A 57,671-nucleotide genomic window follows, 5' to 3' on the forward strand; every position below is an offset into this window, starting at 1 on the left:
AACCTACCTCTGAACCGCGGTCGCTCATCTTTGAAAGGCCTCGATAGAGGTTTTCTTATAAAAAGGCTTTCAAAAAGCCAACATATCTGATAACCTGATAAGTATAAGATGGATGGTTATTTTAAAGAAGGTAGGTATCCCGATGCGAGTTTCCCTGTTTATTACTTGTTTGGCGGACCAGCTGTATCCCGAGGTTGGTGAAAGTGTCGTAAGGCTGTTAACCCGTTATGGGTGTGAGGTTGACTTTCCCGAGCAGCAAACCTGCTGTGGACAGCCGGCTTTTAACAGCGGCTATCAGGATGAGGCAAGAGAAGTTGCACGCGGGCTGATCCGCGCGTTTGATCATAGTGATTATGTGGTATCGCCTTCCGGCTCCTGTACCGGTATGGTTCACCACTATTATCCGCAGCTATTTGCCAATGAGCCTGAATGGCTGCTGAAGGCCGAGCAGCTGGTGGAGAAGACGTACGAATTTTCGCAGTTTCTGGTCGGAGTGCTTGGTATAACAGATGTCGGCGCACAATTTGACAAGAAGGTCACTTACCATCCGTCCTGTCATGCAATGCGGTTGTTGGGCGTGAAGGAAGAGCCGGGTGCTTTATTGTCGAAGGTTAAGGGGCTTGAGCTGATCGAGCTTCCGAAAAAGGAAGATTGCTGCGGCTTTGGCGGTACCTTTGCCGTCAAAATGGCTGATATGTCGGAGGCGATGGTATGCGAAAAGGCAGGAAATGTATGCTCGACCGGCGCAGAAGTGCTGGTAGGAACCGATATGGGCTGCCTGATGAATATCGGCGGGGCCTTGAATAAAGATAATAAGCCAATTCGGGTGATGCATTTGGCACAGCTGCTTGAGGAAGGAGTGAAGCGCAATGAGTCAGATCGAAACTAGGCAGTTAATCGGTAGCGGTTTAAAGCAGCGGACAGAAGAAGCATTGGCTGACGATTTTTTGCGGAAGGCGGTTGCGTTTACAACTGATAAGCTGAAGACCGGAAAGCTGAAGGCGACAGATGATTTTGGTGATTGGGAGCAGTGGCGTGAGCGTGGACGATTGATTCGTACCCATGTCATTGATAATCTGGATTATTATTTGACCCAGTTCACGGATAATGTGTCCAAGGCGGGCGGGCATGTGTACTTTTGCTGTACTGCCGATGAGGCTGTAAAGACCTTTATGGAACTTGCCGAGAAGCGTAAAGCGAAGCTGGTAGCCAAAGGCAAATCGATGGTGTCCGAGGAAATTCATCTGAACCACCATTTGGAGGATCATGGGATCGAAGCGATTGAGACAGATCTGGGTGAGTATATTTTGCAGCTTGCCAAGGAAACGCCATCGCATCTGATTATTCCTGCGATTCACAAGAACAAGCAGCAGATTGCCGACCTGTTCAACGAGGAGTCCGGGGAAAGCTTTCCTCCGGAAACAAGGGTTCTTGCCGATTTTGCCAGACAAAAGCTGCGTAATTATTTTCTGGAGGCCGATATTGGCTTGACAGGCTGTAACTTCGGTGTGGCTGAATCCGGCTCGATTACGCTTGTATCCAATGAAGGAAATGGGCGAATGGTCAGCACGATACCGAAGTCGCATGTAGTGATTATGGGAATGGAGCGGCTGGTTCCCACCTTTGATGATCTGGAGGTTGTACTGAATCTGCTGGCGAGAAGCGCTACGGGACAGAAGCTGACTACCTATACCTCCATGATTACAGGGCCGCGGCGTGAAGGCGAGCTGGATGGACCTGAAGAGCTCCATCTGATTGTACTGGATAATGGTCGCTCCGAGCAGCTTGGCGATCCGGTGTTCCAAGAGGTTCTGAACTGCATCCGCTGCGCGGCCTGTCTGAATGTATGTCCTGTGTACCGGCATGTTGGCGGTCATACCTATGGCAGTGTGTACAGTGGACCTATCGGAGCTGTATTGACTCCGCTGCTGCAGCAGGATATGAAGGAAGCCGGTGAGCTGGCCTATGCTTCAAGCTTATGCGGGGCTTGTTATGAGGCATGCCCAGTGAAAATTCCGCTGCATGATATGCTCGTACAGCTGCGTAATCGCAAGGTGAAAATGGGGCTGACTCCGTTTGCCGAGCGTACTGCCTTTAAGACATTCCAAACTGTGTTTGGTAACGTCAAGCTGTACAAGGTAGCGATGAATTCCGCTTACTATTTGCAGAAGCCTTTTATTAGCAAAGGCTTTATTAAGAAGGGTCCGGGACCGATGTCGGGCTGGACGCAGTCACGCTTCTTTCCTATGAAACCCAAGGAGTCGTTTCGGGATAAGTGGAATAAACTGCAGCAGGAAATGAAGTCCTCTGCCGGAAGCTCTGCCGCTCCTAGTGTGACATCCTCTGCAGATTCGAAGAAAAGAGGTGAGCATCATGACCATTAAGCCCGGACAGATTCAAGGCCGCGATTCTTTTATCGCGAATATCTCTTCAAGATTGGGGCGCAAGTCGCCTGATGCCGTGGCACCGGAGCATCCTTACAGAGGGGCTCCTGCATTTTATAAAGAAATCGAACGGACAACCGAGGAAAAAATACAGCTTTTTACCGATAACTGGACAGCATTGACAGGCAAGGTGCTGGTCGTTGAAGCAGCGGAGGCAGAGGAGAAACTTGGCGTATGGCTGCAGCAGATCGTGGAGGAGCTGCAGGTCAAACGGGCATCACGCTGGGAGCATGCAGGTTTGATCGGATTGAATGTGGACGGGGCTCTGTCAGCAGCGGGAGTTGAGGTAGTCCCCTGGATTCTCGACCCGAGCGCTGCTCAGGAAGGCGGTCCGGCAAGTACGGATATGTCGGGCTCAAGTGGTACCGTTGGACCTGACTCGACAGTTCTTGCTGATCAAGCCGATGTGCAGCCGATCGAAGCTGACTCTGTGGATCCAAGCAAGCTTGAAGCGACGGCGGATTCCGGTCCTATCGAGCTGTCCTCGGTACATACCGACAAGCAGGGGGCAGCTCCTTCAAACTGGCAGCAGCGCAGTCGGCTGCTCCAGCGGACAGAGCGGTGCGAGATGGGTATTATATGGCCCGATTATGCTGTAGCTAATACGAGCACGCTTGTATTGCAATGCTCGCCTGAGCATGGTCGTTCCGTAAGTCTCTTGACCGATATATTATTCGCTGTTTTTCGTGCTGATCAGCTTGTTACTCGAATGGGTGAAGCTTTTCAGCAAGTTACGAACGGCAAGCATGATGCGAGTCAGTATGCTTCCTCTCTAAATCTGATTACAGGTCCGAGCCGCAGCGCGGATATCGAGAATGATCTGACTATCGGAATCCATGGGCCTGGAAAGGTATATGCAGTTATTATCAAATAAAACCAAGCAAACCATTATTGCTCAAATAAAATGAATATAAGGGTGAGAAGCAGTGTCGGTTTGTGTCGAAACCGATGGTGTTTATCGCTCTTTTTTTCGTGGAAATGCTTCACAGGTTATTCATATTCGCCAAATCTTTACATTTTTCTTAAAAAAGTAGTTCAAATGATATGCTCGTAGAAGTATAATAGAATTAATGATTTTTTTGCGAAAATCGTACATCTTGCAGATGTATTAATAAATGACAAAATGTGTCTACATAAGGGGTGAAATCATGTCAGGTGAATTAATATTGCTAGTAGAGGATGATCGGGAAATCAGCAGCTTGATTGAGCTCTATCTTCGTAAGCAAGGATTCAACGTTGTTATAGCAGAGGCGGGGGAAGAAGCCCTCGATCAATTTGAGAACAGCACACCCGCATTGATTTTGCTAGATATTAATTTGGATGGTATGAATGGGCTTACCGTGTGCAAGGAAATTCGTGAGGTTTCCAACGTTCCAATTGTGTTTATTAGCTGTAATAAGGATTCGGATGACATTGTAGAGGGCCTGAAGCTGGGCGCTGATGACTATATTACAAAACCATTTGATCCCGAGGTCATGGTTGCGAGAGTGCAGGCGAATCTCAGGAGAGCACCGATTTTTCGCAGGGGGGCCACTCCAGTTAAGAAGGACGAGCTGAGAACACTTTCTTTTGATGGATTGACTGTAGATCTGGTTAATTTCCAGGTGCATGTTAACGGAATCCATGTTCCACTGTCTGCGAAGGAAGTACAGCTGCTCATATTTTTGGCGCGGCAGCCGGATCAAGTATTTTCATTGGATGAGCTTTATCAAAATATTTGGGGAGCAGACAGCATATCTGATACCCGTACCGTGATGGTGCACATTAGCAGTCTTCGCAAGAAACTGGAAACACCTGTTGCTCAGTTCAAGTATATTCACAATATTCGGGGGATCGGTTATAAATTTAATTCATATCTGCCCAAATCTTAAAAATAGAGGTGTAGACAAACCATGAACCATAAATTATTGGAGCTGCAAACCTTATTGCGCGAGCATAGTCTATTAATCACCTTCTCCGGAAAATTTACTCAAAGTATTATAGAAGAGCTCGGTGAAGCGGTTAAGAAATATTTGGAGACTGAGAAGCGCCCACAAAATGCGATTTTCGACCTATTCTCAATTTTTATCGAACAGACGCAAAATATTAAAAATTATTGTTCCCTGATGCAGGATTCCGATTTTGGTGACCGAATTTCAGAATCTTGTATTGTAACCATAGGCAAAACGGAGACTGGCAATTATGTATGCTCCGGCAATCAGATTCAAAACCGTGATACAGCCAAGCTGATCAAGGCATTAGACGAGATTAACTTACTCGATAAGGAAGAATTGAAAAAGATGTACAAAATGAAACGCAAGCAGGATATTTCAGAGCTGGAAGGTTCGGGAGCCGGATTAGGTTTAATTGATATTGCCAGAAAGGTTAAGCAGCCATTGGAATATACGATCACGGAACTGGACTCGCAATTTTCCTTTTTTACATTAAAAGCAACCGTATAGAAAGCAGGTGAATAGATGTTAGACGTATTGCGTATTGAAGCTACAAGAAGCACACCGGAGATTTCTTTCAATCCGACTAATCATAGGCTATCTGTTCGCGGACAATCTTATCCTGAAAATTCGTTTAAATTTTACGAACCTATTCTACAATGGGTTGAACAATATTTACATAATCTTGGTGGCGAGAAGGTTGAGATCGAATTCTGCCTGCCATACATCAATACAAGCAGCTCGAAGTGTATCATGATGCTGTTGGAAAAGTTCAATAAAGCTTTTCATGATGGCAAGGAGCTCAATCTGAACTGGTTTTGCAGTGAGGATAATGAGAGTGAAATCGAATGTGCTGAAGAATTTAAGGAAGATCTGGAGCTGCCATTTCAAATCATTGCACAGAAAGAGGTTTGATGCCTGCAATGGATCAAGAAAATCTGTTTGGAAATGAGCGGAAAATATTGGAGGCATCCCGCAAAATTATGGAGGAGGCTGCTCACGAGCATAACGAGCTGCTGCCTGAATTCTCCAAGCTGGTCATTGATTATGAGCGCCTCATCAAATTGACGACCAAAATATTCAAGATCAGCGATATCCAGGGCAAAAACATCAAACAGCACGAGGATGAAATGCGCCAAATGAATCATGATCTGCAGCATCTGGAAAAATCGCGTCGTAAGCTGATGAGTGATATTTCACATGAGCTTGGTACACCGATGACCTCTGTTCAGGGTTATGTCAAAGCGATGCTGGATGGCGTGATCGAACCGGGCGAACCGCATTTACGGATGATTTATAATAAGGTGCTGCTCGTAAATGATCTGGTAGATGACTTGTTTGAGCTGTCCAAGCTTGAAGCCAGCAAAGCTATTTTCCAATTTTCCGAATACCCGCTGGAGCAGGTGCTGGATCTGTTACGGGGTAGATTTGAGCTTGAAGCAGCGGATCGTGGCTATCAGTTCAGTGTCGAGGATTTTCAAGAAAACATCCCGGAAGCTGGATATGTTTCGATTTCGATAGATTTGAAACGATTTGAGCAGGTTATGAATAACTTTGTGAATAATGCGTTTCGCTATACGGCCCCCGGAGGTATGATTAAAATCCACGGAGAGGTCCATATTGAGAAGCAACGGATGTTAGCCAATGGACTTCACTGTGAGGTTACCTTCAAGGTAAGCGATTCAGGAGAGGGTATCGATGAGGAAGCGCTGCCGCATGTTTTTGATCGTTTTTATCGAGCCATTAAGGCTAAATCGAGCACGACTCCGGGTACTGGGCTTGGACTGGCCATTGCCAAAGAAATCGTTCAACAGCATAACGGGCAAATTGGCGTTAACAGTGTGAAAAATCACGGCTGCACGTTCTATTTTACTTTACCGGGAACGATTATTCTGGATCAGGCTTGGGAGACGGAATCATGAGCGCAAAAGATCACAATCTGATGAAAGTCATCGTAATCGCAAGCATCATTATTGTGCTTTCTATTATACTTGCTGGCACAAGTGTATATATCATTGCAGAAAAAGAAGTTGTCAACAAGTTGAAAAGCAAGGATTTGGTGCGGATTGCCGAGTCGGTCGCTTCCAAGGTCGATGGCCGTCTTCAACGGGCTAAAGAGTCATCGCTAATGTTGGCTAAGGACCCTGAGCTGATCAACTGGCTGGCTGATGGTGAGAAGGACGAGAAGCTGCGTGGCCATGTTATTGAAAAGCTTAATAACCTGGCAACCGGATTTGACTACAGCAACGGTTTTATAGCAAGCAAGGCAACCGGTAATTATTGGATTGAAAACGGACAGGCTAGCAAGGTATTGTCAGAAGGCAATGCGACTGACCAATGGTTTTATAAAACACTCGCTTCCAAACAGCAGGTTACACTTAATTTGGATTATAACGAAGTACGGCAGGATACTTTTGTATTCGTAAATGTGCTTGTTGGTAAGACAGATGCGCCCGTTGGAGTAGCAGGTATTGGATTAAGCCTGAAGGAGCTGGCAACCAATTTTGCCGACTACAAGTATGGTGCCAAAAGTAATTTGTGGTTGATCGATAACAGCGGCAAAATCTACTTGTCAGATGATATCAGCAAGGTGGGGACAATGGTGTCCAGTCTTGTTCCTGAACAGCTCGTTCAACAAATGCTTGGTCAATTCAATCAAACTGACTCCAATGGTCAACAACCCGTAGTCCTTGATTATATGGATAGCGAAGGACAGAAGATGGATTTGATCAGTTTTCCGCTCAAATCGACAGATTGGAAGCTGCTGTTTCAAATGCGACGGAGTGATTCGGTTTCGTTTCTCGATACGATTAAAATTAATACAGGCATTGCGTCACTGCTGTGCATCCTAGCTATGATCTTCATGTTTTATTTCGTTACACGCAACCTGGCCAACCCCTACAATAGGGCTCTGGAGCTTAATCGCAAGCTGGAGCAGGCGGTTCAGGAGCGGACGAAGCAAATATCCGAGCAGAAGCAGAAGCTGACGGACAGCATTGATTATGCGAAGCGGATTCAGGACTCGATACTGCCTTCACGCGAGGAAATCGAGGGTGTGCTGCAGGATCATTTTGTACTATGGGAGCCGCGTGACGTTGTAGGCGGCGATTTTTATTGGATGAAGCAGACCAATGATGGCTATTTATTAGCTATTGGTGATTGTACAGGCCATGGTGTACCGGGGGCATTGATGACCATGATTTCCATCTCCATCCTCAATCGTATTGCCGAGACGGCAGAAACTATGGACCCGGCATCCATTCTGCAATCAATGAACCGACTGATTAAAGAAACACTGCACCGCGAGCATGGAGACCTGATGTCGGATGACGGGTTGGATATCGGGCTTTGTTTCATCAGAGGGGATCAGCTTACATTTGCTGGCGCCAAAACCTCCCTGTATATGAAGAACGATCAGGAATTGACGGTGATCAAGGGTGATCGCAAAAGCATTGGTTCAGTCAGAACGAATAACCAATTCAACTTTGCGAATGCCGAGCTTACGGTAAGTACGGGTGCTTCCTTTTATATGACTACAGATGGTTATCTGGATCAGAACGGCGGCGTCAAGAATGTTTCGTTCGGCAAGCAAAAGCTGATTGAAATGATCGAGCAGTTCCATGGTAAACCATTGGGTGAGCAGGAAGCTTTGTTCCGCAGTCGACTGGTCGATTATATGGGCGACGAGCCACAGCGTGACGATATTACATTATTAGGCTTCAAAATATCCTGAAAAGAATAAGGCTTTCAATAAAAAACACATGCTCAGGCATGTGTTTTTTTGTTGACTTCTGATTAGGTGTCATCTCGGGTAAATATCATTTCTTTGAAACAATTTCCATAGCTGCTCTGCCATAAATTGAGGTGAACGTGGCATGCTATTGAGAATCCACCACTCCACGGTTCCAACGAAGGCCGAGGCCATAAATTGTGTAATTAGTTCCTTATCCATTTCCTGATTGATCTCCTGCATATTGATCTTCTCTGTTATGCTAGCAGCCACATTCTGCAGCATGCGTTCCCGAAATACGGAGGTTCTTTGATTAGTGAGCATGGAAGAAAAGAATAGAAAATTATCCTCGAAATAAGTAAATGCTGGCATTAATGCACGGATCAGATCTATTTTTTCCAGATTGTAATCGATCGCTTTGCATGCTATGAACATATGGCTTAGATGGTCTTCTATGCATTTATTAAGCAGGTCGTATTTATCCGTGTAGTGAAGATATATGGTCCCCCGGTTTACATTGGCCCGTTCAGCAATATCATTAATGGTGATTTGATCGAACTCTTTTTCGGAAAACAATCCCAGAAACGCCTTGTTAATGGATTCCTTTGTTCTCAGGATTCGTCTATCTATTTTCGTTGCGGTATCCATATTGCATTTGCCTCCTCACGTTAATGAACAATTCTAGTGCTGTTGTTGTATATGAAACAAAATTGCAAGTATTAGCGATTGAATTAACTTATCTTCTCTATATAATAATAATCAACAGCTATTAAATAATCAACAGTTGTTAATTAAAATTGATTACAAATTATTTTAAGGGGCGATAACAAATGGACAACTTGAAATCCAAGGTGATCATCATTACGGGAGCATCCAGCGGAATAGGAGAAGCTACTGCCAAGTTAGTGGCCCAAAACGGCGCAAAGGTCGTATTGGCTGCTAGAAGAGAGGAACGCTTGCAAACGATAGTTAGCGAGATAGAAAAAGAAGGCGGAGAGGCTGTATACCATGTAACAAATGTGGCTTCAGCGGAAGATATGCAGAAGCTTGCACAATTTGCCTTACAGCAGTATGGACGTATCGATGTTCTAGTGAATAATGCCGGAATCATGCCAGTATCCCAGCTTAACGAACTCAGGGTCAACGAGTGGGATAACATGATTGATGTTAATATCAAGGGAGTTCTGTACGGCATTGCCGCAGTATTGCCAACTATGAGGGAACAGCAATCAGGACATATCATCAATATTTCCTCGGTTGCAGGTTATAGTGTAAGTCCAGCCTCATCTGTATATAGCGCTACCAAATTTGCAGTTAGAGCGATAACGGAAGGGTTGCGCCAGGAAGAATCTCCTGCCTCTAATATTCGAACCACCATTATCTCACCGGGAATAACGGATACGGAGTTATCCCATTCAATTAACAGTCCTGCCATCCAGGCTATGGCCAGCGAATTCATGAAAATGGCTATTTCTCCATACAGTATTGCCAGAGCGATTGCATACGTCATTAATGAACCCGAGGATACCGGAGTCAACGAGATCGTGATTAGACCAACCCTACAGCCTTAACACAATTACCGTGATAGATTTGATTTCTTGATAGAAGTTACTGCATGGATCGTCCTTTACTTAGAGGGCGATCTTTTTTTATCCTATTCAATGGGGAATGAAGTAAAATGTTTAGGCAGTAACCCGTTGACAGACGAATTGGCTGGTGTTAGGATTAAAATGTAGATTATACAAAACTATGGTTTACTATAGTAAACCACATTCGTTTTTCATCTTGGGAGGGAATATGGACAAAAAGTATTGGGTACCAGCTTTGGACAAAGCTAATGATATCCTGCTGGCCATTTCCGGGCAGCCCTCCAAGCTGAAGCTGATTGATCTCTCGAAGCAGCTTGGCATTAACAAAAGCTCGATGTTTTCGTTACTGAATACGATGGAGCAGTTGGAATGGGTTGTTCGGGATGCAGAGGGGACCTATTCCCTGGGGTCTAGACTCGGGTTTATCGGAAACTCTTTTTTCAAGCAATTCAGTTTAATAGAACGGTTTCGCAAGGAAGCGTCTATCACGAAACACAAGATTCAGGAAACGATTCAACTAGCCAGATTGGAACGGCACGAGGTGCTGTATCTGGCCAAGGAGGAAATGCCATCTCCGGTTCGATTAGCTTCCGAGCCTGGTATGAAGCTGCCTGCTCATGTGACGGCACTTGGCAAAGCACTGCTGGCTGATCTGGAAACCTCGGTTATTGAAAGCCTGTTCCCTGAAGAGTCACTGCAGCCTTGCCCGACACCGCACACGCTTAAGAATCGCAGTGACTTGATTACGCAGCTGGAGCTTTCCCGCGAGCATGGTGTTGCATTTGATCTACAGGAAGCTGTAATGGGTTTTTGCTGTGTGGCGGCACCGGTTAGGGATACGCAGGGTCAGGTCATAGCGGCGATCAGCTGCTCGATGTTTCAGCATGAATGGGAGCAAAAGCGGGAGCTGGCGCAGCGTGAAATTTGTGCCTTGGCTGCAAGGCTTTCACATAGTTCTGTTTAATATCAATCGAAAGGAATGATAATGAGTGAGATTAGACAATAAAATCGTTTTGATTACGGGCGCTGGATCAGGTATTGGCAAAAGCTCGGCGCTGCTGTTCGCCAAAGAAGGCGCTACTGTCATTGTGAATGATCTGGTTGAAAAAGGCGGTCTCGAAACCGTGGAAGAAATTCATCAGGCTGGAGGCAAGGCGCTTTTTATCCAGGCAGACACAACGGTTCCAGAATCGGTAAAAGCGATGGTGGATCAGGCTATCGACACCTACGGTCGTATAGATGTCTTGTTTAATAATGCAGGGGTAAGCGGTATCGGAGCGATTCATGAGGTAGAACCGGAGGACTGGGATCGTGTCATCAGGATCAACATTCGCGGTGTGTTTTTGCCGTGTAAATATGTGCTGCCGCATATGATGGATCGTCGTGAAGGCTCGATCATTAATATGTCCTCCTGCATAGCTGAAATCGGCTTGGGCCGTCGTGCTTCCTATTCAGCAACCAAAGGTGCTGTACTGTCGCTCACCAAATCGATGCAGGTTGACTACGCACCTTACCAAATTCGCGTTAATGCGCTGCTCCCGGGCACGATTCTTACACCTTTTGTGGAAAATTACCTGCGTACCTCCTACGACGATCCGGAGGAAGCGATCGATTCTCTCAAGAAACGCCAGCTTAGCGGTGACTTGGGCAGACCTGAAGATGTGGCCAAGGCGGCATTGTTCCTGGCTTCGGATGACTCCCGCTTTATGATGGGCTCTCCGCTTTATATTGATGGCGGCGTTGTTTTTGGTAAAAATGCTTAAGTTACAATACGGTTAAATCTAACTATATATGATGGAGGAATGAAACTATGAAACTGCTTACTTTTATTGAAGAGGGTCAACAAAAGCTGGGTGTGAAGACCGAACAAGGGATTGTACATATTACTGCTGCCCTTGAGGAGATTCCGGTACTGGAAGGTCAAGTCGTCCCGCAAACGGTACATGAAGTAATTGATGGTGGTGCAGACGCGCTAGCAGCTCTTGCAGCCTATGTGGATCAAGTGCTATCAGCTGCGGATCGTGGTCCAAGTACTCATGTGCTGGTTGAATCTGAGCTGACATTGGGACCGTGTGTAACCCATCCGAACAAAATCATCTGCGTAGGTTTGAACTATCGGAAGCATGCCGAAGAAACCAATGCACCGATTCCGCAATATCCAATCCTTTTTAACAAATTCAATAATACGCTAACGGGTCATGGTGCTGATGTATCACTTGCGGAAAGAGTGACTAGCAAGGTGGACTACGAGTGTGAATTGGTTATTGTCATCGGAACCAAAGCCAAGTATGTAACCAAGGAAGATGCACTAAGCCATGTGTTCGGTTACTGTAACGTAAATGATCTGTCCGCTCGTGATTTGCAGCTGCGCACTCAGCAATGGCTGCTTGGCAAAAGCCTGGATGGTTTTAGTCCGCTTGGGCCTTACCTGGTGACAGCTGATGAGGTTGGCGACCCTAACAATCTGGGTATTCGCACGCTGGTTAACGGTGAGCAGCGCCAAAACTCGAATACGTCGGATATGATCTTCCATTGCGATGAAATCGTCAGCTATATTTCTCAGCATATGACGCTGGTACCGGGAGATATTATTTTGACTGGAACACCTGAGGGTGTCGTATTGGGCTTGTCTGAGGACAAACAGGTTTATTTGAAAGACGGCGATGTGGTGACGATTGAAGTGGAAAAACTGGGTACATTAACGAACCGGATGGTAGCCGAACAACGGTAATGTCACAATACAGGTAGATGGGATGCTTACGTAGTCTGTTTTTTACGAAAACATTCCGGTTCATGCTTACGATCCCAGCTTCTTAAGGAAGCTTTCAGGAGGTTATCAATTACAATGGCAGGACATCAAATTGAAGTAGGGGCAGACGCTCTGGTCATGGATGCAAGGGATCATGTTGCTACAGCGATCAAGGATTTGGAGCAGGGGAGCAAGGTTGCCTATCGTGTACAGGATGCGGTTCATGAGCTTGTGCTTGTGGATGCAATTCAATTCGGTCATAAGCTGGCGATCACGGATATTGCCGAAGGTACCGACATTCGTAAATATGGCGAAGTGATCGGTAGAACGACGACCGCTATTCGTGCGGGTGAGCACGTTCATGTCCATAATGTCGAAGGTATTCGTGGACGCGGCGATCAAGCGCCTAAGGCTTAATAATATAGCAGGTGAGTTTCTGCTCAGCAGACTCTAAGGAGGAATTTGTAATGGAGCATATGATGGGCTATAGAAGATCGGACGGAACGGTAGGTATCCGCAATCATTTATTAATCATTCCCACTGTGATTTGTGCCAATCAGGTATGCAGCCGTATCATGCAAATGGTACCTGAAACGATAGCGATTCCGCATCAGCACGGCTGCAGCCAAATCGGCGCGGATAAGGATCGGACTTTCGACATGCTGGCAGGTACGGGCAAAAATCCGAATGTAGGTGGAGTCATCATCATCAGCTTGGGCTGTGAGGTGATCGATCCTACGCAGCTGGCAGATGCGGTTCGTGCAACAGGTAAGCTGGTTGAGGTATTCGATATTCAGTCAGCTGGCGGGTCGGTTAAAGCGATTCAGCACGGTGTCGAGCTGGCGAAGAAGATGAAGCAGCAGCTGGATGCGATGGAGTCGGAACCGATTCCTTTCAGCGAGCTGATCATTGGCGTCAAATGCGGCGGTTCCGACGCAACCTCGGGCCTTGCTTCCAACCCTGCATTGGGTGCAGCGGCGGATTCCCTGATCCAGGTTGGCGGGGGTGTCGTGATCGGAGAAACTACGGAAATTATCGGAGCCGAGCACGTTCTGGCTTCCCGCTGTGCCACACCGGAAACCTCCGATATGTTGTACACCATCGTCAACCGTTTTGAAAAAGAAGTGGAGCGAATGGGCGCCGATATGCGCGGTGGCAACCCAAGCCCGGGCAACATTGCAGGAGGCTTAACGACCATTGAGGAGAAATCCCTGGGTTGTATCAGCAAATGCGGTACGGCACCTATTAAGGGTATTGTCGAATATGCCGAGACGATTCCGAAGCATGGACTGTATTTTATGGACTCCCCGGGTAATGACATTGAATGTGTATCCGGTATGGCTGCGGGTGGAGCCCATCTCGTATGCTTTACAACCGGGCGCGGTACACCAACCGGCTCTGCGGTTGTGCCAGTCATCAAAATTACCGGAAACACACGGATGTTCGAGCGGATGAGTGACAATATGGATATTAATGTCGGTGACATGCTGGCAGGGACGCTGAGTCTGGAAGATGCTGGAGAAATGATTTGGGAAGAAATTAAAGCGGTAGCGAACGGTAAGCTGACGAAGGCTGAAATTCTCGGTCATACCGAATTCAGTATCAACCGTATCGGACCGAGCTTATAAGGGAGGCCTATATAAATGGGAAGATTAGCAAATAAGGTTGCCCTGGTAACGGGCGGCAGCCGTGGAATCGGTGAAGCCGTGGCATTGCGGTTGGCTGAAGAGGGCGCTCATGTAGCTGTCAACTATACGTCAGATCGTTCACGTTCGCTTGCGGAAAAGGTAAAAGAACAAATTCAGGCGTTAGGCGTCAAATCGATGATCGTACAGGCGGATGTTGGTGATGGTAAACAGGTGGAAGCGATGTTCGAGCAGGTCCGTGAGGTGCTGGGCGATATTGAAGTATTAGTCAATAATGCCGGAATTGCACCATTCGAACCGTTTATGAAGCTGACTGAAGAGACATGGGATCGGACTTATGCGACGAACGTCAAATCGATTTTCCTCTGTTCTCAGCTTGCAGCCAAGACGATGGTTGAAAAGCGTTACGGTAAAATTATTAATGTGCTTTCCACAGCGAGCCTCGTGGTAACAAGTCCGGTGATTCCTCATTATCAATCGTCCAAGGCAGCCGCACATATGTTAACCAAAGGTATGGCTATCGAGCTGGGTAAGTACAACATTAATGTAAATGCAGTCGGACCAAGTACTGTGGATACCGATATGTGTACGGACTTTTTGGCGGATCCGCAAATTCGTGCCAAAGAGATTGAGGCTAATCCGATGAAGCGGCTAGGCACGTCCCGGCAAATCGGAGATGCTGTTGTATTCCTCGCTTCCGATGAAGCGATGCAGATTAATGGTCATCTGTTAATGGTTGACGGCGGATTAACAGTAAAAGCAGCTCAACCGGAAGATCATATGGAGCATTAAGATCGACGGTTGTATCCACATAGAAATTTAACGAGTTGAAAGCTCTTCGGGTGTTCCCGAAGAGCTTTTTTTCATATAGATAGATGATGAGGCCTGGCAGACAGCAAAGAAAGATGTCCTCGTCAACGCACCCACGTATGGGTTTAGACAAGGGTCTAGCCACAACCATGAATCAAACTTCTAGAACGTTCGACAAGATTTGATGAATTTCGTCAAGAAAGCTAATCAATTTCTAATAGTTACCTCAAACTTTTTGAAACATTTTCACGTATAGTAAGTGTATAGCTTAAGTGGAGGTGTTCTTATGAGAGACATTCAATTATTACACAAAGGAAAAGTTTATCATGGACGCATAGGATATGATCAACCAGATATGATGGAAGTTGAGACCTTAAAGCCTGTAGAATTTGCAAGAGGAGATAAAGTGTTATGCTTTGATTTCCAAAGACGTCAACCGACAAAGGTTTTATATGCATCCTCAACAAAGCTGATTCTTGCGACTGCAGAATCGGAATTGTTTAACATAGGAAAAAGACCAGAGAAAGCATATGAAGACTTTATGAATGACAATATGGAACCGATAAAAAGCTTTAAATTGAACACCTATGCGACACTTAACGATGATTTTAAAATTACAGCTGTTCGGATTTCCAATGTAAGTCAAATCGGAATTGGCCTGGAGGTCAACGATTTTTCGATCAAGCTGAACCATGTGTATGATACCAAAATATTTTGCGACGATGAGTGCATCATGCCAAAAATTATCGTTCGTTATGCCCACATTCTGGAGAGAACGATTCGTTACGGAGCCGAAATTCACCAGATCTCAGCGAGTGATTTGAATAAATTTCAATATTATGTGGCGACTCAGCAATTCAAACAGCTCATGCATGCTTAACACTTTTATAACATTTAACAAACGCTGGGGGTTGATCCTGGCGTTTTTTGTTTTGGTAAAATATATTGCCGCATTTAATAACACGTGTTATATTGAATTTGAGGTGTTAATCATGACGGGTAAAAGAGTAACCAGCTTTGATGTAGCCAAGCGTGCCGGTGTATCCCGAAGTGTCGTTTCGGCTGTGTTAAACGGAACCCAGGGAATTGGGGTTGGTGAAGAAAAGCGGAAGGCTGTATTGGAAGCGATTCGTGAGCTGAACTATCAGGTCGATGCACAGGCAAGAGGGATGAAGACAGGTCTTAGCCGATGCCTGGCTGCGTATGGCAATGTGACGAATTTGCTTTTTTTGCAGGTACTTGAAGGTATGCAGGCCGCATGTGCAGGTCAGGGTTACCATGTACTGCTGTATCCGTTCGGTCCGTCGGAGCATCAGAAGCTGGAGGGATTGCTCGATTTGTACCTGCAGCGGCGGATAGATGGCATAGTCGCTCTGGACCGCCCGAATCAAGTAAGTGAATCCTGGGTGGAATTGGTGAACAGCCACAAGCTGCCTTATATATCTGTAGAAGGTTATCCCGAACATCATCAGATTACTTCGGTATTAATGGATTATCGGGAAAGTATTCATCGTGCTCTTGATTTTATATGGGAACGAACGGGGCTGGCACCTGTATACCTGGAGCTGTACCATGAGCATATTCAGCTCGGTAGTGGGGATCGGCAGCGGCGACAAGCCTATGAGCAATGGATGGCAGACAAGCAGTTGGAGCCTTGCATGCTATCGGCGGCGGATGGCCCATGGGAGCAGCGGCGTGAATTTTGGACAGACTGGGTTTCTGAACGCAGTAAGCCATCAGCCGTATTGACTAACTGGTCAAGAGGGGCTGTGTATATATGCCGCGCAGCGCAGCTGCTTGGAATTGAGGTTGGACGCGACATTCATGTGATGGCAGCCGACAATACGGAGCGGATCAACCAGCATATGTACCCGACGATTACGTCCGTAGAGGTTCCCTATGTTGAGATGGGCCGTCTGGCAGCGGAACGAATATTGGAAACGATTGATGGTCGCAGAGCGTTTACAGATCATAGTGATATGATGGTGTCCTCACAGCTTATAGTTAGAGATAGTGTCGGCAGCTAATTTTTTTTGAATTTTAATAACACGTGTTATATCCAATACAGGGAGTGATCTGAATGTTTTATGTTTGGGAAAAATTGAATGCCCGCGTGCTTGAGCTTGATGAATTTCGTTATAGAGATCGATTATCGATTCCAGCTTTTCAAAGCCTGGAGGATCCCGATGGTGACATTGGTGGACGCCCCGTATTACCTTTAACGCAGTCTCCAGATACGAAGGAAATGTCATTGGGCGAGTATTGGCAGGGTCGTGACCGTTATCTGTGGCTGGCAGCTGATGTGGTGGTGCCGAAGGAATGGCAGGGCAGGAAGGTGCTGGGCCGGTTTGATTTTGGTAAAACAGGAGGAAGCTCAGGTTTTGAGTCGCTGCTGTATGTGAATGGACAACCTTATCAAGGTGTCGACTCCAATCATCAGGAGGTTTTTTTCGAAGAGGCGGCGGGAGCAACTCTGGGGCTATGCTTCAGATTGTGGAGCGGTTTGGGCGGCTATAATTCCAAGGCGATTATGGAGCATCAATTGAAGCGTGCCGAGCTGTGCTGGCTGGATGAGACGGCAGATGATCTGTATTATACAGCTCGTGCAGCACTCAGTGTTGCCAAAGTGATTCATGAGCATTCACCGGAGCGGCAGACATTGCTGTCTGCGGTTGATCAGGCTTTTTTGTTAGTGGATTGGTCCCGACCGGGCTCGGATGATTTTTACGCATCGGTAAGCGCCGCGGCACAGCTGCTGAGGGCAACGGTCAAGGAGCTTCCAAAGCATCATGCCGTGACGGTCCGCTGTATCGGGCATACGCATATTGATGTGGCTTGGCTGTGGCAGCTTAAGCATACGCGGGAGAAAGCGGTGCGTTCTTTTTCGACGGTTCTGCGTTTGATGGAAAAGTTCCCGGATTATGTGTTCCTACAGACAATGCCTCAGCTGTATGAATATATCAAAACCGACTATCCGGAAGTGTATGAGCAAATCAAGGTGAGAGTCAAGGAAGGACGCTGGGAAGCTGGAGGCGGCATGTGGCTGGAAGCGGATTGCAACCTGACCTCTGGGGAGTCCTTGGTCAGACAATTGCTGTATGGTACGCGGTTTCTTCGTGAGGAATTTGGTGCGGAATGCACCTATTTGTGGCTGCCTGATGTATTTGGCTACAGCTGGGCGCTGCCGCAGATTTTGCGAAAATCAGGGATCGATACCTTCATGACGACCAAAATTAGCTGGAATCAATATAACCGTATGCCGCATGATACTTTTCAATGGCGGGGGATTGATGGCACAGAGGTATTAACGCATTTTATTACGACACCTGATCCTGATGCAGGTGATGGCGGCTGGCTGTATACGTATAACGGAGAGGTAACAGCCAGATCAGTTAATGGGATTTGGGAAACGTATCGAGACAAGGGTGTCAATCAGGAGCTGCTGTTGGCCTATGGATATGGAGACGGTGGTGGTGGTGTTAATAGAGAAATGCTGGAGCTGCGCCGCAGGCTTGCTGAATTGCCAGGTATTCCGCAAGTAACCACAGGTCGTGTGGATGACTATTTCACCGAGCTGCACCAAACGATAGCCGAAACAAAGGAGTATGTGCATACGTGGGATGGAGAGCTGTATCTGGAGCTGCATCGTGGTACTTATACGAGCCAGGCATATAACAAGCTGATGAATCGTAAGCTGGAATTGCTTGCCCGCGAAGCGGAATGGCTGGCCGTTATCGGCAGCTTAATCCAAGGAAATTGGAATCCTTATGCAAAGGAAAAAATCGACGAGGCCTGGAAAATTGTGCTTCGGAATCAGTTCCATGATATTATTCCAGGCTCTTCGATTAAAGAGGTTTATGAGGATTCGACGCTAGAATATGCAGAAGCAGAGAAGCTGCTGCAGCTCGCATGCGACCAAGCCGAGGAAGCGCTAATTGTCACGTCTGCTGCCACTAACTCAGCCAATACAGCAAGCACATCGCAAGCTTCTGAAGACAAAGCGGTATATACGGTATGGAACAGCGCAGGCTGGGAAAGAACAGGTCTGGTGCAAGTCAGGTACGATAGTTTCCTGACAGCTAATCGTCATGTGGAGTGGACTGATGCGCAGGGTCATGCCCTCATTGCACAGCAGGATGCTGCCGGATGGTGGGTGCAGTTGAACGGAATTGCCTCCATGGGTTATTCGACGATTTACGCTGTATCCAATAATCTTATTAGCAGTGAGCCTATCACGACGGATTCGTACTCAGAAGTGTTCACTTCATTGCCCAATGGGATTGAAACGCCTCATTACGTACTGACATGGAATGGACAAGGGCAATTGACTTCGATTTGGGACAAAATGGCACAGCGTGAAGTGTTGGCGGAGGGCTTCAGCGGCAACGTGCTGCAGGTGTTTGAGGATAAACCGAAAAGCAGACATGAGGCTTGGGATATTGATATTTATTACCAGGAGAAGAAGGAAGAAATTACTCATTTAACTTCAGCTGTCATTAGTGAAATCGGACCGCTTCGTGCTGTTGTGACGTTTAAATGGACTTACAAGGATTCTTCCATCGTGCAGCAAATGGTTCTTTATCGCGATTCACGCCGAATTGATTTTGTGAATGAAATCGATTGGCATGAGCAGCGCAAGCTGTTAAAAGCTGCATTCCCGGTTGAGGTACGTTCGACGGAAGCGACCTTTGATATTCAATATGGGAATGTGAAACGGCCAACACATTGGAACACTAGCTGGGATTATGCACGCTTTGAGGTTGTCGGGCACCAATGGGCTGATTTATCCGAGCGTGGTTATGGAGTGAGTCTGCTCAACGATTGCAAATACGGCTACGATATTAAGGACAATGTGATGCGGCTGACACTGATCAAATCGGCAATGATTCCCGATGATCAGGCAGACCAAGGGCATCATGCTTTCACTTACTCCTTGCTGCCGCATGCGGGAGATTGGATTGAAGGCGGAACGGCTGTTGAGGCTTGGGATTTGAACGCCCCAATGTCGAGCAAGCCGGGTGCTTCTGATGCGCCTGCATCGTTATTCAGATTAACGGGCGGATACGTGCATGTAGATGCCGTGAAAAAATCCGAGGACGATGGTCGCGTTGTACTGCGCTTCCACGAGTTTGGCGGACAGCGCGGTACGATTGAATTGAACAGTGATTACACGATTTGCGGCTGGCAGGAATGCGACTTGATGGAGCGGCCGATTGGTGAATCGTCGAACACCTCCGTTATTCGTCTGGCTATTAAACCTTATGAGATCAAGACACTGCTGATTGATGTTGTCAAAGGCTAAGTCTAAGTCGACATATAAGCAGCACTACAAAGACAGCCTGACTTCCAATTTGCTTGGACGTCAGGCTTTTTTTGCGGGCTTTGAACTTTACACAATCATTTAAATCGTTCCGTCTGCTGTGAATTCCCGTTGGTAGATGGAACTTATTGTCTCCAATAGGTTACGGCCATGCTCGCCGAATTTCAACTCCGTGACCTTTCCTTGTACAAGAAAGACGCCAGACGGATGGTTGGTTTCACCCAAAGCAGCTTCGTACAGAAGCGAAGCTCCTTTACTCGGGTGTGGAAAAAATAGCTGCATAATCGGTTTAATATAAAACGGCAATCCTGGATTTTTACCTTTTCTGATCGTGTTATTGCCACCTGGATCCACACTAAGAATCCTGATTCCCTCATTGGCGACTATAGGAGTGATCTCCTGCGTCCACAGGGAAAGCGCGAGCTTGGAAGCTGCATATGGACCGAATAACTTTTTGAATACGGCAGGATGCTCCAGTGTGTCGGGATCAAAATGCTTGAAATATTTAAAAGCATGGGTAGAGGTGTTCACGATGGTTTTCAAGTCTCCCCGTTGAACAAGCTCCTTCAGCTCCATATAAATAATGTAGGGTACTACAGTCTGCAGCTCGTAATGCATCTCACGTCCCTGTTTGGAAAAGCTAAGCTCCGGGAAGCTGCCGCCTGCGTTATTGAACAACAGATCGATCTTCACCTCAGCAGCTTTGATCTGGCGCAGAGCATGCTTCAAATTGTTGAAATCGGTAAGGTCAGCTTTGAAAATCCTAAGCTGCCCTGCGTCAAGGCACTTCTGAATCCGTGTGTCGTCCTCGGGGAAGCCCGAGCGGATCAGTGCAATGACCTGCCAACCTTCTGCCAGCATTTTACGGGTTAATTCGAGCCCGATTCCGCTGCTTGCACCTGTAATAAGAGCAGTTTGATCTTGTCCCTTTGTCTTCATTATGATGACCTCCATCGTTTAGTTTCGATTCAGGTTTCGATTCGATGGATTCAGTGTATAACTTGGAGTCGACTCCAAGTCAAGCGTGGTAAAAGACATATTCAGAGAAGCCTACGTTACTTCGGAGGAAAAGCCATGCGAATAACTGTACCTGCGCCATAGGCGCTTTGTACCTCGATAGTACCACCATGTGTCAGTACTAGCTGTTTGGCAATGGCCAGACCGAGTCCGGTTCCTTGATCGTTTTCTTCCGTATTCGTTCCCCGGAAATACCGTTCAAACAGCAGCTCGGCAGTCGCTTCGTCCATGCCTTGTCCATTGTCACTGACCAGGATAACGAAACCTTGATCGTCCTGCGTGGATAGCGAAATACGGACGGCCGTGCCGGGAGGATTGTGCAGAACTGCGTTGGCTACGATATTATCGATGATCCGGTTAAACCATCCGGGATCAATCGGATAGTACAGCTCCTGATCCATTCTGGTTAAGGCGACGTTGGCAGCCGACAAACGCGGGTCCTGCAGCAGCCGTATGATGGCTCGCTCGATGAATGCATTCATCTCAACTCTTTCAAAGGAAAGCGGCTGAGCTTCATTTTTCAACCGATATGTAATGCTCAAATCTCCGATCATCGCGTCCATATAGGACGCTTTCTCCTTCATAATAGCTGCGAATTCGCGCACCTCTTCACGCGTCCATTCATAATCATCAGCCTCCAGCATGTGAGCGTATCCTATGATGGAGGACAGCGGCGTTTTCAAATCATGGGTAACTCCGGCAATCCATTCCTCCCTTGTTCTTTCCAGTCTAATTCGCATATCCTCATTGCGTTTAAGCGTATCGGACAATCGGGAAAGGGAAATGAAAATTTCCGTAAACAACCGATACCGTCTTTTGAGCTTCTGATCCTTGTGAATGCTTCTCGGTCGGCCTTTACGATCGGTCGGCTCCTTATAATCGTCATTTGCCAGGTGCTGCAGCCAATCCATCATATGCAGAATCGGCGTACCGAATCGATGAGCATACACAAAGGCAAGAATGATAAAAACAAGCAGGACAACAGCAAGCAAACCGGCAAATCCGAATATCATCACAGATTGTATGGAGCCGAATAAACCTTTGTGTGAGCTGGCGGGTAAGGGCATATGAAGAACCCATGTTTGTGCTGTACGCTCGTCGAAAAAGGATGACAATTTGGCAGCATACCGATCCGCATATTCCGACCGCAATATAAAATCCTGCACACTATATGAGGAAGGCGCTCCTTCTGACTTGCCCAATGAGGCAAGCTCCTTCATATCGCCATCCAGCAGCTGCAGCCAGCCTCCGCTTTCCCTGATTTCGTGTTCCAGATTATTCGGCAGCTGGATCGTTCGATCTGTTATCAGCGCGGATTCAGCAGCTTTTTGCGCGAGTAAGTGGCCTGTGTCCTGGGTTCCGTACAGCAGTGTGTAATCAACGCCGTCTTTGGATTCAATCCAAATATACAGCGAATACGGAAAAGGTCGCTTGCGTGACCAGATGGCCGCCAACTCGCCAGCATTATAATGGTTCGGTACATCGACGGGAGTATAATGCGAAGAAGTAACGTTGCCGCGCTCATCTAAGGTTTGCAGCCAACCTCCACTTTCCTTCACTTCGGTTAGCAGCTTGGGGTCAAATGTAATTTGCCCACTCTTGATTTCCAATGAATCTACAAGCAGCTGCAAGCCTGAGCTGGTGAAGCTGCGATTCATATCGAGCTGGCTCATTCTTATAAGCATAAAGAACAGGGCCACGGCCATAAGCACCAAGGCAATAAAGCCGACGATCGCGAATTGGCCGACGAACTGAGTGATCAGCCGTTTGGTAATGATGCGTAATGAGTCAGGTCTCCGATGGAGTAAGAGCGGTTTGCTAGCTGTCAGATTACTGTCGGTTATGCTTTTTTGTTTATCGCTCACGCGTCTCACCTCTGCGCACCAGCTTATAGCCGAGACCGCGTACGGTCAGCAAATACTCTGGCTTGGCAGGATAACGTTCGATCCGCTCACGAATCCGGTGAATATGTACCATCACGGTATTGTCATCGCTTAGACTATCCTGGCCCCATACACGTTCGTACAGCGTTTTTTTGGTGAACATGCGGTTTGGATGCTTACACAAAAAAAGAAGCAGCTGAAATACTTGAGCGGGGCAATCTACCGGTATACCCTCAACTCTGAGCTCGCCGGCGCCTTCATCCACCTCAAAACGTCCAAAATGATGAACCACGGATGCGGGATAGACCGGAGCGGCTTGCCGCTGGTAACGCCGCAAATGAGCTTTAATCCTGGCAACTACCTCAAGTGGATTGAAGGGCTTGACGATATAATCATCGCCTCCGACAGCAAAGCCGGTCAGTTTATCAAAATCGGTCGTTCGTGCCGTGACAAAAAAGATCGGGGCATCCGTCGTTGCGCGAATAAACGGACAGATGTCGAATCCGCTTTGACCAGGCAGCATCACATCAAGCAGGATAAAATCATAGGTCTTGCTTCGGCATGCCGCTATCGCACCTTCCGCGGACGATTCCATATCGATATGGGTAAAGCCTTCTTTGGTTAGCACCGTTTGGAGCATTCGCAAAATGGCTGGCTCGTCATCGACAAGCAGCAGCTTGGCGTCATTCATTGTTCGTACCGCTCCTAGCCATGAGTGTATTTGAATCCTTTAAATAGGCTTGCATCAAGTAATAGCCTCAAGTTTTATTGTATCATCGATTTCTTACGTACAGACAAACGAAATCTTAACGGAGCCTTAACGAAATGGCTTCAGAGGTTTTATAACAGGCACAGTCATTCCTCTCCTACATGCCGCTGGTTAGCCATAGACAACTTCAACTCTGCTCTCAGGAACTTACAAAAGTAAGGTAAACGTAAGACAAGGTTTCGTTTCAAGAAAGCTGAATGTTTTAAGATAACAGGAGAAGGCGAAAAGAGCGCAAAGAGATGAAGGAGCGGGTAAAGGGTGAAAAAATGGGTGTGGATCGTCATCATTGTTGTCGCACTAATTATTGCTATAGCTGGATGGATCATTGGGACCCTCGTGTGGGCGGGGAAGCCAAATGCTGATTACGTGTGGGAATTTGTAAAAAAGCATCCGGAGCAAGCTTCCGTCACCCTCGTCAGCAATGGTGTGATCGTGGCGCAAACTGAGCCGGATCGGCCGATGCCGCTAGCCAGCACAGTCAAAATCATCGTCGCTATCGAATACGCGAAGCAGGCTGCAGCGGGAACGGTTAAGCCGGATGAACCGGTATTGTTGCAAAAGCTGGAGTCGTATTATTTGCCAGATTTGGACGGGGGTGCGCATCCTTCCTGGCTTAGTGATATGGAAAGCAAGCAGCGGGTAAGAGACGGAGCTGTAACGTTAGAAGAAGTAGCTAAGGGAATGATCATGTTTAGCTCAAATGCAAATACGGAGTACTTGATGGAAAAGCTTGGTTTAGCGAACATTAACCGGAACATCGGTGAGTTGGGTATGAAAAGCCACGAGCCTCTGTATCCGTTTGTCTCGAGCTTACTTATTCCCTATGAGTTGATGCAAACCTACCCTGGATTAGAACGGAAAGATGCGCTGGCCAAGGCCATAACGGAGCTGAAAGACATGCCAATAGATGTTTTTCGTGTAAAGGCGGCGGGCATTCATGAGAAGCTGAGGCAAGACAACGATGGCGCTTATAAGCGGCAAGCCAACATCAAGGACTGGTACAATGAGAAGCTGGACCGTATGAACTCGGATAAGCTAATTGCGGCATCGACTGCTGATTACGCCAGCTTGCAAGCAAAAATGAACGGCAAAACCTATTTCGCTCCAGCTGTACAGAAGAACCTGGATATCCTTATGGAGGGACTTATGGAAAATCCGGCAAACCGTTCGATGTTTGAACATGCGGGTCGCAAGGGCGGATCGACTGCATTTGTACTTACAGATGCGATGTACGCGACCGACAAAGAGGGCAAACGGACGGAGCTTGCGATCTTCTTCAACAATCTGGACGAAATACAGGCGATGAAGCTGAGTGCCAGCTTGAACGCTTTTGAAGTGGAACTGCTTAAGAACGCCGACTTCCGGTCCAAAGCTGCAGCAGGTATGGACAGCACACAAAGACCATTGAATAAATAATTGGGAAATGGATAAGTATACGATACTTGACTTGGAGTTGACTCCAAGTTATATAATCGAATCAATTGAAGATAGAGGTGGGTGAACAGATTGGGCGAGGTTCATGTATTCACGATTAAAGAAGCTGCGGAGCAGACCGAATTATCAGAAGATACGATTCGCTATTACGAGAAAATCGGCCTTCTTCCGCGAGCAGAACGTAAGGAAAACCGACATCGTATCTATCATCCTGAGGATATTGCTACGATGAAGCTCATCATATGTCTCAAAAAAACGGGAATGTCGCTGGATGAAATGAAGCCTTTTTTGAATTTATCGTATGACGATGATCTCACTGAATTTCCTGAGCTGTATGCCAAGATTCAGAGCCATAAGGAAAAAATCTACAATCAAATGGTTTCCTTGCAGCAGATTATTGATTTTATTGATTCCTTCGAATCGAGATTCAACAAAACGGGAAGCTCCGCTGAGCCAGCCTGTTCGATCTCAAGTGAACATGTACGAAAGCCGATGTTACAGAAGTGATTTGTTAAAAAAATAAACAAGGGCTGATTCAAAAGTCATTCTGGGGTCAGCCCTTGTCGGTTTAACAGGGATTGAGCTTAATTCACTAGCTGTTATTGCCGCAGTTGTTTGACGAGCCGCTTGGCAGGACCGTTAGGCGTCGTGATCGTTTCATACACATTGATCGTTAAATCATTTTCAAATTGCTCGGTTTTGATGCTGCTGAAGGTGATTTTTTGGTTTCCGGTTATAAGCTTCTGGGTTCCTGTGAAGCTGGCTGTTTGCGACCCCAGAGAACGTCCAAGCCCATCGACCAGCTCGAATTCAAGCTGTGAGAAATTAGGATCAACGATAACCTGCTCCTGACGGTTTACGGTCAAGTCCATTTTCAATACATAGTTGTAGGCATTGGAGCTGTATAAGGTTGTAATGGCATAAGCATCAAAGCTAAGTTGGAACGGATACAAGCTAATGGTTTTATCAATCGATTCCCCTTGTACGACTACCTGATACGTACCGACAGACAGCTTGCTGGCAGCCGTGGATTTAGGGTCAAATACGTTCAGCGCGAGCTGGGTGCCCATTTCCGTGGTAGGCAGCATGTAAGAGTAGGATACGACATAGCTTGTGTTCGGCATGATTTGACTGATGGCTGCTGATTGTCTGACTCCGGCAAAAGCAAGTCCTTGTCCATTAATGAGTTCGGTTCCAAGTGTTGGCAGTGCAAGGGGGCTGCCTCCATTGTTGGTAAGCTTGTATTTGGCAATAGCGGTTCGATAACCAAAATCACTGTTTTCATGGATATGAAGCTCCATTAAGGATACGCCGATATTCGTGTCCAGCCAGCCATTAGAAGCAAAGCTCAGAGGTGTCCCCATTTCATAGGGCTTGGCCTGTATCGCAGCATTATTCGCATATTCCACATGACTCAAATCAAACAGCATAACAGGACGTTTAACCGTAGTATTGCTGCGGTTTGTTGTGTTGGAGCTTGCATTGCCTGTATTGTTTGAAGCATTTGTACCTGAATTCGTATTCCCACCAGTACCGCCATTGGCTGCCGATTCGTTAACCGTCGAGCTGCTGCCGGAATTTGCAGCTGCTCCTGAATTGCTGCTGGATGTATTCGCATTTCCGCTGCTTGAGCCGTTGCCATTATTATTTGATGTATTATTGTTTGAATTGTTATTGTTGGTATTCGTATTGGTTACCGGAGTGGCGTTCTCAAATAAAACAAGACTAACGGTTCGAGGCTCGATACCGTCAGGCAGCAGGATCGAATACTGGACGTTTGCAATCTGACCTGGTGACAGGAAGCCGCTTCGCAGTGACTGTTCCTGGCTTGCCTCCATGGCCCCTGTACCAAACTGATAGGACCCGGTTAATGCGGGGAGCGCTGCAGCGGCATTACTATCATTACGGATTTTAATTGTTGTTTGTAAAAGAACGCCTTCGGTTTGTTTGACTGCTATCACTTTGTCCGCGACGACCATGAGGCTGCTGTCAGTACCGAACAAGGAATAGGGCTGCTCTTTGCCCACAGGCACTTTGATTTCGGTTTCGGTTAGGGCCAATGTTCCAAGTACATGATCCTCCGCTTCGCTGACGTAAAAAGCATCCATACGTGTGCTATTCATTACAAAATTGTCGGGTACCGGGGTGCGGATCATAAGCTTGGTTAGTTTGCCAGGCAGTAGAGATTGCTGGCTGCCTTCAACGAAGGAGCTGCTGTATTTCAATGAATCGGAAGCGTATAAACGAAACTGCAAGCTGTTAGGCAGGCTTAAAGTCGCTTTATCTCCATTTTGAGCAAATAATTCAGTATATATGTAACTATTGCCATTTTCGTTAATTTTGTAGCTGCGTCCGAGACGCATAGCCACTTGAACTTCCTTCGAATAAGACGCATCCAGCTCGTTCATGGGAATCAGAATTTGCTTGGATGCATCATAGAAGGAAGTGACTGCGTTAGAAACCGATAAATCGCCAATGCTTCTCATAAAAGTAGGCTGACTGTCATCCCATGCAAACAAATTGATAGTAAGCTCATCAGGGTGTTCTCCCGCTGCCATTTCTGAATAAAAACGGAACTCCTGATCCTTTCCTGACTTCACGCGAGCATTTTGCTTGCTTGTCAATTGGGCAGGAAACAGATTGCCTTGTCCATCAACAATACGAACTCCATAGCTATTAAAATCTATATCGCTCTCGCTGCCATTGTGTATGTTCAATGAAAATTGTATGGAGCTTGAAGCGTTCCCGGAAGTAAAAGCGGCGTTCTCCAGAGTGAAATAAGCATCTGTGGCGACAAATACACCCTCTTTCCCGGCCATAGCCGATGGTGTGACAGCTAACAAGCTGCTCGTACAAACCGCTGCTGCTACCAGCCATTTTTTTGCAGGTAATGACCATCTATCATTGCGTTTCATGTGGTTTCCTCCTAAAAGCTTTCCGCAGGAAAGCTATCTTCGTAAGCGTAACTGCGCTAATCGGTCCTCAGTGCGTCTATGGGACGCAGCTTGGATGCTTTATTGGCAGGGTAGAGCCCGAATATCATACCTACAGCAACTGAGAATAAAAAGGCATACAGGCTAACCTCAAAGGAAAGCTGCGTGGTCTGCTTCGGATTGATCATCGGCCAAGCGATGGCAATTCCGCTTCCCAGCAGCAGGCCAATAATCCCGCCCAGACCGCTGATCACCGTGGCTTCAATTAAAAACTGGAGCAGTATATTTCTGCGTTTCGCTCCAATTGATTTGCGGATTCCGATTTCCCGTGTCCGTTCACTAACCGTCACCAGCATAATGTTCATAATTCCGATACCGCCAACAAGCAATGAAATACAAGCAACACTAATCAATTGATTATTCAAGGTGCTGGATGCCGCTACGCGGGCGTTCATCAATTCATCCTGATTCACTAGTTGAAATCCGGTTTCGCTTTTGAATTTATAGCTCAAATACTGCTTCATCGTATTTTGCGCGGCGGACAACTCTTCTTTGGTAGGCGCCTCCAAATAAGTCGTACGAATATTCCCAAGCTTAAAGGCACGTCGTGCCGTTTCCAAAGGAACAAAGACGGAATTATCCAATGAAACCCCACTCATGTTGGAGCCCTTGGTTTTTAAGGTTCCAACTATCGTAAACACGATGCCATCGATATTGATATCCTCGCCGATCGGGTCCAGAGTTCCAAAGTAATACTGGGCTACCGTGCTGCCCAATATAGCCACTGGATTGCGAAACTCCATGTCCGCCTCAAGAATAAAACGGCCTGAGGCCAGCTCCCCTTTCATCAGTGGCAGATAACGGTCATTGGTACCAACTACCGTATATTTTTCCTGGATACGATCGTATTTAATGTTGGAATTGCTTTTGACCATGGTGGGCGCGATCGTTTCGATCTCGGGCAGCTGCTCAAGCGACATCAGCTCGTCATAATCAAGCTGTGTGGCGCGGCCGTTGCCCAGCGTATTGACGACAATCAGGTTGGTGCCGAGGCTTTCATATTGTTTTTCAATTTGAGCGCTTGCTCCTTGCCCGATGGCTACCAAAGTGACAACGGAGCTGACCCCGATAATAACACCCAGCATGGTCAGTATAGTCCGCATCGGATTTGCGGTTACTGTTCGTAATGCCATATACAATAATTCCAACGGATTCATGCCTGCACCTCAGAAGGTTTAGTGAATGCAGTTGGGGGATCACTCAGCGATTGTTCGCCAGGAAGCGGCAAAAGTCGTTCATCCTTGACGATCGCACCATCCCGAATGGAAATAACCCTTCTGGCATGCTCGGCAATATGGTTGTCATGTGTAATCAACACAATCGTATTACCCTGCTTGTTTAACTCTATGACCAGTTCCAGAACCTCATTGCCTGTCTTGGTGTCGAGCGCGCCTGTTGGTTCATCCGCCAATAGCAGGGAGGGAGAGCCTGACAACGCTCTGGCAATGGCAACGCGCTGCTGCTGTCCCCCTGATAGCTCACTTGGCTTGTGATGACCACGCGCACCCATTCCGAGCAATTCAAGCATGCGCATTGCCTTTTCCCGTCGCTCTTTTTTGCCGAGACCTGAATAGATCAGGGGAAGCTCGACATTTTCCAAAGCATTCAGCCGGGGCAGCAGATTGAATTGTTGAAAAATAAAGCCGATTTTTTTGTTTCGCAGCTCTGCCAGCTGATTATCACTCATTTTTTCGGTAGCTACGCCATCGAGTAGATAGCTGCCGGAAGTCGGGATATCCAATAACCCGATCGTATTCATAAGCGTTGATTTACCGGAGCCGCTGGGGCCAATTATAGCAACGAAATCGCCTTTGGCGACAGACAGCGAGAGGTCGTTTAAGATGTGCAGCTTCTCTGCGCCGCGTTCATACACCTTGGTAATATTGCGTAGTTCGATCATGGAATGCATTCCGGGAAATACCTCCTTTATGTAACATTTATCGATTGTTCCCGCCCGTTCTTTGGTTGCCGCCGCCTGTGCCACCAGCACCTGCACCGCCACCACCACCAGGGCCAGCAGGAAATCCGCCAGCTCCCGCACCACCAGCACCACCTTGAAATTGTTGACGGAGACGGTCAATATCTGCCTGACTGGCATTTTGTGTTCTTTGACGTGAGGCTGCCACGACCTGGTCGCCCTCGTTCAGGCCCTCTGTAACTTCTATATCGGTTTTGCTGCGGATTCCGATTTTTATCTCATGGCGCTCTTCCTTGGTGCCATCCGCTTTTAGCAGTGTAACGTATCGTTTTCCTTGCTGTTGTTGAAGTGCTTCGATAGGCAGCAAGACGATATTCTTTTTATCCTGAATAATAATTTCGGCTGTAGCCGTCATTCCGTATCGCAGCTCACTCGTATTTTTGACAGATAACACCGCATCGAAAAAGGTAACCCCATTCGTGGTCGTACCTACGGTAGATACTTGATTGACCTCACCTTCAAACACCTTGTTGGAGATCGAATCTACGCGTACCGCGGCCTTCATGCCTGCTTTGACATTGGGCAAGTCCAATTCATCAACTTGAATTGGCAGCTGCATATAATCAAGACTGGCAACAGCTCCGAGCAGCGTATTCACTTCAATCTTGGAGCCGACTGGATAGCTGGCCAGCACATTGCTTTTCTTATTGGCAAAATCGGTAGAAAACACGCCGTCAAACGGAGCGCGAATCGTAAGCTGCTTTACCTTTTCCTGTAGGTCGTTGATTGTATTTTTTTGGCGTTCTATTGTGGACGACTTGCTTGCAATGTCATTTTGCAGTGTATCGTTGAACAACGAGGCAATCACATCACCTTGTTTGACATAGCTGCCCGTTTTCACCTTCAATTCTTTAATGACACCGCTTGCGCTTGTAAGAATAGTTTCTATCGAATTGTAATCCAGAACGCCCTTATCGGACGATTCAACAAGCCGACCATTCAGCTGCAAGCTGCCCTTGACCTTCATTCCAACTGCTAACGTGCCGTCATTGGTTACCTTGATGTCGACCTCAAGCAATTTGCCGCCATTGGCATCAGCTTTAGGCTGAGTCCCGATAGCTTCGACCTTAGCAGTTTTCGTCAGGTTAAATCCGTCGACGGTGAGGTCAATGAGATCGCCTTTTTTAAGCTGTACCGCATTTTCCAGTACAAAAGACAGCTTCGTAATAAGCGTGGAGGAATCGGATAATGTAGCAAAGCGGCTCGTTTTGCCGACATTCGAGCCTACGTCCAAATTGCTGCTCAAGCTTAAGGTACCGCTAAGAGGCGCCACGATTTGCAAATGATTTTGCTGGTTTTGCAATTCGCTCAAATCCTTTTGCAGCTGCACAAGGGTGGATTCGGCCTCCTGCAGGCTGATCTCCTGAGAGGGCACCGATATTTCAAGCAAAACATCCCCCTTGCTGACAGCCTGATTGCGGGTCAGATTCATCGTTTTGATCGTACCATCGGCAGTAGCTATAATATTCTGCATATCTCTGGCCTCGAATTGAGAAGTGCCGGATACAACAGATCGGATGGTCCCTTTTTTAATAGTAAGAACTTTCTCTTGTGGATTGGCAGTCTGGGATTTAGGCTGAGAGTAAACATACCAATAGGCTCCAGCTCCGCATAGTACCAATACGCTGGCTACTATGATCCCTATTTTATAGCGAGATTTCATTCAAGCTTCTCCTTTCAAGCGACTTGGCAGAGGGGTGCCAGTTTTCTAATATTGTAGCAACGGGATGTGAATGAAGTGTGAAAAAATGTGAAAGCCATACGTAGAAAATAAAAAGCAGCAGCTGCGTGGATCGCAGCTGCTGCCTAAAGTCGATATGTTTCTATTCAAAAAGCTTTTTTAGATTCTCGTGATAAGGGGCGCGGATTACGCCTTTTTCTGTAATAATCGCAGTCACATATTCATTCGGTGTGATATCAAATGCAGGATTGAACACCTTAACACCCTTCGGTGCGGTGCGTTTGCCAAAGCCTTGTGTAATTTCGTCCTCATGACGCTCCTCAATCGGAATGTCTGCCCCATTAGCAGTATTCAGATCAATGGTTGACATCGGGCAAGCCACATAAAAAGGAATCCCGTGAGCTTTGGCTAGAACAGCCACGCTGTAGGTGCCGATCTTGTTGGCTACGTCGCCATTGGCCGCGACACGGTCTGTGCCGACAATGACTGCTTGTACCCAGCCTTTACTCATGACGACTCCAGCCATGTTGTCGCAGATGAGTGTGACATCAACGCCTGCCTGCTGCAGCTCGAACGCGGTCAGACGTGCGCCTTGCAGCACGGGTCGGGTTTCATCGGCAAACACCTTGAGATGGATGCCGCGCTCCTGGGCCAGGTACATCGGTGCGAGTGCCGTGCCGTAACGGGCTGTCGCCAGACCACCGGCATTACAATGCGTGAGCACGCCCATTCCGTCCTCGAACAAATCCAAAGCGTGCACGCCGATAAGCCGGCACGTTTCCTCGTCCTCGCTCTGGATCAGCTTCGCTTCATCCAGCAGCGACTGCTTCATCGCTTCCGGCTCGCCTCCAGCGGAAGCAAGCTCCGTGGCACGCTGCTTCATCCGCTCCAGCGCCCAGAACAAGTTCACCGCCGTCGGGCGCGACGTCGCCAAATAATCACACTGCTTGACCGTCTCGGCAAGCAGCAGCTCCAGGCTGCCGCTTGTATCCCGCGCGCCGAGATAAACCCCGTACGCCGCTGCGATCCCGATTGCGGGCGCGCCGCGTACCGCCAACTGCTTGATCGCATCCCACACCTGTTCTGATGTTGTCAGCTCCAAATACACGATTTCATCCGGCAGCTGCCGTTGATCTAGCAAATCCAAACTATCGGTCGCCGAGTTCCAGCGGACCGACTGCAGCCAATCCGCTGCCTTATTCTTTTCTTCCTGTTGATCTTGTATGCTCATCCCAGATGCTCCTTTCTATTTCTGTTCAATCGCTTCGGCCGCAATCTCCAACAGGTCGTTAATCGATTGAGCTTGACGGTTATGCTTGATGAGGGCCGTGCCGATGCGAAGCGCAATGCGCCGTGCGCGATCCTTGGCGGCTTCGTCCTCAAGCTTATTAATGTCGGCAACCTGGGCAAGACCGTGTACGCGGCGGACCATTTTGCATCCGGTATAACCAATCGCGTCACGAAGCACCTGCTCCAGATACCATTCCTGATAGTTCTCCCCAGCAAATACGCGGTCTACGCCATACAGCGACCAGATCGAGCGAAACTCACCACTGAACGTATGCCAGATATCACGGATGGTTCCAAGCAAATAACCGCGGTAATCATCACGTGCCAATTGATCCTGGCTCCAGCCCTCCTGTGCAGCATAATTCAACAACAGATTGGCAAATACCGCACCGATATCAAAGCCCATAGGACCATAATAAGCGAACTCGGGATCAATAACCTTGGTGGAATCCTCAGTAATAAAAATACTGCCAGTGTGCAAATCACCGTGAAGCAGTGCTTGAGCCTTGGTCAAAAAGCCGCTGCGCAGTATGGCTACCTCAAGCAGCAGCTCCTTATCGACCCATAGAGCCTCAACTTCGCTGCGGACAGCCGGAGGAATATCGTTCGTTTCTGCATCGCGATAAGGATCATCGAAGATCAGATCCTCCGTGATTTTGCAAAGCTCCGGATTGATGAATTGCTTGACGCGCAGCTTTTTTTCCTGCTGATTCATTCCGAGATCTGACGTATAAAATAACGTGTGGGCTATAAAACGTCCAATATGCTGGGCAAACAATGGATAGCGGTTGCCATCCATCAACCCTTTACGCATGATAACATGATCACTTAAATCCTGCATGACTGTTAAGGCCAAATCTTTATCATACGTATACACATGCGGCACCAGATCGGGGCATAAGGATTCTTGTATCTGTAAGGCTTCACTTTCAATTCGTGCCCGGTCCAGCGTGAGCGGCCATGATTCCCCGACAACCTTGGCATAAGGCAAGGCCTGCTTCAAAATAATACTTTTACCTGTCGAAGCCTCTGAAATATGAAATACGAGATTCAAATTGCCGTCCCCGATTTCATGACTGGAAAGCTCACTTCCAGCGGTGAATAAGTCAGGTATGGTGCGAGCGTAGGCTACTGCTTCTGCTTCTGTCAAAGCGTGATATGTAGTCATAGTTTCATATTCCTCCTTCGAGTTGGGTATTCTAATAATCTCGTAAGCATATGCTTATAAAATTTCATGGAAAAATGCATCAAGTATGCTCTTCATCCGATAAGACTGCTAACCTATAGTATAGCAAAATGAGACTTCGCTTGGAATAGCAGATGATGGGTTAAGATTGAAACAGAACGTCATTTACAAAAAATACATCTGGAGATAATATACCGATGACGCTCAGGTACTATATTATTCCTATACGATTCATATCGGGAGGGTTTCATAGGATGAAGCTGCTTGTAAAGTTACTGTCTATAGTGTTCGCTGTAGGTATTATACTAACGCTCGGAATGCAGGCTCAAGGGGGGCCGATTCTTGCAAATCCTTATAAAGCTAATCATCAGCAATTTGAACGATTTCATGAGCCGGTGCTCGTTGTCAATAGCGAGTCCAACCGGACGGCTCAAGCAAATCGCTAATTGAGAGAATCCCACAATATGAAAAGGGAGGGCTTAGGCCCTCCCTTTCCTTTGTCATTCTGCATCAAACAGCTTTAGAATTGCTTGCCGCGACCCCGATGCTCCACAAGGTCGATGGCACCCAATACCATATGAGCCAATCCGAAGCCTGCTACGGCTGCGGCGGCCATGGGGTACTTCCCCCTTAGTGCAACACCTGAAGCCGTCACCGCTGTACCCAAAACAGTAGGAATAAGTCCTTCTCTCATGATGGTTCCTCCTCGTAATTTTGAGTGGATGTTCGAATGCATCTATAGGTTGGGGTAAAATCGTTAAATGTATGTTTGCCAATAGTTGCATTGTCAGGCGGATCAATCTTATAATGGAGTATTGTGAATTACAGCTGGCTTCATATTTTCTTTTGAAGGGAGGCGAGAGTAGTGACGGAAAGCACGTTAAAGCCGGTCGCTTTAAAGGAATGGGCCGTAGCTATAGAAGCGCTGCGAGCAGGTCGGCAAATTATGATCATGCGAAAAGGTGGGATTCGTGAGGAAACACGGGACTTCCATATTGAAAGCGAGAACTTCTATCTGTACCCGACCTACGAGCATCAGAAAAAACAATGGATTAAACCGGATCACCAATATCAGCTGGATCTGACTTTGGAGGGCTGGAGCACTGAGGATACAGAGGTTGAAGTTCATTGTTACGCTGAGCTGGTAGAGGATATACTAATAGAAGATCAGGATCAATTGAACAAGCTGAGCGAGCTGCATCTATGGACAGATACATTTGCCGAGGAAAGATTAAAGTGGAAGCGCACCAAGCCGCTTCATGTGATGCTTCTTCGGGTGTATGAGCTGGATGTGTCGATCAAGCTGCCGATTATTCCTTCTTACATAGGCTGCAAATCATGGATTCAATTGGAGAGCAGCACGATCCACACCGCATCCCGTAAGCCTGTGATTACAGATGAAGTGTTCGATGGAGCCGTTGCTCAAATCAAGAATGCATTAAAAGGGTAATGACTAGTAGAAAGCCCAAAAAGCTGCTTTTATGAGGCATGTTTTGTATATAATTTGCAAACAGCTCTCTCAAACCATTGAGAATCAATGATAATCAGTTTATAATGATTATTAGATAAGAATAATCACTCTAAATATAGACTTTAAATATGGAGGAAATAAGATCATGGCACAAACAACGGAATTCACTATAGACGGTTTGAAAGCTACTGTCGAAGGCAAGGAAATTTTGAAGGGCTTGAACCTTACCATGAGGGGCGGAGAAATCCATGCAATCATGGGGCCCAATGGAACTGGTAAAAGTACACTTGCTTCCACTATCATGGGTCATCCCAAATATGAAGTTACCGAAGGCGCGATCACGCTCAATGGCGAAGATGTTCTCGAAATGGCTGTTGACGAAAGAGCACGTGCAGGTATTTTCCTTGCTATGCAGTATCCAAGTGAAATTACCGGTGTCACGAATGCCGATTTCCTGCGCAGTGCAATTAATGCCCGTCGTGAGGAAGGCAGCGAAATTTCCTTGATCCGCTTTATCCGACAAATGGAAAGCAAAATGAAAGAGCTTGAAATGAATCCGGAGTTCATGCACCGCTATTTAAACGAAGGTTTTTCAGGCGGAGAAAAGAAGCGTAATGAAATTTTGCAAATGCTGCTTCTTGAGCCAAGTGTTGTTATTTTGGATGAAATCGACTCTGGTTTGGATATAGATGCCCTTCGTATTGTTGCAGCAGGTGTGAACGCGATGCGTTCCGAAGACCGCAGCTTTTTGATTATTACCCATTACCAACGGTTGCTTAACTATGTAAAACCGGATTTTGTACATGTTATGATGCAAGGACGTATAGTGAAATCGGGCGGACCTGAACTGGCAGAACGTCTTGAGAATGATGGCTACGACTGGATTAAGGAAGAGCTGGGCATTGACGATGAGACAGTTGGCGGACAGGAAGAAGAATTTAAAATCCCCATGAACACTTCAGGTCCAAAATACTAAGCGATAATCGTACAGGAGGAATAAATATGACTACACAAGCCATTCTTCCCATCGATCGTCAAGCCATCGTGCAGCTGTCACAATCGAGACAAGAGCCTGAGTGGATGACCAATCTGCGTTCAGAAGCGTTGGAATTGGCCGGATCGTTGGAATTACCCGTGCTTGAAAAAACAAGAATTGACCGTTGGAACCTTCGTTCTTTCGGAACCCATAAAGCAGAAACAGAAATAACCTCAACAGAACAGCTGCCTGCATTTACCAAAGCGCTGCTGCAGGATGACAGTGATCAAGCCAGCTTGATCATTCAAAGAAATTCCAGCATCGTGTTCCAGAATGTTTCAGAGGAGCTGACCAAGCAGGGCGTGATCTTCTCAAGCCTTGAAGCAGCTTTAACGAATCATCCAGAGCTGGTTAAGCAGTATTTCATGAGTGTGGTTAGCAAGGATGAGAACAAGCTGACAGCTCTTCATACAGCACTATGGAGCGGTGGCGTGTTCTTGTATGTACCTAAGAATGTAAGAGTCGAACTGCCGCTGCAGGCTTTATTCCTGACTGATGACGCTGATGCGTGCTTCTCGCCTCATGTGCTCATCATTGCCGAGCAGCATTCTTATGTTACGTATGTCGATAATTTTGCTTCTCATGGTGATTTGAACCATCTTGTTCAGAACGGTGTTGTAGAGGTTATCCTGAAACCTGGAGCGGTTGTCAATTATGCTTCGGTTCACAACTTTGACGAATCGGTTACGGATCTTTCCTACCGGAGAGCTGTTGTTGAGCAGGATGCTACGATGAACTGGGTAATCGGCGAGATGAACTATGGCAATGTCATGTCAGATACAACATCACTCTTGAAGGGCAACGGCTCAACCTCCGATGCCAAAATCATTTGTGTCGGTACCAACGAACAGAAGCTGAATGTAACCACTCGTGCCGTTCACTTTGGTAAAAACTCGAGCAGCGACATGATTACCCGTGCCGTTATGCGTGATGCAGCTACGGCGATTATTAACGGAATCACCAAGATTGAAAAGGGCGCTACAGGCGCTAATGGCCAGCAAACCGAAAAAGTGCTTATGCTGAGTCCAAAAGCACGCGGCGATGCGAATCCGATCCTGCTCATCGATGAGGATGATGTGAAAGCCGGACATGCCGCCAGCGTAGGTCAAGTAAATCCGGAGCAGATTCATTATTTGATGTCCCGCGGGATTACACGTGAAGAAGCACAGCGTCTGGTTATTTATGGCTTCCTTGCACCCGTTGTGTCTATCATCCCAATGAAAAACATCCAGGAACAGCTGCAGCGCTTCGTTGAAAGGAAGCTGGGACAATGAATACCAAAGAGATCCGTCAACTATTTCCCATCCTTCATCAGGAAGTAAACGGTCATCCTCTGGTATATCTGGATTCGGCTGCGACCTCGCAAAAACCGGTGTCCGTTATTGAGGCGATCAAGCATTATTACGAATTTGATAACTCCAATGTGCACCGTGGTGTTCATACGTTAGGTTCGAGAGCTACTGACGCTTATGAGGGTGCACGTGAAAAGGTAGCCAAATTCATTAATGCCGGCTCTACGGAAGAAGTTATTTTTACCCGCGGCACAACAACGGCTTTGAATATGGTCGCATCTGGTTATGCACGTGTGATTTGTCAGGAGGGGGATGAAATTGTCATTACCCCAATGGAGCATCATAGTAATCTGATTCCATGGCAGCAGGTGGCCAAAGCGACCGGTGCCGTGTTGAAATATATTCCACTTCAGGAGGATGGTTCGATTCTTCTGCAGGACGTGGAAGATACGATCACGGAGCGTACCAAAATCGTATCGGTTACCTACGTTTCCAACGTACTTGGTGTTGTGAATCCAGTTAAAGCTATTGCGGAAATCGCGCATCGTCATGGTGCGAAGATGGTCGTTGATGGTGCACAAAGCACACCGCATTTGAAGGTTGACGTACAGGACCTTGATTGTGATTTTTACGCCTTATCAGGGCACAAAATGTGCGGTCCAACCGGCATTGGTGCCCTGTATGGCAAAAAGACGCTGCTTGAGCATATGGAGCCTATCGAGTTTGGCGGCGAAATGATTGACCATGTGGATCTATATGATTCTACCTGGAAGGAGCTCCCTTGGAAGTTCGAGGGGGGTACACCTGTCATTGCTGGAGCTGTTGGCCTTGGCGCCGCAATTGATTTTCTGGAAAGCATCGGAATGGATGAGATTGAACGTCACGAAAGGCAGCTGACTGCTTATGCTGTAGAGCGCTTGAGTGAGATTGAGGATTTGAAGATTTATGGACCACTTACGGATCGAGCCGGTTTGGTTACTTTTAATTTAGGTGATGTTCATCCCCATGATGTAGCAACCGTACTGGATACGGATGGAATTGCTATTCGTGCAGGTCATCACTGCTGCCAGCCTTTAATGCGTTGGTTGCAAGTATCATCAACGGCTCGGGCGAGCTTTTACCTTTATAATACGGAAGAGGATATTGACCGTCTGGTTGCTTCGCTTCTAAAAACAAAGGAGTACTTCGGCCATGCAATTGGATGATTTGTATCGTAGAGTCATTATGGATCATTATAAAACCCCTCGTAACCGCGGCACCTTTGAAGATGAAGCTGTCACCATTGACTTAAACAATCCAACCTGCGGCGATAAGATTCAGCTTCAGATGCAGATTGATAATGGTAAGGTGAAAGCTGCCAAATTCGTTGGTGAAGGCTGCTCCATCAGCCTTTCCTCCGCTTCGATGATGACTGATGCTGTCAAAGGCAAAACAATCGAAGAGGCGTTGGAGATGGCTGACAAATTCTCCTCACTCATGAAGGGCGAGCCTGTAGAATTTGAATACGAGGATATTGAGGCCCTCTCAGGGGTGAACAAATTTCCGGCACGCATCAAGTGCGCAACGTTGTCATGGAACGCCTTACGTAAGGGAATTGAACAATCGCAACGACAGGAATAAAGTCGAATATCATATAACTAACGAACGATATTTTAAAGGAGGTTTACCTATTATGGCCAAGCAAATGCCCGAAATGGAAGCTTATCAATATGGATTTCGTGACACGCACGAATCAATCTTCAAAAGCGGCAAAGGCTTAACTCGTGAAATCATTATGGAAATTTCCGCAATGAAAAAAGAACCGGACTGGATGCTTGAATTCCGTTTAAAGTCCTTTGAGCAGTTTTTGAAAATGCCTATGCCGCGTTGGGGCGGTAACATGGACGATCTGGATTTTGAAGACATCCAGTACTATGTTAAGCCTTCAGAGAAGCAAGGAAAGACATGGGAAGAGGTACCTACAGAAATCAAGGAAACCTTTGATAAGCTTGGAATTCCTGAAGCTGAACAAAAGTTTCTTGCCGGTGTATCCGCGCAATATGAATCTGAGGTCGTATATCACAGTATGCAAAAGGATCTTGAGGATAAGGGTGTTATCTTCACGGATACCGATACAGCGCTTCGTGAATTCCCGGAAATTTTCAGAGAGCATTTCGGTACGATTATTCCTCCAAGCGACAACAAATTCGCTGCACTGAACAGTGCGGTATGGTCAGGCGGAAGCTTTATCTATGTACCTAAAGGCGTGAAGGTGGATACTCCGCTTCAAGCTTACTTCCGTATCAACTCCGAGAACATGGGGCAGTTTGAGCGTACGTTGATCATTACGGACGAAGACAGCTTTGTTCACTATGTGGAAGGCTGTACAGCTCCGATTTACAGCACGAATTCTCTGCACAGTGCGGTTGTTGAGATCATTTGTAAGAAAAACTCCCGTGCTCGTTATACGACGATTCAAAACTGGGCTCCAAACATTTATAATCTGGTTACAAAACGTGCTGTTGCTGAAGAAAATGCAACGATGGAATGGGTAGATGGCAACATCGGCTCCAAGCTGACCATGAAGTACCCGGCTGTTGTACTCAAAGGCCGCGGCGCTAAAGGTATGGTGCTTTCGATTGCTGTAGCAGGACGCGGACAGCATCAGGATGCAGGCGCGAAGATGACTCACCTGGCACCTGATACAACTTCCACGATTGTATCCAAATCGATCAGCAAGCATGGTGGTAAAGTAACTTACCGTGGTCTGGCATCGTTTGGACGCAACTCCCAAGGCTCCAAGGCCAATATCAAATGTGATACATTGATCATGGATAAAGAATCCACCTCGGATACTATTCCTTACAATGAGATCATGAATGATAATATTACACTGGAGCATGAAGCAACGGTATCCAAGGTATCGGAAGATCAATTGTTCTATCTGATGAGCCGCGGACTGACTGAAGCCGAAGCTACACAAATGATCGTCATGGGCTTTATTGAACCGTTCACCAAAGAGCTGCCAATGGAATATGCAGTTGAAATGAATCGTTTGATCAAGTTCGAGATGGAAGGCAGTATCGGTTAATATTTAATCATATACTGGCTTACTATTCAGTTATAGCAAGGCATCGTTTCTCTTCGGAGGCGCGATGCCTTTTTGCTTTTCAACAAAAATGCATAAGAGAGCCCTTAAATTCTCATGCTAAGCAAGTAGATCAAGCAGATCCAGTTGTTTATATGATGAGAAAGAGGAGCGACCTACCATGAAGCTTCCAGTCAAATACGGGATCGTCAGTGTATTGGCGGTATGTTTAACCACTGCAGGCAGTGGATGCAGTCCCAATAAAGTTCAGCAGCAATCAGTCACGAATTCGCAGTTGAAAACGTTCAGTAAAGGTGGGGTCGGTGGTGTTAACACGCTGAGTTCTGTCGAATCGGCGCGTCTACCCATATCCATTTATGATGGGATCCCTTATGTAACAGGTAACGATTTGGCTCAAGCCTTACAGTTTCATAGCAAATGGGAAGCCGATCGGAATATTTACCAGCTAGGAGATTTTGATGCGGCTTATGAGTTGAAAATTGGTTCTGATGATGTACGGGTGGATGAAGGGACCATTCGGTTAGCGCAGCCGCCTATTTTGCGCAATTCGATGGTTTATGTACCTGTATCAGCGCTTTCCCCCTTGTTTGCATCGTATACGAATTTTGTCGTTACAGACAAAGAAGTCAAGCTTGATCTATCGTCCGGGAATCCCTCACAACCTATCAATGGACCTGAAGATGCAAGCACAGGTGGAGATGCTGATTTTATGGACGACCCGAATGACCCTTTTAAGGGAGAAGAGCCAACAGCAGATCATGTAGAGCAGACAGTAGCTTCTTTTGCCCATAACAGCAGCGGTGCAGCAGCTCCTAATAGTGGGGTGTCCGAGCTTACACATTCAGCGATTCCCGCTGCCAAGCTTAAAAATGTCGACGTCAATCAATTAATAGCCAAAGCCAAAAGCTATATGGGTGTCAAATATTTGTTTGGAGCTCCTCCTTACCCGGAGTCGAGCAGGTTTGATTGCTCTACATTTACTCGCTATATTTATGGACGTTATGGCATATCCTTAGGGAGAACGGCACGTGCACAGGCTGCCGGAGGAACCAGCGTTAGCAGGAAGCAGCTTCGTAAAGGTGACTTGTTGTTCTTTTATGTGCCAGGTCGGTTTCGCTCCAATAAGACGGTGGGCCATGTAGCTATTTATATGGGCAATAACCGTATCGTCCATTCGTCGCCTGAACCGGAAAATGGGGTTCAAATCACCAATATCAATAAGCCGTATTGGAAAGAAACCTTTTTGGAAGCCAAGAGATTTGTTTATTAAGTATGGATTCGGTGGGTTACAAAGTAACTCGCTAACTTCTTTTAACCGCCAGCATGCAAAAGAGCCTTTCTCTAGAGAAAGGCTCGGCTAAGCGGCTATACATACACTTCTTCAATTACGAGTTCGGGATGGTCGGTCAAATTCACAAAATGATCATCCACCTGGACCAGAGGTTTAAACATATCCGAGGGATGAGTCAGAACAATGTAACCGGTCTCACCGGATGACAACAGAACACGCTTACCAATAAAATTTGGAATCATATTGCGAATAAACACCTGAGTAATTTTGGGATCAAGTTTACCAAAGCTGAGTCTATGAAGCTCTCTTAATACGAACAGTAGATCCCGTTTTTTTTGGTACACTCGGGAAGATATCATTGCACTGTATATATCGGCAACGGCAACGATTTTGGAGAGTGGAAGAATGGCAGACTCCTTGAGCCCATGTGGATAACCACTTCCGTCGAATCGCTCATGATGCTGCAGCGCTGCCTGGGCCAAAGCTTCACTCATGTTAGAGTCCTTAATAAGCTGATAACCGATTGCAGGGTGTTTCTTGACCTCTTCGAATTCTTCATCCGTCAAACGTCCCGGTTTGGTTAGAATGGCTTTATCAATCCGGCATTTGCCTATATCATGCAGATAACCGGCTTTTCCAGCTATTAAAGCTCTTTCGTTGGTTTGTCCAAGCCATTTAGCAATATAATAAGAAATCATCCCGACTTGGACGCTGTGCTGGTATGTGTAATCATCCTGGTTATTTAAGGTAAGAAGCAGCGAAACGACATCCCTCTCACGAACAAACTCGTTTGAAAGCGGAGCAAAGCTATCGTTAACCTGGGATTCATCGAGCTTGCCGCTTTTTTCAACTTGTTCGAATAAATCCTTGATACCGTCAACAGCCTCCTCGTAAGCTTTTGCATGCTTGGAGATTTCTTGTTCTGGCAATATAACTTCTTCTTCATGTTTAGACGAATTGTCGAATCGGATCATCAGGTCGACATAATCAATGTGATGCAAGTTAAGCTTACTGATATCCGAAGAATTCAAAACGGTATGGGCAGAAACGACTAGGAGCCCGTTTTTATTAAAAATATCAGAACCAGTGCGATCTCCAACCTGTAAATCCATTACCGAAACTCTCAAGAAGATCACCTCAACTAAAGTATGAAAAAAATGGTAGAATAAATCCAGTTTTATGAATTTATCCTATCAAACTCATCTAGTACTTGACAATAAGCATAACGAACCATAAACCCCGAATAATAGTCAAGAATAGATTAAATAATACAAAAGTTTTGGTGCTATTAGGATTACATTCCTACGTAACGACTATATAAGCTTTTGGCTTGGATTGGATCATTAGTACCTTGAATAATGACTCGTCCGTCTGAAAACAAGACAAGGGTTAATGTATCGTTGATATGGAATTTAAGGAGAAAAGGATTGAGCTCAATGCTGCCCAACTGACTCCATTTGGCAGCCCATTCTTCTAAATGAAACGATCCTGCATGCAGCGGCTGAATTTGTACGGAGTTTCGTCCGCATAAGGTTTGAATGGTGTCTTCTCCCAGATCCTGCTCCAAATATTCGTAACGCTCCTGCGCACAGGCAGGGCAATCCGCTTTACGGGCCTTGCTGACGTCTACAGCGGCATGCTGGTTGTGCCACAGATCCCAATGTAGCATTTTACGGTTAAGCTGTTCATGAGCCCCCACAAGCAGCTTTAAGGCTTCTGTGGATTGATGGGAAGCAACGGTGTGGATAATAGGTCCAATCACGCCTGCAGTATCGCAGGTTTCGGCAGTGCCTTGAGCAGGCGATTGTCCAAACATGCAGCGCAGACAAGGTGTAGACCCTGGAATTATCGTTAGAGAAACACCACGGGAGCTTACGGCACCCCCATAAATCCATGGAATACGATGTTTGGCGCTCACATCATTAATAAGAAAGCGAACGCTGAAATTATCAGTTCCATCCAATATGAGATCGACATCGGACAGTAAGGCTTCGGCATTGATTGCATTAAGGTCACTGACGATCGGCTCCAGCGTAATTTCGGAATTGGCCTGCTGCAGGCGTTTGGCTGCAGCCATGGCTTTGGGCTCGGAGGCAGCGGCATCCGCTTCGTCGTACAGCATCTGGCGCTGCAAATTGCTCTCTTCCACAAAATCACGGTCAATTAATCGCAGAAAACCAACACCTGCTCTTGCCATATGATTAGCCAATACCGTACCTAATGCGCCCATACCTACGATAGCGACACGTGCTGCTCCAAGCCTGGCTTGACCTGTTTCACCTATGGGTGCAAATAAAAGCTGTCTGGAATAACGGTTGGAAGTGGATACGCCTTCCGCTTCGCCACGCAGATTAGTAGTATTCATGAAGTGATTCAACTCCCTAACAATTCAAAATGGATAGATGTATTCAAAGTACTTCCCGTGGATTCCAAGGGCCTTGCTGATGACCCTTCCATTCGGAGCCGTCCTCCCATATTTCCTTTTTCCAGATAGGTACGACCTGCTTCAGTCGTTCTATAGCGTAACGGTTTGCTTCATAGGCTGCATCTCGATGTGGTGCAGAGACAGCAATGACAACGCTGATTTCTCCAATATCAACCCATCCAAGACGATGGGTGATGGCACATAGAGCACCATCATAATGATTATGAATGTATTCAACGATTTCTTGCATCGTTTTGACAGCCATAGGTTCATAGGCCTCATATTCAAGCCTTGTTGTCCGTTTACCATGCGTCCATTCCCGTGTCGTTCCAATGAAAGTGAGTGCTGCCCCATGGTTCGGATGCAGCACTTGATCGGTAACCTTTTGTATGGAAATCACTTCACGCGTCAGCTCTACATAGTTGGGCTGGCCTCCGGATACAGGCGGAATAATCGCAATTTCATCATTTTCATGGATGATCTGATTATCATCCGCATAGCTTTGGTTAACAGCTACAAAAGCTTGTGACAATAAAGTGGATGCGAGAGGGAACTGTGCTTGTAAACGCTCCTTCAACCGAACGGGAGTGAGTGGAATCGATGGGTCCCATTCGAGATTGAGCAGTGAGCCTTGCATCCGCTCGGCCAAGCCGGCAAAAACCTGGATGGTTAATTTCATAATGAATCGCTCCATAGATATATATTGAAGATCAAGGTATTATATATTTCATTTTGCTTACTTCGCGATTAAGCAGTGCTTGTTGATGTTTCTCTCCAGCATACCATATTCTATAGGGATAGTGGTATAATAGGCATTATCCGTTTTATTACAGGTCCAGTTAAATGATGGAGGAATCCGATGAAAATTCGTGTGTATGATGAAGTGAGCGGTCATGCAGAATTGACTGTCCAGGAAATGGCAGCTTTGGCTCCGCGGCTGGTTTCTTTGGAAGAACGAGTTCCCGGTGTTCAAGGTCAGGCCTTTGAGCTGAAGGCGTGGTACGCTGCATGGCAAAACCAGCAGCAGCATCGTGCTGAAGGAGAGCCTGCCCGGATGACCGTAGAAGCAGTGGATGAATTTCAAGCTTCGATTCCTTGGAGAGAGCTGGGTGAGGCTGTTTTTTTGTTTGAACAGAATGGAGAGTCTCTTAGCAAAGGGTTTCCGATTCGCTTATATGTTCCAAATGGAAGCAGTGAATGCTTGAATGTGAAAAGTGTTGTGCAGATCCGGTTCCAATATACGGACGACTCGTCCCAGGAAGCAACTTACGGGTTCAAAAATCAAGTTACGCTGGAAGAGCTTAAATTCCGCAAATAAGCTATAACATACATATATAGGAGGTGGCCGTTATGGCTTCACGAACGCTGCGGCTGAGAATTCTTCACTCCAATGATATTCACAGCCATTTTGAACAAATGCCGTCTATTGCGGCTGCCTTTAAGGAGCTGCGTGGTTCTGCAGGCGAAGAGCATACGCTAACGCTGGATGTGGGCGATCATATCGATCGTGTGCGCATCGAAACAGAAGGAAGCGGGGGCTCCGCCAATCTGGCCATTATGAACGAGACGGGCTATGATGCGGTTACGATCGGCAATAATGAAGGACTAACCTTGTCGCAGGATAGCTTGAACCTGCTGTATGGCTCCGAGGCGCGTTTTACCGTACTGTGCAGCAATTTATTGGAGGCGACGAGCGGTCAAATACCCAGATGGGGTAAAGCCTACCATATTATAGAGAAAGCCGGGATTAAGGTAGGGCTGATTGGTGTGACGGCCTATTTCCCGGATTTTTATCAATTACTGGGTTGGGATATTAAAGAGCCCTTGTCCATTACGTCTGAACTGGTGCGTGAGCTGCGTCCGCAGGTTGATCTGATAGTTGTACTTTCTCATCTGGGACTGCGCAATGATCAGCGAATGGCTGATGAGACTCAGGGCATCGACCTGATCCTGGGAGGACATACCCACCATCTGCTGGAGGAGCCTCTTCGAATGGGAGAAACCTATGTGTGCGCAGCAGGCAAGTTTGGGCAATATTTTGGCGTAGTGGATATTGAAATCGATGCTCATTCCCGACAAAAGGTGAAGGTGAGCGCTTCTATTCATGAAGCTTCCAGCTACCCGGCTGATGCGCATATTGCGGAGCTGGTGGATCGATACCGGTCAAGCTCAGAGCAGGTACTCTCGAGGCAGGTGGCTTATCTGGAGCAGCCTTTAAGTGCGGAATGGTATGAAGAGGCACCTTTGGGCAATTTGCTGGCTGCGGGCATACGACGCTGGACTCATGCCGATATCGCTATCGTCAATGCGGGACAACTGCTGGGTGGACTCGAGATGGGGGCCGTTTCGATGGGACGCTTGCTGCAAATTTGTCCTTCTCCCATTAATCCATGCCGTATGCTTTTGACTGGAGAACGAATATGGAAGGCTCTGGAGGAGTCGCGAATTCCTGAGTTTATGGAAAAACCACTATATGGGTTCGGTTTTCGAGGCAAGGTGCTGGGTACTCTCAATGTGGATGGAATGCGGGTCGAATATGATGCGTCAGCGCCTGCTTATTCCAAAATCAAACGTGTGTGGATCGGTAGCGAGCAGCTCGTTATGGAAAAGGAATATGTAGTGGGGACGATTGATATGTTCACCTTCGGAATCGGTTTTCTTTCATTATCGGAGGGTACGGAGATTGAATATATATTGCCTAACTTTATTCGGGATGTCATTCGCGAGGAGCTTCAGGAGACAGGTGCGATTCAAGCAAGCCAGGTCAAGCGCTGGGCGCATGTTGATATTAATGATTCGAGTAAAAATCATTAAGCTCCTCTTCGGTACAAAAGCTGCAGCTTGAAATGACATTGGTTTGTCGAAGACGAATGTGGAGAAGATTCAGCTTACCGATCAAGATGCTATGAGCCTGCTCATCCAGAGAAAACTGAATGCCATACTCGAACAGCTCTGGCTTGAAAATGGATTTTCTTGTGATGGTACCGAGAATTTTCATCTGCTTGTCAAATAGGGAAAATCTGAATTCGAGCAGCAAATCGATATTCAGCGGGAGATCGAGCTTGGAATGGATACGCAATCCACCAGCACTGATGTCCACGACGATAATTTGGGCGTACTTCGTATCGACCATAATCTGATTGATGCCAATGATTTTTAACTGGGCGGATAGGGGGATTTGCAGCGAAAGTCGGAAGTATTCTCTATGATTAGTGACGGCCATCTTTCATCCACCTTTAATTCATATAATTGGTGCTGTAATTTGTAAGCGACCTTACCCCGGCGCAAAGCCAGAGCAAGGCCCGATGAACAAAGAAATTGTTCTGTTTCATCGTTTATTATTTCATTGTAAAGAAGTAAATTGCGAATATAGCGGCCACAGCAAAGCGATAATAGGCAAAATAAGAAAGACTTGTATTTTGCACAAGCTTGATGAACGTCATAACAGCAAGCAATGCAACGATGAAGGAAACGATAAATCCAACAATGAAATAACCGATAAGATCAGCTGTAAACAGATGGTACGATTTGATCACAACCAAACCGGAAGCAGCGACCATGAGCGGTATAGCCAATATGAAGGTAAAATCTGCAGACGCGCCGCGGCTTACACCGTTCATCATCCCTCCGGCAATGGTTGCTCCTGAACGGGAAAAGCCTGGAAATACAACGGCCAAAATTTGATATAGTCCAATGAAAAACGCCTGCTTGTAGGTGATGTCATCGAGATCCTTCGCTTGAGAGCCGTATTTGGCAGCCCGTCTTTCCCCGATAATGAGTAAAATCCCACCGATCACCAAGCTGATCATGACGGTTTTTGGAGAAAACAAGTATTTATCCACAATTTTGTTAAGCAGCAGCCCCATAATACCTGCAGGCAAAATTCCGATCAAAATATGGATAAGGTTCAGATTGCTCTTTCCTACACGTACCGGATTTTTTTTCAGACCAAACAATCTAAGGAGCCTTTTCCAATACAAAACAACGACGGCCATAATAGCTCCGAGCTGGATAACGACCTCAAATATTTTCATCATCGTGTCTTCCTCGGGAATTCCGAGCAGTGATTGCACAAGAATCATGTGTCCGGTAGAAGAAACAGGCAAAAATTCAGTCAGTCCTTCTACGATTCCCATCACGATTGAAACCCAATAATTTAAACTTAACATAAAAGCCTCCCACTAATTTTGTGCAAACCTATTCTATTTTAGCTTGTTATGGCATGTCCGACAATAGCGATTTACGGGAATACCCATACGTATGCACTCCGGTTAAGAAATATACCTGATTTCAATAGGCTAATTGTCATATAGAAAACAGCATTGTAGTTGCAAAGTTTCATAAATGATCGGACCTTCCGCCAAACTTCTGCGTATTCCGCCTTATTTTTTGAAAAAAGCCTGATTTTGGTGTCGGATTTTGCAAAAGTGTATTGCTCTTTTATACGGAATCTATTACATTAAGGCTTAGAACATATTAACTTCCTAGTAGAAAGAAGACGTGGTTTGTCCTATGCGTTTGCTGCCTATCCATATAGTTCGACCTGGGATGAAGCTCGGTAAAAAGATCTACAATGAAGAAGGACTTGTCCTTCTTGCAGAAGGAATAGAATTAACGCAGACGCTAATCAACCGGCTTGGCAAGTACGGGGTTGATTTTATTTATATCGCTGATCCAAGAACGGCTGATATTATCATTCCGCAATTGCTGAGTGAGGAGACAAGATTTAAGGCTATTACTGAAATACGGACCTCGTTTCGCAAGTTGATGGATAATTCGATAAAGAACAAGACAGCTGGCTATAACCAGTTGGGTAAAAACTTCGGTGAAGTGATGAATCTGATTATAGATGATCTCAGCAGCCATCAAGACGCCATGATTATGCTCACCAACATGAGTGTTATGGACGATTATTTGTTTCAGCATTCACTGAATGTCTGTATTTACGCAACATTGCTGGGTATGGCATACGGCTATAATCGGAATGACCTGATGACGCTGGGTCTCGGTTCGCTGCTGCATGATATCGGTAAGACACAGATTCCCTACGAAATTCTTCGCAAAAATGCTCAATTGACGGACGACGAATTTGATTGTATGAAAAGACATACCGAGTATGGCTTCAAGCTGCTTAAGGATGAGCCGAATATTCCTTTACTGTCCGCACACTGTGCGTTTCAGCATCATGAACGTCTGAACGGAAGCGGGTACCCGCGAGGTATTGAAGGTACGGAGATTCATGATTATGCCAAGTGGATCGGACTGGTGGACTCCTATGATGCGATGACTACTCACAGGGTATATCGGAGAGCCATGCTGCCGCATCAAGCGATGGAGATCATCTTTACGGGAACCGAAACCTTATACGAAAAGAAAAAAATTGAGCTCTTTCGTGATAAAATAGCGATATATCCGCTTGGGATTAATGTTACCCTTAATACAGGCGAAATGGGTACGGTCGTTGGCTTGAACAACATTTTTCCACAACGGCCTATCGTAAGAGTGCTTCAAACCCCAGGGGGAGAAGAGATATATGCACCGTTTGATGTAGATTTATCCAAAAAATTATCGATCATGATTACCGGAGTCAATGATATCGCATAGTTATCATGGACAAGAGCAGCCCAAAACCAGACTTTCTGGTTTTGGGCTGCTCTTGTTCCAGGTCAGGTTTCATTTTCATCCGTCATAAGCTACAATAGGTTGTAAAATACGTCAAGAGTCAGGTGAACTTTATCATGAACCAGAAGCTAAGTTCCATGCTGCCGGCGATGTCTCCCGAGAATGATCCTTGGGATCCGATTCGATCGTTGCAGCGGCACGGAAAACATATATTAACGAGTATCGAATTAACCGTAACGAATTTATGTAACATGAGATGTGAGCATTGTGCAGTTGGGGATGCCCTAACGATGACTGAAGGAGCGCGGATTCCTGTTGCCCAGGTGCTGAAGCGGCTGGATCAGGTCGAGCACCTCGAAACTATCTCCATTACCGGGGGGGAACCGAGCTATCACGAGCAAACGGTTCGCGACTATATCGTCCCTATTCTTAAATATGCCCGTGAGCGCGGGATTCGGTCCCAGATTAATTCGAATTTGACGCTGCCGATATCCCGATATGAGATGGTTGCGCCCTATCTGGATGTGATGCATATTTCCTTTAATTATACTTCAGCGGCAGACTTTCATAGAGTCGGCTTCGTTCATTCGGGCCGAACGGTTTCTGATAAGGCAACGGGCAAGCTGTATGAGCTCATGATAGAGAATACAATGAAGCTTAGCAGCAACGGGATGTTCATTTCGGCAGAATCGATGATCAACTATTTGACATTGGATAAGCTGAGCGACATTCATCGGCTTATTGTCGAGATGGGCTGTGAACGGCATGAAGTGCATCCCATGTATCCGAGTGCTTTTGCAGCTAGTTTGCCGAGGTTATCATTGGATCAATACAGCAAGGCGATCCATAAGCTGCTGGACGGCCGCGATCGCAGCCTGTGGATGTTATTCGGTACGCTGCCCTATTACGCTTGCAACACAAGTGAAGCCGATCAGCAACTGCTGCGCAGGCTAAGAGAAGAGCCGAATGTAACGGTTCGCAATGATCCTGATGGACGCAATCGATTGAATGTGAACTTGTTCACAGGAGATGTTTTTGTCACGGACTTTTCTGATGTGCCTTCTTTGGGTAATATACATAGAGATAAGCTGCAGGAGGTGTTTGAGCGATGGGAAGCTCATCCTCTTCATGCTTCAATGAACTGCCATTGTCCGGCTGTGAGCTGCTGCGGGCCCAATCTTCTGGTTGTCGATTCTTATTATAAGAATGTCGATTTTACCAAACGTGCAGCTATTGTATAGGAGGATGTTCACCAAATCCCCTAAGGAGTCAGGGTAGTTAATTTGTGGAAAAGGAGTTTGAAGTCTTTGTCACATACAAGCTTTGATTGGGGATCCATTGCACTTAATATTTTTCTGGTTTTGCTGCTGGTTGTGCTGAACGGATTTTTTGTAGCTGCAGAGTTTGCTTTGGTCAAAGTACGTGAAACGAGGCTCCAACAGCTATACAATGAGGGCGTGGTTAAGGCCAAATATGCACTCACAGTTACGAAAAAGCTGGATGTCTATTTATCCGCAACACAGCTCGGTATTACACTGGCTTCACTCGGTCTCGGATGGATCGGTGAACCGGCTGTTACCCATTTGATCGTGGACCCGCTGTTTGCACTGCTTCACTGGAACAGTGCCTGGTATTCCTCGGTATTGTCTGTGTTTATAGGCTTTGCTGTTATTACTTTTTTACATATCGTGCTCGGAGAACTGGCGCCTAAATCACTCGCGATTCAAAGATCGGAAGGGACTGCACTCTGGACGTCAGCCCCGCTGCTGCTGTTTCACAGAATATTTTTCCCGGCAATCTGGGTGTTGAACGGCGCTGCGAATCGTTTGCTCAGCTTGATTGGCATTAAACCGGCGACTGAACATGATGCTGCGCATACCGAAGAGGAAATTCGCATACTTATGAATCAAAGCGCTAGAAGCGGTCACATCGATAAGGACGAGTTCGCGCTGTTTGATAATATCTTTGAATTCTCGGATCGTGTAGCGAGAGAAATTATGCTGCCGCGCACAGATATGGACTGTTTATTTGCCGATGTGCCGTTTGAAGAAAATTTGAAGGTTGTATACAGAACGAAGCATACCCGTTACCCCGTAGCGAGTGAGGATAAGGACAATATTATCGGCTTTGTTCATATTACGGATCTACTGACTGCTGATCCTGACGAGGAGCGCCAGCTGCAGGATTACATTCGTCCTGTGTTGATGGTGGCCGAATCAATGGAAATCAGCCACGTGCTGAAGCTGATGCAGCGTAAGCATTCCCAGCTTGCGATAGTCGTTGATGAGTATGGCGGTACAGCGGGTATTTTGACTGCCGAGGACATTTTGGAAGAAATCGTCGGTGAAATTCATGATGAATTTGACGAGAATGAGGTCCCAAGTGTGGAAAAGAGGGGCAGCGGCTACTCCGTAGATGGACGGGTTCTGCTTGAGGATCTGGACGATTTGCTGGGTCTGGGTATCGAGGATGACGAGGTGGATTCGATTGGCGGCTGGCTGTTTACGAGGCTGGATGGTGTCGTTGCCAAAGGGAAGAAGCTGGAGTTCGAAAATTTTGTTTTTGAAATTACGGAGGTCAGAAGGCTTAGAATTATGAGAGTGATGATCTATAAGAAAGCCGAACTAGCGAAACCAGTCATTCAAGAAACTGAATGAGGGGGAAGCCCGTTTCATGTCATTAAGGATGATCCTGTTTGTAACGTTGGGTGTGCTGCTGCTGTACGGAATGTTTACGATTGGATTTCCCTTTATGCTGGCCCTGCTCGTTGCTATCCTGTTGGAGCAGCCGATTCAATGGTTGATGAAGCTTACGCGAATGAGCAGAGAATGGGCGGCCGGTGTCATCTGCAGCTTGTTTACGGCAGGAGTGCTGGGCTTCTTTTATTTACTCGGGTTCAAGATGGTATCGGAGCTGATCCAGTTCTGGCGAAATGCACCTGAATATTTAAATGAAGCCCAGCTGTTTTTTGATATGACCTCTGAGAAAACCCAAATTTTTTATACAACCTTGCCTGACGGTTTGGCTGCACAGCTGCAAGCCTGGACAGAAGCTGGAATTAATACGATCTCTGAAAATCTGAAGGAGATTATTACGGCAGTATCAGTTTATTTTCTGGACATTGCTAAGACGATTCCTAATTTATTTATATTTTCAGCCGTGTTTGTCATCGGACTTTATCTGATCTCCTTGAGCTTGCCTGCCTTGTATCAGTCGTTCGTGGGCATCTTTGAAGGTAAATCACAGCCCAAAATCATAAGTGTTCTGTATGATCTGAGAAAAGCGCTGTTCGGGTTTATTTTCGCGCAAGTGCTGATCAGTTTTCTGACATATTTTGTGACGCTGATCGGACTGCTCTTCTTACGGACAGAATACCCGCTGGCGATCGCTTTGTTGATTGTGGCGGTAGATGTATTGCCAGTGCTTGGAACGAGCGTGGTGCTTGTCCCTTGGGCTTTGTACAGTATCTTGTCCGGGAATGTATCGCTGGGTGTTGGTTTGCTGATATTACTGGTCGTGATTATGCTGTTTCGCAGGCTGGTTGAGCCCAAAATTATCGGAAACGCAGTCGGGATTAATGCATTGGCAACCTTAATCAGTATGTACATCGGCTTTAAGCTGGTAGGTGTGATTGGACTTATCCTGGGGCCTTCCCTCATCATTGTTTACATGGCGCTCCGCCGAGTGGGCGTAATGAAGCTTAGCATTAAATTATAAAATCCATGATAAGACTAACCCAAACGGCGATCCGAGGTATCGTCGTTTTTTTGTTTTTTATTAAACACTCATAATGGACAAGGAAACGGTTATATACATAGGAATAAGGAGTACACACCACTAGAACCTGGGAAGGAGGTATGATCATGCATCAGGAAAAGGCCTGGTTTCCCTATGTAGGTCCCTGTGATCCGTGTCCGCCGATACGAGTGAAAACTTTTTCAACACCACCGCAATTATATATCCAATTTCAACCGATGAATTTACCGCAGTTTAGTCCGCAGGAAGCGTTAAGGCATGGCACGTTATGGCCTGCGCTCTTTAGTCCTTATGAGTCTAAATGCTAGTGGAGTTGCGCGTAGAGCCGTTATATAAAAGCACCGCAAACTTGGGTGAAAGCCCATTTGCTGAGCAAAACTTTGAAGGAGCTGCAGGCTATGGAACATACAATGCCGGAGCAATTCTATACAATGCTTTTGGAGCTTCAAGAGGTTGACTTTGTGTTGGTGGAGCTCACATTATATTTGGATACGCATCCGCGGGATACCCAGGCCATTCAACAATATAACCAGTGTGCGCAAAAGAGAATGCATCTTGCAGGGCGTTTTGAACAGCACTTCGGCCCACTCAAAAGCTTTGGTCAAAGCTTTACACGACAGCCTTGGCAGTGGATCGATACGCCATGGCCTTGGCAGGTTTAATCGGCTTATATGACGAGAGGGGCGACTCAGCCATGTGGGTTTATGAGAAAAAGCTGCAGTATCCGGTACGGGTCAGTAAATGCGATCCCCGGATGGCCAGGCTGCTGCTGGAGCAGTATGGAGGTGCGGATGGAGAGCTTGCCGCCGCGCTGCGCTACATGAATCAACGTTATGCAATTCCGGATAAAATCATCGGTCTCCTGACAGATATTTCTACAGAAGAATTTGCTCACCTGGAAATGATTGCCACAATGGTTTACAAGCTTACGAAGGACTTGAGTATCGAACAGCTCAAGGTTGCTGGACTCGATGATTACTATGTCAGCCATGACCGGGCTTTATTTTACACGAATGCTTCAGGTGTGCCTTGGACGGCAGCCTATATTCAGGCGAAAGGAGATCCTATTGCCGATCTCTATGAGGATATTGCAGCGGAAGAAAAGGCGAGAGCTACCTACCAATGGTTAATTGATATGACGGACGATGTTGATCTGCAGGACAGTCTGAAATTTTTGCGTGAGCGGGAAGTGGTTCATTCCTTACGGTTTCGTGAGGCCGTGGAAATCTTGAAATCGGAGCAGGGGGCGAAGAAGGTTTTTTGACAAATGGATAGAGTATCGTTACAGCCTTTAGGCTGTAACGAGTTTTTAAGAGGTTGTTCAAAAAGTCAATCAGTATGTTGTTTAGAATCCATAGTGATCCGCTTTCTGATGCGTTATTGCTTTATTTGACAAGCACTCGAAATCATGATTGTATAGAACGTGGACTATTCAATCAGGAGGGATTGCGCTTGTTACAAACTTTACAAAAGCCCGAAGCGATGATTTTTGATCTGGACGGTACTTTATTTCAAACCGAAACACTTTTGTTGCCTGCCTACCATGCTACTTTCGAGCAAATGAGGACAGAAGGAATTTATAGTGGTGAAACACCGCCTGAGAGCGCAATTCTCGGCAGTCTGGGAATGCTGCTTGAACATATTTGGCAGCGCGTAATGCCAGGTGTAGAGGTACAGGTACATAGACGTGCTGACGAACTGCTGTTGGACTATCAAATGAAAGGCCTGGAAAATGGAGAGGGTGCTTTGTACGGGGACGTTGCCGACACATTGACTGCACTCCATGCCCAAGGAATCCGTTTATTTATTGCGAGCAATGGATTAGAAGGCTATGTTAAAGGGGTTATGGAATTTAAAGGATTAACTCCGATTTTCGAAGGCTTGTACAGTGCAGGCGAATTTCAGACAAGGTCCAAAGTGGATCTTGTGAAGCAACTGCTGGAAACCTATGATGTGAAATCGGCATGGATGGTTGGCGACCGTTCTTCCGACGTAGAAGCAGGCAAAGAAAACGGCTTAACTGTAATTGGCTGTGATTATGCCGGGTTCCGCAATAAAGGCGAACTGGCAGGTGCTGATGTCCGTATTGCCAAATTTTCTGACATATTGGAATTGATTGAGAAGTAAGCTTCATATCGTATAATAAAATAACCAACCGTGTGCAGACTTGCTGCTGATACGGTTGGTTGTTTGGCGTTGAGCCAGTTGTGAGTGATTAATCCTGCTCTTCGGGTATTTTGTTTTTATTTTTATTGTGATGTAGCCAGAGTGCGTACTCTAACGGCCGTGTAATTGCTTTTCGATACGTTTCACGTTCCCCGATTCGATAAAAAACTTCACGCGAAGGCTTCGGATTGACCTCTAGCAGCCAAACCTTCCCTTTGGGATCAATGGCCAAATCGATTCCGATCTCACACTGCTTCCCGAACTTGCGCTCCAAAAAGTGGGCGATGTCGATGCCCAGCTTATAAGCCTCCTGCTGGATAGAAGCTACCTTTTCCTTATTGCCAAAACGCCGCATCAGCAGCTTTTCCATCCCGATGGCCGTACCCCCTCCGTGCAGATTGGAGGTGACGGAGTGCATAGGTCCGATCCTGCCGGCACAACCAGTAACCTGCCACTCGCCCTTGCCGTCCTTTTGAATGAGCATCCTGAAATCATGAACACGGCCATCCTTGAGGGTGAGTGAAATTCCCTGCTGCACAATATATCGGCCCTGTAGGCGCCAACTGCTTAATTTGGTTGAAATTTGCGATTCGCTAATTTTCTGCTGGGGAATGATACGTCGCTGCTCATCCCTTCCCTGCATCAAAAATGTCGAATTCGATATCCGCTGCAGCCGAACGATTCCTCTTCCGCCAGTACCATTTCTGGGCTTCAAATAGATACGCTGATGCTGCTTTAACAAACGAATCATATCTTGATGATCGTTATAACGGACAGTTGCCGGCAAATGGTCAGCTATAACGGAATCCTCCGATAAGGCTTGATGCATAGACCATTTATTGGCCAATGGACTGCTTAGATAATGAAGCTTTTTATGCACGGCACGAAATCTGGAGATTTTATGAAAGTTATGAACACCGTGATAACGACAGCGATCATAGATCAGCTCGGGAAGGAGTGCCCACTTGCGCTGCCATTTGCCGGAGGCCACATCGTAGACCAGAGCTTTGATTTTTTTTTTGTTCTTATCCACATCATCGGGTGTAAATACAAGTATTTGGATGCCCAGCTTAT

Annotated in this window: 55 protein-coding genes (1 of these 55 running past the window's edge); 38 read left to right on the forward strand and 17 right to left on the reverse strand. The window is 46.6% G+C overall.

Annotation, left to right across the window (positions count from 1 at the left end; translation table 11 throughout):
- Positions 1-142: 142 nt before the first annotated feature.
- The 8 genes from OB236_RS34080 (at position 143) to OB236_RS34115 (ending at position 8,108) form a co-directional block, all read left to right on the forward strand.
- A complete protein-coding gene (locus OB236_RS34080; RefSeq protein WP_262688033.1) occupies positions 143-889 on the forward strand; it encodes a (Fe-S)-binding protein in 747 nt (248 codons plus the stop codon).
- A complete protein-coding gene (locus OB236_RS34085; protein WP_262688035.1) occupies positions 870-2,384 on the forward strand; it encodes a LutB/LldF family L-lactate oxidation iron-sulfur protein in 1,515 nt (504 codons plus the stop codon). Before OB236_RS34080 ends, OB236_RS34085 begins: the two co-directional genes overlap by 20 nt.
- Positions 2,374-3,318, forward strand: a complete 945-nt coding sequence (locus OB236_RS34090) for a LutC/YkgG family protein (RefSeq protein ID WP_262688037.1) — start codon at positions 2,374-2,376, stop codon at positions 3,316-3,318. Before OB236_RS34085 ends, OB236_RS34090 begins: the two co-directional genes overlap by 11 nt.
- A 274-nt stretch (positions 3,319-3,592) precedes the next feature.
- Positions 3,593-4,315, forward strand: coding sequence for a response regulator transcription factor (locus OB236_RS34095; protein ID WP_076233075.1), 723 nt, complete (start codon positions 3,593-3,595; stop codon positions 4,313-4,315).
- 21 nt (positions 4,316-4,336) lie between these two features.
- Positions 4,337-4,885 carry a SiaB family protein kinase gene (locus OB236_RS34100; protein WP_076233076.1) on the forward strand — a complete coding sequence of 183 codons (549 nt, stop codon included), beginning with the start codon at positions 4,337-4,339 and terminating at the stop codon, positions 4,883-4,885.
- Positions 4,886-4,900: 15 nt separating this feature from the next.
- The gene (locus OB236_RS34105) at positions 4,901-5,290 is read left to right on the forward strand and encodes a DUF1987 domain-containing protein (protein ID WP_076233077.1); all 390 of its coding nucleotides are present in this window, start codon (positions 4,901-4,903) and stop codon (positions 5,288-5,290) included.
- 8 nt (positions 5,291-5,298) lie between these two features.
- Positions 5,299-6,297: a sensor histidine kinase gene (locus OB236_RS34110; protein WP_262688038.1), complete on the forward strand. Its 999-nt coding sequence runs from the start codon at positions 5,299-5,301 to the stop codon at positions 6,295-6,297.
- Entirely contained in the window at positions 6,294-8,108 is a 1,815-nt protein-coding gene (locus OB236_RS34115; protein ID WP_262688039.1) for a SpoIIE family protein phosphatase, read from the forward strand. Before OB236_RS34110 ends, OB236_RS34115 begins: the two co-directional genes overlap by 4 nt.
- A 69-nt stretch (positions 8,109-8,177) precedes the next feature.
- Here the strand turns inward: OB236_RS34115 and OB236_RS34120 are convergent, their stop codons facing one another.
- Entirely contained in the window at positions 8,178-8,753 is a 576-nt protein-coding gene (locus tag OB236_RS34120) for a TetR/AcrR family transcriptional regulator (RefSeq protein ID WP_076233080.1), read from the reverse strand.
- A gap of 182 nt (positions 8,754-8,935) precedes the next feature.
- On the opposite strand from OB236_RS34120, the gene OB236_RS34125 reads away from it, so the two are divergent.
- From OB236_RS34125 to OB236_RS34170, 10 genes are all read left to right on the forward strand, one after another.
- Complete coding sequence (locus tag OB236_RS34125) at positions 8,936-9,676, forward strand: SDR family oxidoreductase (protein ID WP_262688040.1); 741 nt, start codon at positions 8,936-8,938, stop codon at positions 9,674-9,676.
- Positions 9,677-9,902: 226 nt separating this feature from the next.
- A complete protein-coding gene (locus OB236_RS34130) occupies positions 9,903-10,658 on the forward strand; it encodes an IclR family transcriptional regulator (protein ID WP_262688041.1) in 756 nt (251 codons plus the stop codon).
- Between the two features lie 25 nt (positions 10,659-10,683).
- Complete coding sequence (locus OB236_RS34135) at positions 10,684-11,457, forward strand: SDR family NAD(P)-dependent oxidoreductase (RefSeq protein ID WP_076233083.1); 774 nt, start codon at positions 10,684-10,686, stop codon at positions 11,455-11,457.
- Positions 11,458-11,504: 47 nt separating this feature from the next.
- Complete coding sequence (locus OB236_RS34140) at positions 11,505-12,425, forward strand: fumarylacetoacetate hydrolase family protein (RefSeq protein WP_262688042.1); 921 nt, start codon at positions 11,505-11,507, stop codon at positions 12,423-12,425.
- Between the two features lie 114 nt (positions 12,426-12,539).
- On the forward strand, positions 12,540-12,860 hold the full coding sequence (locus OB236_RS34145) for a UxaA family hydrolase (protein WP_076233085.1): 321 nt from the start codon (positions 12,540-12,542) through the stop codon (positions 12,858-12,860).
- A gap of 50 nt (positions 12,861-12,910) precedes the next feature.
- Positions 12,911-14,071 (forward strand): UxaA family hydrolase, encoded by a 1,161-nt coding sequence (locus OB236_RS34150; protein WP_076233086.1) that lies wholly within the window; start codon positions 12,911-12,913, stop codon positions 14,069-14,071.
- A 15-nt stretch (positions 14,072-14,086) separates the two neighbouring features.
- Entirely contained in the window at positions 14,087-14,881 is a 795-nt protein-coding gene (locus OB236_RS34155) for an SDR family NAD(P)-dependent oxidoreductase (RefSeq protein WP_262688043.1), read from the forward strand.
- A gap of 304 nt (positions 14,882-15,185) precedes the next feature.
- The gene (locus tag OB236_RS34160) at positions 15,186-15,779 is read left to right on the forward strand and encodes a hypothetical protein (protein WP_262688044.1); all 594 of its coding nucleotides are present in this window, start codon (positions 15,186-15,188) and stop codon (positions 15,777-15,779) included.
- A 112-nt stretch (positions 15,780-15,891) separates the two neighbouring features.
- Positions 15,892-16,926, forward strand: coding sequence for a LacI family DNA-binding transcriptional regulator (locus OB236_RS34165; protein WP_262688045.1), 1,035 nt, complete (start codon positions 15,892-15,894; stop codon positions 16,924-16,926).
- 53 nt (positions 16,927-16,979) lie between these two features.
- On the forward strand, positions 16,980-20,201 hold the full coding sequence (locus OB236_RS34170) for an alpha-mannosidase (RefSeq protein ID WP_262688046.1): 3,222 nt from the start codon (positions 16,980-16,982) through the stop codon (positions 20,199-20,201).
- 99 nt (positions 20,202-20,300) lie between these two features.
- Here OB236_RS34170 and OB236_RS34175 read toward each other — a convergent pair whose 3' ends face one another.
- The 3 genes from OB236_RS34175 to OB236_RS34185 all read right to left on the reverse strand — a co-directional run bounded on the left by OB236_RS34175 (position 20,301) and on the right by OB236_RS34185 (position 23,810).
- Complete coding sequence (locus OB236_RS34175; protein WP_262688047.1) at positions 20,301-21,158, reverse strand: SDR family NAD(P)-dependent oxidoreductase; 858 nt, start codon at positions 21,156-21,158, stop codon at positions 20,301-20,303.
- 116 nt (positions 21,159-21,274) lie between these two features.
- Entirely contained in the window at positions 21,275-23,101 is a 1,827-nt protein-coding gene (locus OB236_RS34180) for a sensor histidine kinase (RefSeq protein ID WP_262688048.1), read from the reverse strand.
- Positions 23,091-23,810, reverse strand: a complete 720-nt coding sequence (locus OB236_RS34185) for a response regulator transcription factor (protein ID WP_262688049.1) — start codon at positions 23,808-23,810, stop codon at positions 23,091-23,093. The genes OB236_RS34180 and OB236_RS34185 overlap by 11 nt, the downstream gene beginning before the upstream one ends.
- Positions 23,811-24,146: 336 nt before the next feature.
- On the opposite strand from OB236_RS34185, the gene OB236_RS34190 reads away from it, so the two are divergent.
- Together OB236_RS34190 and OB236_RS34195 are read left to right on the forward strand one after the other, a co-directional pair.
- Positions 24,147-25,304, forward strand: a complete 1,158-nt coding sequence (locus OB236_RS34190) for a class A beta-lactamase-related serine hydrolase (protein WP_262688050.1) — start codon at positions 24,147-24,149, stop codon at positions 25,302-25,304.
- 90 nt (positions 25,305-25,394) lie between these two features.
- Complete coding sequence (locus OB236_RS34195; RefSeq protein ID WP_262688052.1) at positions 25,395-25,829, forward strand: MerR family transcriptional regulator; 435 nt, start codon at positions 25,395-25,397, stop codon at positions 25,827-25,829.
- A gap of 92 nt (positions 25,830-25,921) precedes the next feature.
- Here OB236_RS34195 and OB236_RS34200 read toward each other — a convergent pair whose 3' ends face one another.
- The 6 genes from OB236_RS34200 to mtnK all read right to left on the reverse strand — a co-directional run bounded on the left by OB236_RS34200 (position 25,922) and on the right by mtnK (position 34,432).
- Positions 25,922-28,237, reverse strand: a complete 2,316-nt coding sequence (locus tag OB236_RS34200; protein WP_262688053.1) for a hypothetical protein — start codon at positions 28,235-28,237, stop codon at positions 25,922-25,924.
- Positions 28,238-28,293: 56 nt separating this feature from the next.
- Positions 28,294-29,448 (reverse strand): ABC transporter permease, encoded by a 1,155-nt coding sequence (locus OB236_RS34205; RefSeq protein WP_262688055.1) that lies wholly within the window; start codon positions 29,446-29,448, stop codon positions 28,294-28,296.
- A gap of 20 nt (positions 29,449-29,468) precedes the next feature.
- Positions 29,469-30,224 carry an ABC transporter ATP-binding protein gene (locus OB236_RS34210; RefSeq protein ID WP_317259410.1) on the reverse strand — a complete coding sequence of 252 codons (756 nt, stop codon included), beginning with the start codon at positions 30,222-30,224 and terminating at the stop codon, positions 29,469-29,471.
- A 28-nt stretch (positions 30,225-30,252) separates the two neighbouring features.
- A complete protein-coding gene (locus OB236_RS34215) occupies positions 30,253-31,956 on the reverse strand; it encodes an efflux RND transporter periplasmic adaptor subunit (RefSeq protein WP_262688056.1) in 1,704 nt (567 codons plus the stop codon).
- A 160-nt stretch (positions 31,957-32,116) separates the two neighbouring features.
- Positions 32,117-33,205, reverse strand: a complete 1,089-nt coding sequence (gene mtnA, locus OB236_RS34220) for an S-methyl-5-thioribose-1-phosphate isomerase (protein WP_262688057.1) — start codon at positions 33,203-33,205, stop codon at positions 32,117-32,119.
- A 15-nt stretch (positions 33,206-33,220) separates the two neighbouring features.
- A complete protein-coding gene (gene mtnK, locus OB236_RS34225) occupies positions 33,221-34,432 on the reverse strand; it encodes an S-methyl-5-thioribose kinase (protein ID WP_262688058.1) in 1,212 nt (403 codons plus the stop codon).
- Positions 34,433-34,704: 272 nt separating this feature from the next.
- Between mtnK and OB236_RS34230 the strand changes: the two genes are divergently transcribed.
- Positions 34,705-34,896, forward strand: coding sequence for a hypothetical protein (locus OB236_RS34230; RefSeq protein WP_262688059.1), 192 nt, complete (start codon positions 34,705-34,707; stop codon positions 34,894-34,896).
- A 74-nt stretch (positions 34,897-34,970) separates the two neighbouring features.
- Here OB236_RS34230 and OB236_RS34235 read toward each other — a convergent pair whose 3' ends face one another.
- Entirely contained in the window at positions 34,971-35,144 is a 174-nt protein-coding gene (locus OB236_RS34235) for an asparagine synthase (RefSeq protein WP_076233107.1), read from the reverse strand.
- A 171-nt stretch (positions 35,145-35,315) separates the two neighbouring features.
- On the opposite strand from OB236_RS34235, the gene OB236_RS34240 reads away from it, so the two are divergent.
- The 7 genes from OB236_RS34240 to OB236_RS34270 all read left to right on the forward strand — a co-directional run bounded on the left by OB236_RS34240 (position 35,316) and on the right by OB236_RS34270 (position 42,607).
- Positions 35,316-35,900 carry a DUF1802 family protein gene (locus OB236_RS34240; protein WP_262688060.1) on the forward strand — a complete coding sequence of 195 codons (585 nt, stop codon included), beginning with the start codon at positions 35,316-35,318 and terminating at the stop codon, positions 35,898-35,900.
- Between the two features lie 166 nt (positions 35,901-36,066).
- Positions 36,067-36,897 (forward strand): Fe-S cluster assembly ATPase SufC, encoded by an 831-nt coding sequence (gene sufC / locus OB236_RS34245; RefSeq protein WP_262688061.1) that lies wholly within the window; start codon positions 36,067-36,069, stop codon positions 36,895-36,897.
- Positions 36,898-36,923: 26 nt separating this feature from the next.
- The gene (gene sufD / locus OB236_RS34250) at positions 36,924-38,231 is read left to right on the forward strand and encodes a Fe-S cluster assembly protein SufD (protein WP_262688062.1); all 1,308 of its coding nucleotides are present in this window, start codon (positions 36,924-36,926) and stop codon (positions 38,229-38,231) included.
- Positions 38,228-39,454 carry a cysteine desulfurase gene (locus OB236_RS34255; RefSeq protein WP_262688063.1) on the forward strand — a complete coding sequence of 409 codons (1,227 nt, stop codon included), beginning with the start codon at positions 38,228-38,230 and terminating at the stop codon, positions 39,452-39,454. The genes sufD and OB236_RS34255 overlap by 4 nt, the downstream gene beginning before the upstream one ends.
- Positions 39,441-39,869: a Fe-S cluster assembly sulfur transfer protein SufU gene (sufU, locus tag OB236_RS34260; RefSeq protein ID WP_076233112.1), complete on the forward strand. Its 429-nt coding sequence runs from the start codon at positions 39,441-39,443 to the stop codon at positions 39,867-39,869. Before OB236_RS34255 ends, sufU begins: the two co-directional genes overlap by 14 nt.
- 52 nt (positions 39,870-39,921) lie before the next feature.
- On the forward strand, positions 39,922-41,319 hold the full coding sequence (gene sufB / locus OB236_RS34265) for a Fe-S cluster assembly protein SufB (protein ID WP_262688065.1): 1,398 nt from the start codon (positions 39,922-39,924) through the stop codon (positions 41,317-41,319).
- Between the two features lie 178 nt (positions 41,320-41,497).
- Positions 41,498-42,607, forward strand: a complete 1,110-nt coding sequence (locus OB236_RS34270) for a C40 family peptidase (RefSeq protein ID WP_262688066.1) — start codon at positions 41,498-41,500, stop codon at positions 42,605-42,607.
- Positions 42,608-42,702: 95 nt separating this feature from the next.
- On the opposite strand, the gene OB236_RS34275 is transcribed toward OB236_RS34270, so the two are convergent.
- The 3 genes from OB236_RS34275 to OB236_RS34285 form a co-directional block, all read right to left on the reverse strand.
- Entirely contained in the window at positions 42,703-43,764 is a 1,062-nt protein-coding gene (locus OB236_RS34275; protein WP_305954308.1) for an HD-GYP domain-containing protein, read from the reverse strand.
- A gap of 158 nt (positions 43,765-43,922) precedes the next feature.
- Positions 43,923-44,993 (reverse strand): ThiF family adenylyltransferase, encoded by a 1,071-nt coding sequence (locus tag OB236_RS34280; protein WP_262688067.1) that lies wholly within the window; start codon positions 44,991-44,993, stop codon positions 43,923-43,925.
- Positions 44,994-45,036: 43 nt separating this feature from the next.
- Positions 45,037-45,732, reverse strand: a complete 696-nt coding sequence (locus OB236_RS34285) for a molybdenum cofactor biosynthesis protein (protein ID WP_262688069.1) — start codon at positions 45,730-45,732, stop codon at positions 45,037-45,039.
- Between the two features lie 180 nt (positions 45,733-45,912).
- On the opposite strand from OB236_RS34285, the gene OB236_RS34290 reads away from it, so the two are divergent.
- Together OB236_RS34290 and OB236_RS34295 are read left to right on the forward strand one after the other, a co-directional pair.
- Complete coding sequence (locus OB236_RS34290) at positions 45,913-46,371, forward strand: molybdopterin-dependent oxidoreductase (protein WP_262688070.1); 459 nt, start codon at positions 45,913-45,915, stop codon at positions 46,369-46,371.
- 32 nt (positions 46,372-46,403) lie between these two features.
- Positions 46,404-47,867 (forward strand): bifunctional metallophosphatase/5'-nucleotidase, encoded by a 1,464-nt coding sequence (locus tag OB236_RS34295; protein WP_262688071.1) that lies wholly within the window; start codon positions 46,404-46,406, stop codon positions 47,865-47,867.
- On the opposite strand, the gene OB236_RS34300 is transcribed toward OB236_RS34295, so the two are convergent.
- Together OB236_RS34300 and OB236_RS34305 are read right to left on the reverse strand one after the other, a co-directional pair.
- Positions 47,842-48,276: a PilZ domain-containing protein gene (locus tag OB236_RS34300; protein WP_076233120.1), complete on the reverse strand. Its 435-nt coding sequence runs from the start codon at positions 48,274-48,276 to the stop codon at positions 47,842-47,844. The two genes, OB236_RS34295 and OB236_RS34300, sit on opposite strands and share 26 nt — an antisense overlap.
- Before the next feature lie 115 nt (positions 48,277-48,391).
- On the reverse strand, positions 48,392-49,222 hold the full coding sequence (locus tag OB236_RS34305; RefSeq protein ID WP_262688074.1) for an undecaprenyl-diphosphate phosphatase: 831 nt from the start codon (positions 49,220-49,222) through the stop codon (positions 48,392-48,394).
- Between the two features lie 343 nt (positions 49,223-49,565).
- Here OB236_RS34305 and OB236_RS34310 point away from each other — a divergent pair, with 343 nt between their 5' ends.
- From OB236_RS34310 to OB236_RS34345, 8 genes are all read left to right on the forward strand, one after another.
- On the forward strand, positions 49,566-50,657 hold the full coding sequence (locus OB236_RS34310; protein ID WP_262688075.1) for an HD-GYP domain-containing protein: 1,092 nt from the start codon (positions 49,566-49,568) through the stop codon (positions 50,655-50,657).
- Positions 50,658-50,791: 134 nt separating this feature from the next.
- Positions 50,792-51,916, forward strand: coding sequence for a radical SAM/CxCxxxxC motif protein YfkAB (yfkAB, locus tag OB236_RS34315; RefSeq protein WP_262688077.1), 1,125 nt, complete (start codon positions 50,792-50,794; stop codon positions 51,914-51,916).
- 66 nt (positions 51,917-51,982) lie between these two features.
- Positions 51,983-53,332, forward strand: a complete 1,350-nt coding sequence (locus OB236_RS34320) for a hemolysin family protein (protein ID WP_408638550.1) — start codon at positions 51,983-51,985, stop codon at positions 53,330-53,332.
- Between the two features lie 16 nt (positions 53,333-53,348).
- Positions 53,349-54,392: a sporulation integral membrane protein YtvI gene (gene ytvI, locus OB236_RS34325; RefSeq protein WP_076233124.1), complete on the forward strand. Its 1,044-nt coding sequence runs from the start codon at positions 53,349-53,351 to the stop codon at positions 54,390-54,392.
- Between the two features lie 146 nt (positions 54,393-54,538).
- On the forward strand, positions 54,539-54,739 hold the full coding sequence (locus OB236_RS34330; RefSeq protein WP_076233125.1) for a spore coat associated protein CotJA: 201 nt from the start codon (positions 54,539-54,541) through the stop codon (positions 54,737-54,739).
- Between the two features lie 90 nt (positions 54,740-54,829).
- Positions 54,830-55,093 carry a spore coat protein CotJB gene (locus OB236_RS34335; protein WP_076233228.1) on the forward strand — a complete coding sequence of 88 codons (264 nt, stop codon included), beginning with the start codon at positions 54,830-54,832 and terminating at the stop codon, positions 55,091-55,093.
- A gap of 32 nt (positions 55,094-55,125) precedes the next feature.
- A complete protein-coding gene (locus tag OB236_RS34340; protein WP_076233126.1) occupies positions 55,126-55,695 on the forward strand; it encodes a manganese catalase family protein in 570 nt (189 codons plus the stop codon).
- A gap of 218 nt (positions 55,696-55,913) precedes the next feature.
- Positions 55,914-56,558, forward strand: a complete 645-nt coding sequence (locus OB236_RS34345; protein WP_262688099.1) for an HAD-IA family hydrolase — start codon at positions 55,914-55,916, stop codon at positions 56,556-56,558.
- 88 nt (positions 56,559-56,646) lie between these two features.
- Here the strand turns inward: OB236_RS34345 and OB236_RS34350 are convergent, their stop codons facing one another.
- Positions 56,647-57,671, reverse strand: partial view of a YheC/YheD family endospore coat-associated protein gene (locus OB236_RS34350; RefSeq protein WP_262688080.1) — the 3' portion only. It continues 94 nt past the right edge of the window; only the last 1,025 of its 1,119 coding nucleotides appear in the window; its start codon lies off the right edge, out of view — the gene reads right to left on this strand; its stop codon occupies positions 56,647-56,649.

This window comes from Paenibacillus baimaensis (assembly GCF_025567575.1).

Coding starts and splice junctions, on each gene's coding strand:
- OB236_RS34080 (WP_262688033.1), top strand. CDS start 143: ATGCGAGTTTCCCTGTTTATTACTTGTTTGGCGGACCAGCTGTATCCC.
- OB236_RS34085 (WP_262688035.1), top strand. CDS start 870: ATGAGTCAGATCGAAACTAGGCAGTTAATCGGTAGCGGTTTAAAGCAG.
- OB236_RS34090 (WP_262688037.1), top strand. CDS start 2,374: ATGACCATTAAGCCCGGACAGATTCAAGGCCGCGATTCTTTTATCGCG.
- OB236_RS34095 (WP_076233075.1), top strand. CDS start 3,593: ATGTCAGGTGAATTAATATTGCTAGTAGAGGATGATCGGGAAATCAGC.
- OB236_RS34100 (WP_076233076.1), top strand. CDS start 4,337: ATGAACCATAAATTATTGGAGCTGCAAACCTTATTGCGCGAGCATAGT.
- OB236_RS34105 (WP_076233077.1), top strand. CDS start 4,901: ATGTTAGACGTATTGCGTATTGAAGCTACAAGAAGCACACCGGAGATT.
- OB236_RS34110 (WP_262688038.1), top strand. CDS start 5,299: ATGGATCAAGAAAATCTGTTTGGAAATGAGCGGAAAATATTGGAGGCA.
- OB236_RS34115 (WP_262688039.1), top strand. CDS start 6,294: ATGAGCGCAAAAGATCACAATCTGATGAAAGTCATCGTAATCGCAAGC.
- OB236_RS34120 (WP_076233080.1), bottom strand. CDS start 8,753: ATGGATACCGCAACGAAAATAGATAGACGAATCCTGAGAACAAAGGAA.
- OB236_RS34125 (WP_262688040.1), top strand. CDS start 8,936: ATGGACAACTTGAAATCCAAGGTGATCATCATTACGGGAGCATCCAGC.
- OB236_RS34130 (WP_262688041.1), top strand. CDS start 9,903: ATGGACAAAAAGTATTGGGTACCAGCTTTGGACAAAGCTAATGATATC.
- OB236_RS34140 (WP_262688042.1), top strand. CDS start 11,505: ATGAAACTGCTTACTTTTATTGAAGAGGGTCAACAAAAGCTGGGTGTG.
- OB236_RS34145 (WP_076233085.1), top strand. CDS start 12,540: ATGGCAGGACATCAAATTGAAGTAGGGGCAGACGCTCTGGTCATGGAT.
- OB236_RS34150 (WP_076233086.1), top strand. CDS start 12,911: ATGGAGCATATGATGGGCTATAGAAGATCGGACGGAACGGTAGGTATC.
- OB236_RS34155 (WP_262688043.1), top strand. CDS start 14,087: ATGGGAAGATTAGCAAATAAGGTTGCCCTGGTAACGGGCGGCAGCCGT.
- OB236_RS34160 (WP_262688044.1), top strand. CDS start 15,186: ATGAGAGACATTCAATTATTACACAAAGGAAAAGTTTATCATGGACGC.
- OB236_RS34165 (WP_262688045.1), top strand. CDS start 15,892: ATGACGGGTAAAAGAGTAACCAGCTTTGATGTAGCCAAGCGTGCCGGT.
- OB236_RS34170 (WP_262688046.1), top strand. CDS start 16,980: ATGTTTTATGTTTGGGAAAAATTGAATGCCCGCGTGCTTGAGCTTGAT.
- OB236_RS34175 (WP_262688047.1), bottom strand. CDS start 21,158: ATGAAGACAAAGGGACAAGATCAAACTGCTCTTATTACAGGTGCAAGC.
- OB236_RS34185 (WP_262688049.1), bottom strand. CDS start 23,810: ATGAATGACGCCAAGCTGCTGCTTGTCGATGACGAGCCAGCCATTTTG.
- OB236_RS34200 (WP_262688053.1), bottom strand. CDS start 28,237: ATGAAACGCAATGATAGATGGTCATTACCTGCAAAAAAATGGCTGGTA.
- OB236_RS34205 (WP_262688055.1), bottom strand. CDS start 29,448: ATGGCATTACGAACAGTAACCGCAAATCCGATGCGGACTATACTGACC.
- OB236_RS34210 (WP_317259410.1), bottom strand. CDS start 30,224: ATGCATTCCATGATCGAACTACGCAATATTACCAAGGTGTATGAACGC.
- OB236_RS34215 (WP_262688056.1), bottom strand. CDS start 31,956: ATGAAATCTCGCTATAAAATAGGGATCATAGTAGCCAGCGTATTGGTA.
- mtnA (WP_262688057.1), bottom strand. CDS start 33,205: ATGAGCATACAAGATCAACAGGAAGAAAAGAATAAGGCAGCGGATTGG.
- mtnK (WP_262688058.1), bottom strand. CDS start 34,432: ATGACTACATATCACGCTTTGACAGAAGCAGAAGCAGTAGCCTACGCT.
- OB236_RS34230 (WP_262688059.1), top strand. CDS start 34,705: ATGAAGCTGCTTGTAAAGTTACTGTCTATAGTGTTCGCTGTAGGTATT.
- OB236_RS34235 (WP_076233107.1), bottom strand. CDS start 35,144: ATGAGAGAAGGACTTATTCCTACTGTTTTGGGTACAGCGGTGACGGCT.
- sufC (WP_262688061.1), top strand. CDS start 36,067: ATGGCACAAACAACGGAATTCACTATAGACGGTTTGAAAGCTACTGTC.
- sufD (WP_262688062.1), top strand. CDS start 36,924: ATGACTACACAAGCCATTCTTCCCATCGATCGTCAAGCCATCGTGCAG.
- OB236_RS34255 (WP_262688063.1), top strand. CDS start 38,228: ATGAATACCAAAGAGATCCGTCAACTATTTCCCATCCTTCATCAGGAA.
- sufU (WP_076233112.1), top strand. CDS start 39,441: ATGCAATTGGATGATTTGTATCGTAGAGTCATTATGGATCATTATAAA.
- sufB (WP_262688065.1), top strand. CDS start 39,922: ATGGCCAAGCAAATGCCCGAAATGGAAGCTTATCAATATGGATTTCGT.
- OB236_RS34270 (WP_262688066.1), top strand. CDS start 41,498: ATGAAGCTTCCAGTCAAATACGGGATCGTCAGTGTATTGGCGGTATGT.
- OB236_RS34280 (WP_262688067.1), bottom strand. CDS start 44,993: ATGAATACTACTAATCTGCGTGGCGAAGCGGAAGGCGTATCCACTTCC.
- OB236_RS34285 (WP_262688069.1), bottom strand. CDS start 45,732: ATGAAATTAACCATCCAGGTTTTTGCCGGCTTGGCCGAGCGGATGCAA.
- OB236_RS34290 (WP_262688070.1), top strand. CDS start 45,913: ATGAAAATTCGTGTGTATGATGAAGTGAGCGGTCATGCAGAATTGACT.
- OB236_RS34295 (WP_262688071.1), top strand. CDS start 46,404: ATGGCTTCACGAACGCTGCGGCTGAGAATTCTTCACTCCAATGATATT.
- OB236_RS34300 (WP_076233120.1), bottom strand. CDS start 48,276: ATGGCCGTCACTAATCATAGAGAATACTTCCGACTTTCGCTGCAAATC.
- OB236_RS34305 (WP_262688074.1), bottom strand. CDS start 49,222: ATGTTAAGTTTAAATTATTGGGTTTCAATCGTGATGGGAATCGTAGAA.
- OB236_RS34310 (WP_262688075.1), top strand. CDS start 49,566: ATGCGTTTGCTGCCTATCCATATAGTTCGACCTGGGATGAAGCTCGGT.
- yfkAB (WP_262688077.1), top strand. CDS start 50,792: ATGAACCAGAAGCTAAGTTCCATGCTGCCGGCGATGTCTCCCGAGAAT.
- ytvI (WP_076233124.1), top strand. CDS start 53,349: ATGTCATTAAGGATGATCCTGTTTGTAACGTTGGGTGTGCTGCTGCTG.
- OB236_RS34330 (WP_076233125.1), top strand. CDS start 54,539: ATGCATCAGGAAAAGGCCTGGTTTCCCTATGTAGGTCCCTGTGATCCG.
- OB236_RS34335 (WP_076233228.1), top strand. CDS start 54,830: ATGGAACATACAATGCCGGAGCAATTCTATACAATGCTTTTGGAGCTT.
- OB236_RS34340 (WP_076233126.1), top strand. CDS start 55,126: ATGTGGGTTTATGAGAAAAAGCTGCAGTATCCGGTACGGGTCAGTAAA.
- OB236_RS34345 (WP_262688099.1), top strand. CDS start 55,914: ATGATTTTTGATCTGGACGGTACTTTATTTCAAACCGAAACACTTTTG.